The sequence below is a fragment of the Caballeronia sp. AZ7_KS35 genome (genome assembly GCF_023631045.1).
Taxonomy (GTDB): domain Bacteria; phylum Pseudomonadota; class Gammaproteobacteria; order Burkholderiales; family Burkholderiaceae; genus Caballeronia; species Caballeronia zhejiangensis.
The window spans coordinates 1-57,671 of sequence record NZ_JALQDV010000027.1 but is presented as its reverse complement, the minus strand read 5'-3'; the positions used below and the strand labels follow the sequence as shown (position 1 = coordinate 57,671).

The 57,671-nt window shown below is 63.2% G+C and carries 44 protein-coding genes and 2 pseudogenes (1 of these 46 running past the window's edge); 21 read left to right on the top strand and 25 right to left on the bottom strand.

Translation table 11 applies throughout. From position 1 onward, the window contains the following. Positions 1–210, bottom strand: partial view of a GMC family oxidoreductase gene (locus tag NCT05_RS16345; RefSeq protein ID WP_250502725.1) — the 5' portion only. 1,386 nt of this gene lie to the left of the window's left edge; only the first 210 of its 1,596 coding nucleotides appear in the window; it begins with the start codon at positions 208–210; its stop codon lies beyond the left edge, outside the window. Between the two features lie 36 nt (positions 211–246). Next, positions 247–702, bottom strand: coding sequence for a sugar dehydrogenase complex small subunit (locus tag NCT05_RS16340; protein ID WP_250440385.1), 456 nt, complete (start codon positions 700–702; stop codon positions 247–249). A gap of 98 nt (positions 703–800) precedes the next feature. Here NCT05_RS16340 and NCT05_RS16335 point away from each other — a divergent pair, with 98 nt between their 5' ends. Then, entirely contained in the window at positions 801–1,457 is a 657-nt protein-coding gene (locus tag NCT05_RS16335) for a DUF1345 domain-containing protein (protein ID WP_008354009.1), read from the top strand. A gap of 10 nt (positions 1,458–1,467) precedes the next feature. Here NCT05_RS16335 and NCT05_RS16330 read toward each other — a convergent pair whose 3' ends face one another. Then, positions 1,468–1,644 (bottom strand): hypothetical protein, encoded by a 177-nt coding sequence (locus tag NCT05_RS16330; protein ID WP_250502724.1) that lies wholly within the window; start codon positions 1,642–1,644, stop codon positions 1,468–1,470. 120 nt (positions 1,645–1,764) lie between these two features. Between NCT05_RS16330 and glgA the strand changes: the two genes are divergently transcribed. The 8 genes from glgA to treY all read left to right on the top strand — a co-directional run bounded on the left by glgA (position 1,765) and on the right by treY (position 22,294). After that, positions 1,765–3,414 (top strand): glycogen synthase GlgA, encoded by a 1,650-nt coding sequence (gene glgA / locus NCT05_RS16325; RefSeq protein WP_250502723.1) that lies wholly within the window; start codon positions 1,765–1,767, stop codon positions 3,412–3,414. A gap of 335 nt (positions 3,415–3,749) precedes the next feature. After that, the gene (locus tag NCT05_RS16320) at positions 3,750–7,151 is read left to right on the top strand and encodes a maltotransferase domain-containing protein (RefSeq protein ID WP_175982522.1); all 3,402 of its coding nucleotides are present in this window, start codon (positions 3,750–3,752) and stop codon (positions 7,149–7,151) included. 31 nt (positions 7,152–7,182) lie between these two features. Beyond that, positions 7,183–10,593 carry a maltose alpha-D-glucosyltransferase gene (treS, locus tag NCT05_RS16315; RefSeq protein ID WP_051079077.1) on the top strand — a complete coding sequence of 1,137 codons (3,411 nt, stop codon included), beginning with the start codon at positions 7,183–7,185 and terminating at the stop codon, positions 10,591–10,593. Then, on the top strand, positions 10,580–12,805 hold the full coding sequence (gene glgB / locus NCT05_RS16310; protein ID WP_175982523.1) for a 1,4-alpha-glucan branching protein GlgB: 2,226 nt from the start codon (positions 10,580–10,582) through the stop codon (positions 12,803–12,805). Before treS ends, glgB begins: the two co-directional genes overlap by 14 nt. A gap of 172 nt (positions 12,806–12,977) precedes the next feature. Then, positions 12,978–15,203 (top strand): glycogen debranching protein GlgX, encoded by a 2,226-nt coding sequence (glgX, locus tag NCT05_RS16305; protein WP_250502722.1) that lies wholly within the window; start codon positions 12,978–12,980, stop codon positions 15,201–15,203. A gap of 46 nt (positions 15,204–15,249) precedes the next feature. Continuing rightward, positions 15,250–17,148: a malto-oligosyltrehalose trehalohydrolase gene (gene treZ / locus NCT05_RS16300; RefSeq protein ID WP_250502721.1), complete on the top strand. Its 1,899-nt coding sequence runs from the start codon at positions 15,250–15,252 to the stop codon at positions 17,146–17,148. Beyond that, entirely contained in the window at positions 17,145–19,352 is a 2,208-nt protein-coding gene (gene malQ, locus NCT05_RS16295) for a 4-alpha-glucanotransferase (protein WP_250440378.1), read from the top strand. The genes treZ and malQ overlap by 4 nt, the downstream gene beginning before the upstream one ends. Further along, positions 19,349–22,294 carry a malto-oligosyltrehalose synthase gene (gene treY / locus NCT05_RS16290; RefSeq protein WP_250502720.1) on the top strand — a complete coding sequence of 982 codons (2,946 nt, stop codon included), beginning with the start codon at positions 19,349–19,351 and terminating at the stop codon, positions 22,292–22,294. The genes malQ and treY overlap by 4 nt, the downstream gene beginning before the upstream one ends. Positions 22,295–23,032: 738 nt before the next feature. Here treY and NCT05_RS16285 read toward each other — a convergent pair. Together NCT05_RS16285 and NCT05_RS16280 are read right to left on the bottom strand one after the other, a co-directional pair. Further along, a complete protein-coding gene (locus NCT05_RS16285) occupies positions 23,033–24,397 on the bottom strand; it encodes a hemolysin family protein (protein ID WP_008354020.1) in 1,365 nt (454 codons plus the stop codon). Positions 24,398–24,457: 60 nt separating this feature from the next. Beyond that, positions 24,458–25,579, bottom strand: a complete 1,122-nt coding sequence (locus NCT05_RS16280; protein WP_350029891.1) for a sensor histidine kinase — start codon at positions 25,577–25,579, stop codon at positions 24,458–24,460. 690 nt (positions 25,580–26,269) lie between these two features. Between NCT05_RS16280 and NCT05_RS16275 the strand changes: the two genes are divergently transcribed. The 10 genes from NCT05_RS16275 (at position 26,270) to NCT05_RS16230 (ending at position 37,839) form a co-directional block, all read left to right on the top strand. Beyond that, positions 26,270–27,553 carry a flippase gene (locus NCT05_RS16275; RefSeq protein ID WP_033536876.1) on the top strand — a complete coding sequence of 428 codons (1,284 nt, stop codon included), beginning with the start codon at positions 26,270–26,272 and terminating at the stop codon, positions 27,551–27,553. 295 nt (positions 27,554–27,848) lie between these two features. Continuing rightward, complete coding sequence (locus tag NCT05_RS16270; RefSeq protein ID WP_160297408.1) at positions 27,849–28,010, top strand: hypothetical protein; 162 nt, start codon at positions 27,849–27,851, stop codon at positions 28,008–28,010. A 414-nt stretch (positions 28,011–28,424) separates the two neighbouring features. After that, positions 28,425–29,579, top strand: a complete 1,155-nt coding sequence (locus NCT05_RS16265) for a glycosyltransferase (protein WP_008354025.1) — start codon at positions 28,425–28,427, stop codon at positions 29,577–29,579. A 10-nt stretch (positions 29,580–29,589) separates the two neighbouring features. Further along, the gene (locus NCT05_RS16260; protein WP_175983194.1) at positions 29,590–30,669 is read left to right on the top strand and encodes a glycosyltransferase family 4 protein; all 1,080 of its coding nucleotides are present in this window, start codon (positions 29,590–29,592) and stop codon (positions 30,667–30,669) included. A 66-nt stretch (positions 30,670–30,735) separates the two neighbouring features. After that, positions 30,736–31,839, top strand: coding sequence for a glycosyl hydrolase (locus NCT05_RS16255; RefSeq protein WP_250502719.1), 1,104 nt, complete (start codon positions 30,736–30,738; stop codon positions 31,837–31,839). 506 nt (positions 31,840–32,345) lie between these two features. Next, the gene (locus tag NCT05_RS16250) at positions 32,346–34,697 is read left to right on the top strand and encodes a polysaccharide biosynthesis tyrosine autokinase (RefSeq protein ID WP_008354028.1); all 2,352 of its coding nucleotides are present in this window, start codon (positions 32,346–32,348) and stop codon (positions 34,695–34,697) included. 138 nt (positions 34,698–34,835) lie between these two features. Then, on the top strand, positions 34,836–35,081 hold the full coding sequence (locus NCT05_RS16245) for a hypothetical protein (protein ID WP_250502718.1): 246 nt from the start codon (positions 34,836–34,838) through the stop codon (positions 35,079–35,081). Between the two features lie 84 nt (positions 35,082–35,165). After that, on the top strand, positions 35,166–36,581 hold the full coding sequence (locus NCT05_RS16240) for a hypothetical protein (RefSeq protein ID WP_008354030.1): 1,416 nt from the start codon (positions 35,166–35,168) through the stop codon (positions 36,579–36,581). A gap of 107 nt (positions 36,582–36,688) precedes the next feature. After that, on the top strand, positions 36,689–37,030 hold the full coding sequence (locus NCT05_RS16235) for an FKBP-type peptidyl-prolyl cis-trans isomerase (protein ID WP_008354031.1): 342 nt from the start codon (positions 36,689–36,691) through the stop codon (positions 37,028–37,030). Between the two features lie 11 nt (positions 37,031–37,041). After that, the gene (locus tag NCT05_RS16230) at positions 37,042–37,839 is read left to right on the top strand and encodes a helix-turn-helix transcriptional regulator (protein WP_250460453.1); all 798 of its coding nucleotides are present in this window, start codon (positions 37,042–37,044) and stop codon (positions 37,837–37,839) included. Here the strand turns inward: NCT05_RS16230 and NCT05_RS16225 are convergent. The 17 genes and pseudogenes from NCT05_RS16225 to leuC form a co-directional block, all read right to left on the bottom strand. After that, a pseudogene (locus NCT05_RS16225) lies at positions 37,821–37,922 on the bottom strand (PLP-dependent transferase); the annotation flags it as partial. The gene NCT05_RS16230 and the pseudogene NCT05_RS16225 sit on opposite strands and share 19 nt — an antisense overlap. Before the next feature lie 113 nt (positions 37,923–38,035). Then, positions 38,036–39,583 carry an amidophosphoribosyltransferase gene (purF, locus tag NCT05_RS16220; protein ID WP_008354035.1) on the bottom strand — a complete coding sequence of 516 codons (1,548 nt, stop codon included), beginning with the start codon at positions 39,581–39,583 and terminating at the stop codon, positions 38,036–38,038. Between the two features lie 143 nt (positions 39,584–39,726). Further along, complete coding sequence (locus tag NCT05_RS16215) at positions 39,727–40,260, bottom strand: CvpA family protein (RefSeq protein WP_008354036.1); 534 nt, start codon at positions 40,258–40,260, stop codon at positions 39,727–39,729. Positions 40,261–40,269: 9 nt separating this feature from the next. Further along, positions 40,270–41,133: an SPOR domain-containing protein gene (locus NCT05_RS16210; protein ID WP_175983190.1), complete on the bottom strand. Its 864-nt coding sequence runs from the start codon at positions 41,131–41,133 to the stop codon at positions 40,270–40,272. 41 nt (positions 41,134–41,174) lie between these two features. Then, complete coding sequence (folC, locus tag NCT05_RS16205) at positions 41,175–42,485, bottom strand: bifunctional tetrahydrofolate synthase/dihydrofolate synthase (protein ID WP_175983189.1); 1,311 nt, start codon at positions 42,483–42,485, stop codon at positions 41,175–41,177. 78 nt (positions 42,486–42,563) lie between these two features. Further along, the gene (accD, locus tag NCT05_RS16200) at positions 42,564–43,436 is read right to left on the bottom strand and encodes an acetyl-CoA carboxylase, carboxyltransferase subunit beta (protein WP_008354039.1); all 873 of its coding nucleotides are present in this window, start codon (positions 43,434–43,436) and stop codon (positions 42,564–42,566) included. Between the two features lie 70 nt (positions 43,437–43,506). Continuing rightward, a complete protein-coding gene (gene trpA, locus NCT05_RS16195) occupies positions 43,507–44,310 on the bottom strand; it encodes a tryptophan synthase subunit alpha (RefSeq protein WP_250502717.1) in 804 nt (267 codons plus the stop codon). A 76-nt stretch (positions 44,311–44,386) separates the two neighbouring features. Then, positions 44,387–45,262, bottom strand: coding sequence for a DNA-methyltransferase (locus NCT05_RS16190; RefSeq protein WP_175983187.1), 876 nt, complete (start codon positions 45,260–45,262; stop codon positions 44,387–44,389). Positions 45,263–45,273: 11 nt separating this feature from the next. Continuing rightward, on the bottom strand, positions 45,274–46,467 hold the full coding sequence (gene trpB, locus NCT05_RS16185) for a tryptophan synthase subunit beta (RefSeq protein ID WP_008354043.1): 1,194 nt from the start codon (positions 46,465–46,467) through the stop codon (positions 45,274–45,276). Between the two features lie 48 nt (positions 46,468–46,515). Then, positions 46,516–47,184, bottom strand: a complete 669-nt coding sequence (locus NCT05_RS16180) for a phosphoribosylanthranilate isomerase (protein WP_175983186.1) — start codon at positions 47,182–47,184, stop codon at positions 46,516–46,518. After that, a complete protein-coding gene (gene truA / locus NCT05_RS16175) occupies positions 47,181–47,984 on the bottom strand; it encodes a tRNA pseudouridine(38-40) synthase TruA (RefSeq protein ID WP_250435446.1) in 804 nt (267 codons plus the stop codon). The genes NCT05_RS16180 and truA overlap by 4 nt, the downstream gene beginning before the upstream one ends. A 1-nt stretch (position 47,985) precedes the next feature. Further along, positions 47,986–50,058, bottom strand: coding sequence for a FimV/HubP family polar landmark protein (locus NCT05_RS16170; RefSeq protein WP_250502716.1), 2,073 nt, complete (start codon positions 50,056–50,058; stop codon positions 47,986–47,988). A 149-nt stretch (positions 50,059–50,207) separates the two neighbouring features. Then, entirely contained in the window at positions 50,208–51,329 is a 1,122-nt protein-coding gene (gene asd / locus NCT05_RS16165; protein WP_175983184.1) for an aspartate-semialdehyde dehydrogenase, read from the bottom strand. Positions 51,330–51,411: 82 nt separating this feature from the next. Continuing rightward, a complete protein-coding gene (locus NCT05_RS16160; protein ID WP_152563205.1) occupies positions 51,412–51,612 on the bottom strand; it encodes a hypothetical protein in 201 nt (66 codons plus the stop codon). Between the two features lie 101 nt (positions 51,613–51,713). After that, positions 51,714–52,781, bottom strand: a complete 1,068-nt coding sequence (gene leuB / locus NCT05_RS16155; RefSeq protein ID WP_008354048.1) for a 3-isopropylmalate dehydrogenase — start codon at positions 52,779–52,781, stop codon at positions 51,714–51,716. A gap of 22 nt (positions 52,782–52,803) precedes the next feature. Continuing rightward, positions 52,804–53,454: a 3-isopropylmalate dehydratase small subunit gene (leuD, locus tag NCT05_RS16150; RefSeq protein ID WP_008354049.1), complete on the bottom strand. Its 651-nt coding sequence runs from the start codon at positions 53,452–53,454 to the stop codon at positions 52,804–52,806. Between the two features lie 24 nt (positions 53,455–53,478). After that, positions 53,479–54,888: a 3-isopropylmalate dehydratase large subunit gene (leuC, locus tag NCT05_RS16145; RefSeq protein ID WP_008354050.1), complete on the bottom strand. Its 1,410-nt coding sequence runs from the start codon at positions 54,886–54,888 to the stop codon at positions 53,479–53,481. A gap of 344 nt (positions 54,889–55,232) precedes the next feature. Here leuC and NCT05_RS16140 point away from each other — a divergent pair, with 344 nt between their 5' ends. Together NCT05_RS16140 and NCT05_RS16135 are read left to right on the top strand one after the other, a co-directional pair. After that, entirely contained in the window at positions 55,233–55,481 is a 249-nt protein-coding gene (locus NCT05_RS16140; RefSeq protein WP_008354051.1) for an AbrB/MazE/SpoVT family DNA-binding domain-containing protein, read from the top strand. Then, positions 55,475–55,795, top strand: a complete 321-nt coding sequence (locus tag NCT05_RS16135; protein ID WP_008354052.1) for a type II toxin-antitoxin system PemK/MazF family toxin — start codon at positions 55,475–55,477, stop codon at positions 55,793–55,795. The genes NCT05_RS16140 and NCT05_RS16135 overlap by 7 nt, the downstream gene beginning before the upstream one ends. Before the next feature lie 90 nt (positions 55,796–55,885). Here the strand turns inward: NCT05_RS16135 and gltA are convergent, their stop codons facing one another. From gltA to sdhB, 3 genes and pseudogenes are all read right to left on the bottom strand, one after another. After that, entirely contained in the window at positions 55,886–57,187 is a 1,302-nt protein-coding gene (gene gltA / locus NCT05_RS16130; protein WP_008354054.1) for a citrate synthase, read from the bottom strand. 136 nt (positions 57,188–57,323) lie between these two features. Beyond that, complete coding sequence (locus NCT05_RS16125) at positions 57,324–57,593, bottom strand: FAD assembly factor SdhE (protein WP_008354055.1); 270 nt, start codon at positions 57,591–57,593, stop codon at positions 57,324–57,326. 1 nt (position 57,594) lies between these two features. Beyond that, a pseudogene (gene sdhB / locus NCT05_RS16120) lies at positions 57,595–57,671 on the bottom strand (succinate dehydrogenase iron-sulfur subunit); the annotation flags it as partial.

The window sequence follows — 57,671 nt, the reverse complement described above, 5'->3', positions numbered from 1 at the left end:
CGGCGCGTGACGCGCGAGCGGATACGGCGCGCAGAGATCGCGCTTGTCGGCGGCGCGGCGAAAGTTCTCGACGATCTGCCAGCGCGCAAGACGCGGCCCGGCTTCGAGCAGAATCACCGACGCGCCCGCTTTCGCCAGCCGGTACGCGACGAGACTGCCCGCCACGCCCGAGCCGACGACCACGACGTCCGCCGAAGTGGAACCCGCCATGCGCGTGCCCTTGTCTTGAATGGCGATGCGCGGCGCTCAGGGCTTCTTCGCCCAGTCGGCCGGCTCGCCGCGGCAGTATGAGGGAACCGTGAGCATGTCGCCGACGGGATCGAACATCAGTGCGCGTTCGTACGCAACGACTTCGACATGCGGCGGCTCGCCGACGACGCCGAGATACCACGCGCGCATCACGCTGCCGACCGTCTTCGCAAGCTCGGGACGCGTGGCTTCGAGCGCGGCGGTGATGATGTCGGTGGGCGTGCCGCCGTGCGTCGCGATCCACTTGTCGAGCGCGGCGATCTTCGCGGCGAAGTCCGCATCGTGCCGGGCAAGCGCCGCGTGCACGCGTTCGGCGAGAAGCGGATCGAAGTGCGTGCGGCCGGTGAGTTTCATCGACACGGCGAGAAACGCGCCGATTCCGCTCGCGGGCGGTTCCTGAGCGCGCGCCGGCACGAGCAGCGCGCACGCGCCCGCCATGATTCCCCTTCGCATCGCAAACGACGTCATCTCTGGCACTCAGCTTGTTGAAAGGCGATCGGGCAATAATCGCAGCGTCGGGCGATGCCTGCCTCACATGCGGACAAAACGAAATGAAGCCGATCTTCCCGCCCGTACTGCGCAACCGGCCGCGCGCGCTGATCGGCCTGGCTGTTGGTTGCGTCGCCGCCGCTTTGGTTCCGGCGCACGTGCGGCCGACGGCGCGCGCGCTGATCGGCTGGGACTCGGCCGTGTGGCTCTATCTCGCGCTCATCTGGGTGAAGATGGCGTCCGCGCGCCAGAGCGACGTGCAGGAACTGGCCGAGCGCGAAGACGAAAACGCCGCGACCGTGCTGATGGTCGTGAGCGTCGCGGCGATTGCGAGCATCGTGGCGATCGTCGTCGAGCTGTCGACCGCGAAGCACATGGGCGCCGGCGCGGTGCTGCATTACGTGCTCACCGGCGCGACGATGCTCGGCGCATGGTTCCTGATCCCGACGATGTTCACGCTCCACTACGCGCGGCACTACTATCAGTCGCCGGACAACGATACCGCGCTGAGATTTCCCGACCGTCATCTGAAGCCGGGTTACTGGGACTTCCTCTACTTCTCCTTCACGATCGCGGTCGCGTCGCAGACCGCCGATATCGCGCTTGCATCGACGTCGGCGCGCCGCACGGCGCTCGCGCAATCGGTGCTGTCGTTCTTCTTCAATCTCGCGGTGCTCGGGCTTTCGATCAACATCGCCGCGAGCATGGTCGGCGGCTGAAACGACGCTGTCACGCGCGCGCCATAAGCTCGACGAACGGCTCATCGAACGCGCCGTGTAAAAACGCGGCGCGCGCCGCAGTCAGTTTTACACGCGGCACGTTCGTGCCTTTCTTGCTCTGCGGGACGGGGGCGCCGGCGGTCTCGTCGTGCCATAGGCGGAAATGAACGTGCCGCAGCGCACACACGCCCCCGCTCGGTGGCACAGCGATTGCTGCATTGCGCCAGCCCAATCAGAAGAAACCCGGATCAGCACTCGCTCGCGCGGCCTCGCGCTCGTGCGTTCCGCATGCACAGGAGAGCCCATTTTGCCTTTGAACGTTCTGCTGGTCGCCTCCGAAGCCGTCCCGCTCGCCAAGACCGGCGGACTCGGCGATATGGTCAGCGCCTATGCTGCCGCGCTGCGCGAAGCCGGCGTCGATGCCACCATCCTGCTTCCCGCCTATCCGAACGCTATTGCCCAAGCCGAAGGCCTGAGCAAGATCGGCACGCTCACCGGCCTGCCCGGCGGCGACGCGGCGCTGCTGCGCGGCCGCATGCCCGATACCGGCGTGCCGGTTCTGCTGCTGCGCTGCGACACGCTCTACGCGCGCGACGGGCTTTATCAGGACGAACAGGGCCGCGACTATCAGGACAACGCGCTTCGCTTCGCGACGCTTTCCGCCGCCGCGGTGCGGATCGCGCAAGGCGTGCGCGGCGTGAAGAAGCCGGACATCGTTCATGCACACGACTGGCACACGGGCCTGACGCCGCTGCTGATGAAGCACGCGGACGTGCACGCAAAGAGCGTATTCACGATCCACAATCTCGCATTCCAGGGCAACTACGCGCTCTCGCTTGGTGCGTCGCTCGGCGTGCCGGAAAAGTGGCTCGTGCATGCGTTGAGCGACCCGAAGAGCATCGAGTTCTATGGCGCATTGAGTCTGATGAAAGCGGGCATCGTCCACGCCGATCGCGTAACGACCGTCTCCGAAACTTACGCGCGCGAAATTCTCACGCAGCGCTTCGGTCATCTGATGGAAGGCGTGCTGCAAAGCTGCGCCGACAAGCTGTCGGGCGTCGTGAACGGCATCGACGAAGAAACGTGGAATCCCGCCGCCGATCCGCTCATCGAACGCACCTATTCCTTCGACGATATGCGCGGCAAGCACGCGTGCAAGCGCGCGCTGCAACGCATGTTCGGCTTGCCCGTCGATCCGTTCGCGCCGCTGATGGCGATCGGCAGCCGCATGACCGGTCAGAAACTCGCCGATGTCGTGCTCGATGCGCTGCCGCGTCTGCTCGCGCGACATCCGCGTCTGCAGCTCGCCGTGATCGGCAAGGGCGAGGCGCATATCGAAGCCGGTTTCAGGAAGCTCGCGCAGGAATGGCCGGATCGCGTGGGCGTGCATATCGGATACGACGAACGGCGCGCCCATGCCCTGCACGCGGGCGCGGACATCCTTCTGCACGGCAGCCGCTTCGAGCCGTGCGGCCTCACGCAGATGTATGCGATGCGCTACGGCACGCTGCCGGTCGCATCGCGCGTGGGCGGCCTCGCCGACACGATCGTCGATGCGGCGCAAAACGAACTGCACGGCATGCGCGACGTGCTCCGTCCATCGGCGTGGCTGCGCGACGGCACGCATGATCTGCCTGTCGCGCCGGTCCCCGCGCCGCGCTCCTCGCACGCGCCCACCGGCTTTCTCTTCGATGGCGAACGCGCGGACGATATCGTCTACGCCGCGAGCCGCGCGCTCGACGCCTACATGCGTCCGCAAGTGTGGCGCGCGTTGCAGCGCAACGCGATGTCCTGCGATTTCGGATGGAACGAAGCCGTGACGACGATGGTCGCACTGTACGTCGGCCTGAGCGGCGCGCGTCCGAGCCGCACCGCATTGCGTGCGCGCCGCGTGGCCGATGTCATGCCGACGCCCGCACGGGCACAGGACGCGCATTCGATGGCGCGCACCGCGTGAGCGTGCCGGCGGCAGTTGCTCCATAGTAACGACCAGGGTTCGAACCGGGCGCGGCACGCAACGTGCTGTCCCGCCCGTGCATGAGCCCGAAGGAAATCACTTGGGGACCGTGGCGCCCACCGTGATGCAAGAAGGCATTCGATGCACGGTGCATCGCGACAACGCGGCCAGGCAGGCGTCGAAATCCGGCGCCAAGGTGTAATCTGAGTTCCGCCTGAGAGTTCGCGTGATTCGTGACGCGCGGACCAGCTCTTCAGCCAGTTTGGCCCGTGAGCGTGATCGCGATTGATGCCCGCATCCCCGCCACCGCAGGACGACTCTGGAAAAGACGAACGATGGAAAACCATCAAGCTCCTCATGCGTACGCGCCGCGTATCTACTTCATCGATCCCCTGCTCGTCGGCCCGCTCGCGAACTGGCCCGCCCAGTTCGAGCACGCGGCAGGGCTCGGCTTCGATCACGTCCTGATCGGCTCGCCGTTCACGCCCGGCAGCAACGGGCATCGCGAGGCGGTCGCCGATCATCATCGGCTGCATTCCGTCTTCGAATCCGATGCGAGCGCATCCGACGGCCTGCGCCAGCTCGCCGACGCCGCGAAAAAGCACAAGCTCACGCTGCTCGTCGATATCGTGATCGACCGCGTGAGCGCCGAAGGCGGGCTCTATCAGGACAACAAGCACTGGTTTCAGCCGTTCGAAAGCGCGGATGCGCGCCTCGATCCGCGCAAGCCGCCGCGTCAGCGCGACGTCGCGTGGGCGAATTTCGCCGATGGCGAGGCCGCGCATCATCTGACCGAATGGTGGGCGCGCGAGCTGAACCTGCTCGCCGATGCGGGCGTGGGCGGGTTTCGCTTCGATGCGCCGGACGCGGTGCCCGCGCATGTGTGGCGCAGGCTCGGCGCGGCGGTGCGCGAAAAGCATCCGGAGACGCGCTGGCTCGCGTGGACCGTCGGCGTCACGCGGCATGATCTGCACGGTCTCGCCGACGCCGGTTTCGACGCCGTGTTCGCATCGACGCGCTGGTGGGACTTCAAGAGCGCGTGGCTCTTCGACGAGCACGCGGCGCTGTCGCGCATCGCACCGCCCATCGCGTTTCCGGAAGATCCGTTCGGCGCGCGGCTCATCAGCGATCTCGCTGATACGAGCGACACCGCGCTCGTCGAACGCGCCTACACGCGCGCGCTCGACACCGCCGCCGCGCTCGGCACCGGCATCATGGTGCCGATGGGCTTCGAATACGGCGTCGCCCTGCCGATGTCGCCGCAATACGGCATCGCGGCGGAATACGAGCGTGCGAAGAGCGAGAAGCGCATCGATCTCACCGCGCGCATCCGGCGTGCGAACGAGTTGCAGCGCAACGTCGGCACGCTCGCGAGCGTCGGCGAACTGCGCGCGCTGACGGGGGCGGGCACGCCCTACGCGGCGCTGATTCGCGCGGATGGCGGCGATCTGCGCCATAGCAGCGACGCCGTGCTCGCCGTCATCAATCCCGATCTCGTCGCGCCCGTGCACGTCGATACGTTGCATCTGCTCGAATCGGTGCCGGGCAACTACACGCGCTTCGCGCTGATCGACGACACGATGGGCAAGCCCGAGCGCCTCGCGCCCTTCACGCTCAAGGCGGGCGAAGTGCGCCTGTATCGCGCGGAAGCCGAGCCGTTCATCCTGCTCGCGCAGCCGCAAGTGAAGCGCGGCGCGAAGGCCGCCGACAAGAAGTCCGTCGCCGAGGCGATCGCCGCGCCGCGCGTGTCGATCGAGAGCGTGACGCCTTCGGTCGATCACGGACGCTTTCCGGCGAAGCGCATCGTCGGCGAGGCGGTGGAGATTCAGGCAGCGATCTTCGCGGAAGGCCACGACAAGATCGCCGCCGCCGTGCAATGGCGCGCCGCCGATGAAACCGAGTGGCACGAAGCGCCGATGACCGCCGTGCAGCCCGCCGGCCTCGATCTGTGGAGCACGCGCATTCCGCTCGAACGCGTGGGCCGCCATGAATTCGTCGTGATGGCGTGGCGCGACGATTACGCGTCGCTCGTCGATCACATGCAGAAGAAGCTGAAGGCCGGTCAGACGGTGGAGCTCGAAGTCGAGGAAGCGAAGCATCTGTTCGCGCTGATCCTCGCCGAAGTCAAAACCTCCGACGATGCCGACAGCGACAGCGCGCCGCTCGAAGCGATCGTCAAGGAATTCACGAAGGCCGACGACGCGCGCAAGCTCGAACTCGTGCTCGCGAGCGCGACCGCGAAAGCCGTTGCAGCGGCGCGGCATCGTCCGTTCCTGTCGCGCGATCCGGTCGTGTACCGCATCGATTCGGAACGCGCCGCCGCGCGCTTCGCGAGCTGGTACGAGATCTTCCCGCGTTCCATGAGCGACGACGTGAATCGTCACGGCACGTTCATCGACGTGATCGGCAAGCTGCCGCGCATCCGCGAGATGGGCTTCGACGTGCTGTACTTTCCGCCGATCCATCCGATCGGCGTCGCGAACCGCAAGGGCAAGAACAACTCGCTGACCGCGCAGCCGGGCGATGTCGGCAGCCCATATGCGATCGGCGGCAAGGAAGGCGGCCACGACGCGCTGCATCCCGAACTCGGCAATCTCGACGACTTCAAGCGCATGCTCGAAGCCGCGCACGAACACGGGCTCGAGATCGCGCTCGACTTCGCGGTGCAATGCTCGCCGGATCATCCGTGGCTCAAGGAGCATCCGACGTGGTTCGCATGGCGTCCCGACGGCACGCTGCGTTATGCGGAAAATCCGCCGAAGAAGTATCAGGACATCGTGAATCCGGACTTCTACGCGCAGGACGCGAAACCCGATCTGTGGCTCGCGTTGCGCGACGTGTTCCTGCACTGGATCGCGGCGGGCGTGCGAATCTTCCGCGTCGACAATCCGCATACGAAGCCCTTCCCGTTTTGGGAATGGGTGATCGGCGACGTGCGCGCGCGCCATCCCGATGTCATCTTCCTCGCCGAAGCGTTCACGCGGCCGCGCGTGATGAACCGTCTCGCGAAGCTCGGCTTCTCGCAGTCGTACACGTACTTCACCTGGCGCGAGAGCAAGCGCGATTTTCTCGAGTACATGCACGATCTCACGCAGACCGATGCGAAGGAATTCTTCCGCCCGAACTTCTTCGTGAACACGCCGGATATCAATCCGCGCTTCCTGCAAAGCTCCGGACGGCCGGGTTTCGTGATTCGCGCGGCGCTGGCGGCCACGCTATCCGGATTGTGGGGCGTGTATAGCGGCTTCGAGCTGTGCGAATCGGCGGCGCTGCCGAACAGCGAGGAGTATCTCGACTCCGAGAAGTACGAACTGAAGGCGTGGGACTGGAACCGGCCCGGCAACATCGTCACGGAAATCACCGCGCTCAATCGCATCCGCCGCGCGAATCCCGCGTTGCAGACGCATTTGGGCGTCAACTTCCTGCCCGCGCATAACGATCACATCCTGTTCTTCGAAAAGGCGAACGCGTCGCGCGACAACGTCGTGCTCGTCGCGATCAACCTCGATCCGTTCAACGAGCAAGGCGCGGATATCGAACTGCCGTGGCAGACGCTCGAACGCTGGGGCGTGCATGAGTGGGACGCGATCGCGGTCGAGGATCAGGTGACGGGCGAGCAATTCGAATGGCGCGGACGGCGCCAGCATGTGCGGCTCAATCCGCATTCGCTGCCATTCGCGATCTGGCGCATATCGCCGACATGGGGTTTGCCGAAGCCGCAGCCTGACGCAGCGTGATTCATCGACGTACGAAAGCACACCAAGAACATTGGAGCGAAACGTGGATACAAGGGTGAAGCGCAACAAGAAGGCGTCGATTCTCAACGACGATCCGCTTTGGTACAAGGACGCGATCATCTATCAGGTTCACATCAAGTCTTTCTTCGATGCGAACAACGACGGCATCGGCGATTTTCCCGGCCTGCTCGCGAAGCTCGACTACATCGCGGAGCTGGGCGTCGATGCGATCTGGCTGCTGCCGTTCTATCCGTCGCCGCGCCGCGACGACGGCTACGACATCGCCGACTATCGCAACGTGCATCCGGACTACGGCACGATCGCGGACGTCAAGCGCTTCATTCAGGAAGCGCACGCGCGCGGCATACGCGTGATCACCGAACTGGTCATCAATCACACGTCGGATCAGCATCCGTGGTTTCAGCGCGCGCGTCATGCGAAGCCGGGATCGAATCATCGCAACTACTACGTGTGGTCCGACACGGACAAGAAGTACGAAGAGACGCGCATCATCTTCATCGACTCGGAACCTTCGAACTGGACGCACGATCCGGTCGCGGGCCAGTATTACTGGCATCGCTTCTACGCGCATCAGCCCGACCTGAACTTCGATAACCCGGCGGTCATCAAGGAAGTGCTCTCCGTGATGCGCTTCTGGCTCGACATGGGCATCGACGGGCTGCGGCTGGACGCGGTGCCGTATCTCGTCGAGCGCGAAGGCACGAACAACGAGAATCTGCCCGAGACGCACCAGATCCTCAAAAAGATTCGCGCCACCATCGACGCGGAGTATCCGAACCGCATGCTGCTCGCGGAAGCGAATCAGTGGCCGGAAGACGTGAAGGAATACTTCGGCGACGAAGACGAATGCCACATGGCGTTCCACTTCCCGCTGATGCCGCGCATCTATATGTCGATCGCGAGCGAGGACCGCTTCCCGATCACGGACATCATGCGGCAGACGCCGGACCTCGCCGAAACCAATCAATGGGCGATCTTCCTGCGCAATCACGATGAACTCACGCTCGAAATGGTCACCGACTCCGAGCGCGACTACTTGTGGAACACATACGCGAGCGATCGCCGCGCGCGCCTGAACCTCGGCATTCGCCGCCGTCTCGCGCCGCTGATGGAACGCGACCGGCGCCGCATCGAGCTCATCAATTCGCTGCTGCTGTCGATGCCCGGCACGCCCGTGATCTATTACGGCGACGAGCTCGGCATGGGCGACAACATCCACTTGGGCGATCGCGACGGCGTGCGCACGCCGATGCAATGGTCGTCCGACCGCAACGGCGGTTTCTCGCGCGCCGATCCCGAGCAACTCGTGCTGCCGCCCGTGATGGGCTCGCTCTACGGCTATGACGCGGTGAACGTCGAATCGCAAAGCCGCGATCCGCATTCGCTGCTGAACTGGACGCGCAAGATGCTCGCGGTGCGCCGCTCGAAGCATGCGTTCGGCCGCGGCACGATCCGCTTCTTGCGGCCCGCGAATCGCAAGATCCTCGCGTATCTGCGCGAACTCGAAGGCGAGCCGCCGATCCTGTGCGTCGCGAATCTTTCGCGTGCGCCGCAAGCGGTGGAGCTGGATCTGTCGGAATTCGACGGCTCCGTGCCGCTCGAAATGACCGCCGATTCGCCGTTCCCGGCTATCGGCAAGCTCACGTATCTGCTCACGTTCCCGCCCTACGGCTTCCTGTGGTTCCAGCTTTGCCCGGGCAACATGCGGCCCGCGTGGGCGCAGGCGCCGTCCGAGCAATTGCCCGAGTTCGTCACGATGGTGATTCGCGCCGGCCAGACCGGCCCGACGCCGGAAAACGTGCGGCTGCTCGAATCGGAAGTGCTGCCGAACTATCTGAGCAAGCGCCGCTGGTTCGCATCGAAGGATCAGAAGCTGCATGCGGTGCGCCTCGCCGCGCTGACCACGATCGAAGGCGCGGGCTTCGCGTTCACCGAGATCGAAGCCGATGTCGGCGATCATTGCGAGCGCTACGTGTTGCCGCTGTCGATCGCGTGGGGCACGGAGACGACGTCGCCGCTCTACATGCAGCTCGCGCTCGCGCGCGTGCGGCGCAACCGCAACATCGGGCATTTGACCGATGCGTTCTCGGTGCCGCAATTCACCTATGGCGTGATCCGCAAGCTCAAGGAGCGCGCGGTCGTGCCGACGGTGCAAAAGAGCGAGATCCGCTTCATTCCGACCGAGCTCTTCGACACGCTCAATCTCTATCCCGCCGATCCGCCCGAGATCCGCTGGCTCGCCGCCGAACAGAGCAACAGCTCGCTCGTGATCGGCGACAAGATCGTGCTCAAGCTCGTGCGTCGCGTCGTGGGCGGCATTCACCCCGAAGCGGAAATGAGCCGCTATCTGACGCAACTCGGCTACGCGAACACCGGCCCGCTCTACGGCGAAGTCGTGCGCGTCGATCCGCAGGGCGTGCCGCATACGCTCATCATCCTGCAGGGTTACATCGACAATCAGGGCGATGCGTGGAACTACGCGCTCGACTATCTGCGCCGCACCGTCGATGAGCTCGCGGTCGCGGTCGAATCCGAAGAGCACGCGCAGGAACGCGACGCGCAGGCGGAAGGTTTAGCGGGCTACGGCAACATCGCGGGCATCATCGGCAAGCGGCTGGGCGAACTGCACGTCGCGCTCGCATCGCCGACGGAAGACGAAGCGTTCTCGCCGCAGCGCGCATCGGCCGAGGACGTCGAGGGCTGGATCGACGGCACGCTGAAGCTGCTCGAATCGGCGCTCGACATCCTCGCGCAGAAGATCGGCGAATTCAACGAGCACGACCGTTTCCTCGCGCAAAGCCTGCTCGACCGGCGCGAACTGCTCGTCGATACGGTCAAGAAGCTCGTCGCGCCCGATGCCGATGCGTTGTGCATCCGCATCCACGGCGATTTCCACCTGGGCCAGGTGCTGATGGCGCAAGGCGATGCGTATCTCATCGACTTCGAAGGCGAGCCCGCGCGACCGCTCGACGAACGCCGCAAAAAGACGAGTCCGCTGCGCGACGTCGCGGGCCTGTTGCGTTCGCTGTCGTATGCGAGCGCGGCAGCGCAATCGACGACGGAAAACGCGCCCGCGCAGACGGCGGATCGCAAGCGGGCGCTGTTCGAACGCCTGCGCGCGTTCGCCGAGGAGAGCTTTTTGCGGGAGTACACCGGGGCGATCGCCACGTCGCCCGAAACGATCGCGGCCGAAGACGTGTTTCAGCCGTTGCTCGATCTTTTCCTGATCGAGAAGGCCGCTTACGAAATCCGCTACGAAGCAGCGAACCGGCCGACCTGGATCGGCCTTCCGTTGCGGGGTCTCGCGTCGCTCGCGAGCCGCCTGCTGGGAGATACGGGCGAGCCGCCCGCTCCGGGCACGCGACCCGTATTCGGAGCCAACAAGGACAATCCGGATGGAACTCACCATGAACACTCGTAGCGATCCGGCGGATACCAGGAACCCGGCGCACGGCCTCAATCCGCTCGATATCGACGCACTCGTCGAGGCCCGGCATCCCGATGCCTTCTCGATGCTCGGCCTGCACGAAACCGATCTGGGGCACGTCGTGCGCGTGTTCCTGCCGGGCGCATCGTCAGTAAGCGTCGCGGATGCGGGCAACGGCGAGCATCTCGGCTCGCTCGCGCGCATCCACGATGCGGGGCTTTACGCGGGCTTCGTCACGAGGCCGGCGGCGTATCGCCTGAAGATCGACTGGCACGGCACGCCGCAGGAAACGCACGACACGTATTCGTTCGGCCCTGTGCTCAGCGACGAATGGCTCCACCGTCTCTCGCAAGCCGATCCGTATGCGGTGCTCGAATGCCTCGGCTCGCGGCCCATCACGCATGGCGGCGTCGCGGGCGTGCGCTTCGCGGTGTGGGCGCCGAATGCTCGGCGCGTCTCGGTGGTCGGCGACTTCAACACATGGGATGGGCGGCGCCATCCGATGCGCCTGCGTCACAACGCAGGCGTGTGGGAGCTGTTCATTCCGGGCATCGGCGCGGGCACGCGTTACAAGTACGAGATCGTCACGCGCGACGGTCATACGCTGCCGCTCAAGGCCGATCCGTGCGCGATGCAGAGCGAGAAGCCGCCGTCGACGGCATCGGTCGTCGCGGATGCCGATGCGATCGATCATTACGCATGGACCGACGCCGAGTGGATGAACACGCGCGGCGGCAAGCAGACGCCGCAATCGCCGATCACCATTTACGAGGCGCATGCCGAGTCGTGGCTGCGCGTGCCGGAGGAAGACAATCGCGGCATGAACTGGCACGAGCTGGCCGAGCGTCTGATTCCGTATGCGAAGGGCATGGGCTTCACGCACCTCGAATTCATGCCGATCGCGGAGCATCCGTTCGGCGGTTCGTGGGGTTATCAGCCGCTCGGGCAGTTCGCGCCGTCCGCGCGCTTCGGCACGCCGGAGCAGTTCGCGGAGTTCGTGAATCGCGCGCACGAGGCGGGGCTCGGCGTCATCATCGACTGGGTGCCGGCGCATTTTCCGAACGACGCGCACGGTCTCGTGCAGTTCGACGGCACGCCTTTGTACGAGCACGCCGACCCGCGCGAGGGTTATCACCAGGACTGGAACACGATGATCTACAACCTCGGCCGCAACGAGGTGAGCGCGTTCCTGATCGCATCGGGGCTGGCGTGGCTGAAGCGCTATCACGTCGATGGCTTGCGTGTCGATGCGGTTGCGTCGATGCTGTATCGCGACTATTCGCGCAAGGCCGGCGAGTGGGTGCCGAACATTTACGGCGGGCGAGAGAATCTCGAATCGATTGCGTTCCTGAAGCGGCTGAATCATGAAGTGCGGCAGATTCCGGGCGCGATCACGGTTGCGGAGGAATCGACTGCATGGCCGGGCGTGACGGCGAATGTCGAGAGCGGCGGACTCGGCTTCGACTTCAAGTGGAACATGGGCTGGATGCACGACACGCTGCACTACATGCAGGAAGATCCGGTGTATCGGCAGTATCACCATCATCTGTACACGTTCGGGATGGTCTATGCGTATTCCGAGCGCTTCGTCTTGCCTTTGTCGCACGATGAAGTCGTGCATGGCAAGGGGTCTTTGATCAACAAGATGCCGGGCGACCGGTGGCAGAAGTTCGCCAATCTGCGCGCTTACTTCGGCTTCATGTGGACGCATCCGGGCAAGAAGCTGTTGTTCATGGGCGGAGAGTTCGGCCAGTTCGCGGAGTTCAATCACGATGAATCGCCGCATTGGCATCTGCTCGATGATTCGATGCATGGCGGGTTGCAGAAGCTCGTGCGCGATCTGAATCATCTCTATACGAGCGAGCCGGCGTTGCACAAGCTGGATAGCGATTCGCGCGGCTTCGAATGGCTCGTCGGGGATGACAACGCGAATAGCGTTTATGCGTATCGGCGTACGGATGCGGAAGGGCGCGATGTCGTCGTGGTGTGCAATATGACGCCGGTGCCTCGTCTGGCTTATCGGATCGGGTTGCCGCGGCGCGGGCGGTGGAGCGAAGTGTTCAACTCCGATGCTTCCATTTATGGCGGGTCGAATATGGGGAATGGCGGGGTGATTCATACGGACGACTATCCGAGTCATGGGAGGGAGCAGTCGGCGGCGTTGACATTACCGCCGTTGGCAACCATCGTGTTGCGGGCCGATTGATGGTCTTTTTTTTCGCCGGATCCCGTAATCGCGTCGGTCTATCAGCGTTGCCCCGCACAGGGGCAGTGCTGATAGACCACTAAGAAACCGGGATTCCATAGAAGCGCAAGCAATACGAAGAGCAAGAGCAGGAAACAGCAAAGGCAGAAAAACCCCAAAAGGATGCGCCAACATGGCAAATGCACTCCCCGACAAGTTGCTCCCGGGCGCGCCCTACCCGCTCGGAGCCAACTGGGACGGTCTGGGCGTCAACTTCGCGGTGTTCTCATCGAACGCTCATCGCATCGAGGTATGTCTCTTCGACAGCACCGGCCGCAAGGAACTGATGCGCTTCGACCTGCCCGAGTGCACCGACGAAATCTGGCACGGCTATCTCCCCGGCGCGCACCCCGGCACCGTCTACGGCTTTCGCGCGCATGGCCCGTATCAGCCGCAGCAAGGTCATCGCTTCAATCCCCACAAGCTGCTGCTCGATCCCTACGCGAAAAAGCTCGTCGGCCCCTGGCGATGGTCCGACGCCCTCTTCGGCTATCGCGTGCATTCGAATCGCCTCGACATGTCGATGGATCGCCGCGACTCCGCACCCGCGATGCCCAAATGCATCGTCACCGACGACGCCTTCGACTGGTCGCGCGACGTGCGCCCCGACACGCCCTGGGGCGAAACCATCGTCTACGAAACGCACGTGCGCGGTGCATCGATGATGCGCCACGACATCCGCCAGCACGAACGCGGCACCTTCGCCGCGCTATCGTCGCCTTGGTTCATCGAGCACTTGCAGAAGCTCGGCATCACCGCCGTCGAATTTCTTCCGGTGCACGCGTTTCTCAACGACCGCTTTCTCGTCGAACGCAGTCTCAGGAATTACTGGGGCTACAACACCGCCGCGTTCTTCGCGCCCGAGCCTTCCTATCTGTCGACGCATCGGCTCAACGAAATGCGTATCGCCGTACGTCAACTGCACGCGGCGGGCATCGAAGTGATTCTCGACGTCGTCTATAACCACACTTGCGAAGGCAACGAACTCGGCCCGACCGTCTCGTGGCGCGGACTCGACAACGCAAGCTACTACCGCCTCATTCCCGGCGACGAACGTCACTACATCAACGAAACCGGCTGCGGCAATACGGTGAATCTGTCGCATCCGCGCGTCTTGCAGATGGTGATGGACTCGCTGCGCTACTGGTGCACGGCGTTCAACATCGACGGCTTCCGCTTCGATCTCGGCGTCACGCTCGGCCGCGAAGGCCACGGCTTCGATCCCGGCTCGGGCTTCTTCGATGCCGTGCGCCAGGATCCCGTTCTCTCCACGCGCAAGCTCATCTCCGAGCCGTGGGATATCGGGCCGGACGGCTATCAGGTCGGCAATCATCCGCCGGGCTTCGCGGAATGGAACGACAAGTATCGCGATGGCGTCCGGCGTTTCTGGCGCGGCGATGCCGGCATGCGCCCCGATCTCGCCGCGCGTCTCACCGGCTCGGCGGAACTTTTCAACCGGCGCTTCAGGAAACCATGGGCGTCGGTGAACTTCGTCGCGTCGCACGACGGCTTCACGCTTGCGGACGTCACCGCGTATTCGCACAAGCACAACGAAGCGAATCAGGAAGGCAACAACGACGGCCACAACGAGAATTGCAGCGCGAACTGGGGCATCGAAGGTCCGACCGACGATCCCGCGATTCTCGAAGTGCGCGCGCGTCTCGCCCGCTCGATGATCGCGACGACGCTGCTCTCGCTCGGCACGCCGATGCTTCTCGGCGGCGACGAATTCGGCCGCACGCAGCAGGGCAACAACAATGCCTATTGCCAGGACAACGAGATTTCGTGGATCGACTGGGACGCGGCGCAAAGCCCCGCCGGCGTCGAGATGACGGAGTTCGTCGCGAAAGTTATTGCACTGCGCAAAAACTACCCGGTGTTGCGCGAAACGCGCTTCCTTTACGGCGACCGCGAAGTGCTGCCGGGACTCTACGATGTCAGTTGGTTCGATGAACGCGGCAACGCGCTCGCGATCGAAGCATGGCAGGATCCGGAAGGCCGCGCGCTCACGCTGCGGCGCGCGGGCCCGGGCGTCGACGGTGAAATCGACGTGCTGCTGCTCATGTTCAATGCATCGTCGCAAACGCTCGTGTTCACACCGCCCGCGCCGCACTTGGAATGGAACGTGCTCTTGGATAGCGCGGAGCCCGATTCGGTGACGCGGCCTCTCGTCGGCAGCGAGTTGGAAGTGGCCGCGCACAGCGTCGTGGTGATGCTGGCCGAGCCGACCGGCGATGCCGACTGGCAAGCGGTCTGGATGGCGGGCGCGCATCAGGGGCCGCGTCTTCTGACGGCATTGCCGCCCGATCCGGGCACGATGCCCTCGCATCGCGATTCCGAGATCGATTCGCCTCACTGACGCACAACCCATACGCAGTCCACCGCAGCATTAGAGGCAGGAAATCATGTCCGAACGTCCGATCGATCCGCACAAGCATCAATATGCGTATTGCCTTCCTTTCGGCGCTCATCTAACGGGCGCCGCACGCGACAATCCGCGCACGCGCTTTCGTTTCTGGGCGCCATCGCGCGATGCCGTGCAAGTGGAAATCCTGCGCGCGGGCGGCACGCCCGAACGCGTCGACATGCAGCCGACCGGCGACGGTTGGTTCGAAGCCGAAGCCGATGGCGGCGCGGGCACGCTGTATCGCTATCGGCTCGACGAGGACCTCGCCGTGCCCGATCCCGCCTCGCGCTATCAGCCGCAGGACGTGCATGGACCGAGCGAAGTCATCGACCCGCGCGCGTATCGATGGACGCACACGAACTGGCACGGCCGGCCGTGGGAAGAAACCGTGCTTTACGAACTGCACGTCGGCGCGATGGGCGGTTTCGCGGGCGTCACCGCGCGCCTGCCCGAACTCGCGCAACTCGGCGTGACGGCCATCGAGCTGATGCCGCTCAACGATTTCTCCGGCACGCGCAACTGGGGCTACGACGGCGTGTTGCCCTACGCGCCTGACTCGGCGTATGGCCGTCCCGAAGATCTGAAGAGGCTCGTCGACACCGCGCACGGTCTCGGCCTGATGGTCTTTCTCGATGTCGTCTATAACCACTTCGGACCAGACGGCAATTATCTGCACGCGTATGCGAAAACCTTCTTCCGCGAAGGCGTGAACACGCCGTGGGGCCCGGCGATCGACTTCGAGCGCCCGCAAGTGCGCGACTTTTTCTTCGACAATGCCCTGTACTGGCTCAACGAATATCGTTTCGATGGCCTGCGCCTCGACGCGGTGCACGCGATCAACGATGACGAATGGCTGCGCGAACTGGCGCATCGCATCCGCAGTTCCGTCGAGGCGGGGCGTCATGTACATCTCGTGCTCGAGAACGAGCACAACACGGCGAATCTGCTGGAAACGCATTTCGACGCGCAATGGAACGACGACGCGCACAACACGCTGCACGTTCTGCTGACCGGCGAGGACGAGAGCTACTACGGCGCGTATTCCGACAAGCCGATCGAAAAGCTCGCGCGCATTCTCAGCGAAGGCTTCGCGTATCAGGGCGATCCGTCGCCGATTCATGACGGCAAGCCGCGCGGCGAACCGAGCGCGCATCTGTCGCCCACGCGCTTCGTCGCGTTCCTGCAGAACCACGATCAGATCGGCAATCGCGCGATGGGCGATCGCCTGCGCGCATTGACCGACGACGAATCGCTCTTCGCCGCAACCGGCCTTCTGCTGCTTTCGCCGCAGATTCCGCTGCTTTTCATGGAAGAGCAATACGGATCGAGGCAGCCGTTCCTCTTCTTCACCGACTATCACGATCAACTCGCCGATGCGGTGCGCGAAGGCCGTCGCAAGGAATTCGCGAAGTTCTCCGCATTCACCGACGAAAAGCGCCGCGCGCAGATTCCCGATCCGAACGACGAGAAAACGTTCGACATGTCCTCGCCGAAGATCAGCGACAAGCAGGACGAAGAAGACCGGCTCGAATGGCTGCACTTCTATCGATCGGCGTTGACGGTGCGCGCGAAGCTCATCACGCCGCGTCTGAAGGGCGCCAAAGCGCTCGGCGCGGACGTGCTCGGCGACAAGGCGCTCGTCGCGCGCTGGAAGCTCGGCGACGGCGAAACGCTCTCCATCGCGCTCAATCTCGGCGACGCGGCTGTCGCGCTCGACAAGCAGCCGCCGGGCAAGATCATCTTCGAGACGCCGGCGCGCGCGCAGGATCGCGTGCGTAACGGCGAACTCGGCGCTCGCACGTTCCTCGCGTGGATCACCGGCGAAGTGAACGAATATGCGATTGCGCACGACGCGCGCCGCTTCGAACCGGCATCCGCGGAAGGAAAAGTCTCGTGAACGCCGCCGCGACGAAAACGACCCAGACGGGCGCCACGCGTTCCGTGAGCAGCATCGAGGCGCTCGCGGAGCGCGCGGGCTTCGAGATCGAATGGCAGGACGCGCACAAGAACACGCAGCGCGTGCCTGAAACGACGCTGCGCATTCTGCTCGAAAAGCTCGGCCTGCCGTGTGGCAACGCCGCGCAGATCAAGCAGAGCATGAACGCCGTCGATGCCGAAATGAGCGGCCGCAAGCTGCCGCCGCTCATCACCGCCGAAGTGGATCGCGGCATCGCGCTGCCGGTGTCGGCGGCGAAACAGGGCGCGCGCTATCGCATCGAACTCGAAAGCGGCGAAGTGATCGACGGGCGCTTCACGTCGCCGAAGGGCGAGACCGCGCTGCTCTCGCCGATCGCGGAGCCGGGCTATCACACGCTCGTCATCAACGACCATCGCACGACGCTCGCGGTCGCGCCCGCGCGCTGCTACACCATCGACGATGCGTGGCGCACGCTGCACGAAGATGCGGCGAAGGCGCCGCCGCTGTGGGGCGTCGCGGCGCAAGTGTATGGCTTGCGGCGTGACGGCGACGGCGGCATCGGCGATTTCACCGCGCTCGCATCGCTCGCGACGCAAACTGCGAAGCGCGGCGGACATGCCGTCGCGATCAGCCCGATGCACGCGATGTTCAGCGCAGAGCCGAACAAGTTCAGCCCGTATTCGCCGTCGTCGCGGCTCTTTCTCAACATCGCGCACGTCGATCCTGCCGCGGTGCTCGGTGCGCCTGCCGCGCGCGCCGCGATCGACAAAGCGGGCGTCGCGAAGGAACTCGCCGAACTCGAAGGACTGACGCTGATCGACTGGCCGCGCGCATCGAACGCGCGCCTCGCGATTCTGCGCGCCCTCTTCGACGCGTTTTCCGAAGATCGCGATTCGCCCTTCGCGAAAGACTTCGCCGCATTCGTCGAGGAAGGCGGACGTCCGCTCGAAGACCATGCGCGCTTCGAAGCGCTGCAGGCCGCGCAGATCGCGCAAAACGGCGAAGGTCACTGGCGCAACTGGCCCGAAGCGTTGCGCGATCCGCGCAGCGACGCGGTGACGGAATTCGCCGATGCGCATCGCCGCGAGGTCGATTTTTATCTCTTCACGCAATGGCTTGCCGCGAAGGGACTCCTGCACGCACAACACGCCGCGCGCGATGCGGGCATGGCGGTCGGGCTCGTCGCGGATCTCGCCGTCGGTTGCGACAGCGCGGGCAGCCACGCATGGTCGTATCGCGATGAAATGCTCACGGGCGTGTCGGTCGGCGCGCCGCCGGATCTATTCAACCAGGCCGGGCAATCGTGGGGACTCACGACGTTCTCGCCGCGCGCGATGCGTACGCAAGGCTTCGCCGCGTTCATCGACATGCTGCGTTGCGCGTTCAAATGTGCGGGCGGCATCCGCATCGATCACATACTCGGCTTGCGCCGGCTGTGGCTCGTGCCCGAAGGCGAAAGCGCGAAGGACGGCGCGTATCTGCGCTATCCGCTCGAGGACATGCTGCGGCTGATCGCGCTCGAATCGTGGCGGCATCGCGCGATCGTCGTCGGCGAGGATCTCGGCACCGTGCCGCCCGGCTTTACCGAGCGCTTGCAGGAGCACGGCTTGCTTGGCATTCGTGTGCTGTGGTTCGAGCGCGAAGTGGACGGGCCGGGCTTCAAACCGCCGCGCGAATGGGACAGCGGCGTCACCGCGACGACGACGACGCACGATCTGCCGACCGTCACCGGATGGTGGCGCGGCGAGGACATCGTGTGGCGCTCGAAGATCGGCCAGACGATGGCGCGCGCCGATGGTCGCGATGCCGTCGAAGCCGCGCTCGAGGAACGCGGCGAAGATCGCGCGCATCTGTGGCGCGCGTTTCAGGACGCGGGCATCGCACCGGATGACGTGGAGGCGCCCGATATCGACAATGCGCCCGTCGACGAGGCGCTCGCCTTCGTCGCCGCGACGCCCGCGCCGCTCGTCACCTATCCGCTCGAAGATTTGCTCGCGCTCGTGGAGCAGCCGAATCTGCCCGGCTCCATCGACGAGCATCCGAACTGGAGAAGGCGCATCACGCGGCCCGTCGACGAACTGTTTCTCGACGATGCCTTCGCCGATCGCCTGCTCGCCGTCGATGCCGCGCGCAAGCGTTCCGCGCAACCGAACGAACCCAAATCGAAACCCGAATCACCATGACCGTACCGCGTTCCACGCTCAGGCTTCAGCTTCACAAGGGCTTCACTTTCGACGATGCCGCCGCGCTCGTGGACTACTTCGCGCTGCTCGGCGTGAGTCACGCGTACGTCTCGCCGATCACGACCGCGACCGCCGGCTCCACGCACGGCTACGACGTCGTGGACTACACGGCGGTCAATCCCGAACTGGGCGGCGAGGACGGCCTGCGGCGCTTCGTCGAGAAGCTGCGCGCGCACGAGATGGGACTGATCGTCGATATCGTGCCGAATCACATGGGCGTGGGCGGCTCGGAGAACGCGTGGTGGCAGGACATCCTCGAATGGGGACGGCATGCCGCGCATGCGCGCTTCTTCGACGTCGACTGGCATTCGCCCGATCCCGCCTTGCGCGGCAAGGTGCTCGCGCCGTTTCTCGGCGCGTCTTACGGCGACGAGTTGCAGGGCGGCAAGATCAAGCTCGCGTATCGCGCGGATGAAGGGCGCTTCGTCATCGAGTATTACTCGAACGTGTTTCCAGTCTGTCCGGTCGATTACCCCGCCGTGTTCCAGGAAGCGCCCGAGCTCGCGCAACGCTTCGTCGGCCTGACGACGCAGCCCGCCGATCAGCCGCGCGCCGCCGATGCGCGCACCGCGCTCATCACCATCGCGCAGACGGAAGGCGGCCAGGCCGCGATCGAGGCGATTCTCGCGGCGCATTCGCCGGATACGTCGGCGGGTCGCGACCGGCTGCATCGGCTGCTGGAGCGCCAGCATTATCGGCTGGCATGGTGGCGCACCGCCGCGGACGAAGTGAACTGGCGGCGTTTCTTCGATGTGAGCACGCTCGGCGGCGTGCGCGTCGAGCGGCCTGAAGTGTTCGAGGCATCGCATGCGCTCGTGTTCCGGCTCTTCACCGAAGGTCTGATCGATGGTGTGCGCGTCGATCACGTCGATGGTCTCGCCGAACCGCGCGAGTATTGCCAGCGCCTGCGCGCGCGGCTCGAAGAGTTGGCGGCGGAACGGCCCGAGGCGTTGCGGCATGGCAATGGGCGCACGTATTTCGTCGTCGAAAAGATTCTTGCGCGCGGCGAGCCGTTGCGCCGCGACTGGCAGGTCGATGGCACGACCGGTTACGACTTCATGAACGACGTCGGCGCGCTGCTGCACGATCCGGCGGGCGCGGAGCCGCTTGCCGCGCTTTGGGCCGAGATCACGGGCAAGAGCGCATGCTTCGCCGACGAAGCGCTCGCCGCGCGCCGCAAGATCCTCGCGGAGAATCTTGCGGCGGAACTGGATCGCGTGACGCGCGCGCTGCATCGCATTGCACGCGATGCGCAGACCACGCGCGATTTCACATTCACGTCGATACGGCGCGCGGTCGCGGAACTCGTCGTGCAGTTTCCGGTGTATCGCATCTATCCCGTGGGCGGCGTGCGCAGCCCCGATGACGAGCACTTTTTCGCGCAGGCGCTCGAAGCCGCGCGCGCGGTGCTCGCGCGTGCGGACCATGTGGTGCTGGATCAGGTCGCGCAATGGCTCGGCGGCAAGCTGCCCGATGAACTGCCGCAGCCCGAGCGTGGCGAACGCAACGACCGTCCCGAACGCGGCCGGGATCGCGCGGCGGAGCGCAATCGCGAACGTGAGCGCGATCGCAATCAGGCGCAGGCGGGGCCGAATCCCCCGTCGTCGAGCGGCTCGCAGCGTCGCGCGGCGCAGACGCTGTTCTCGCAGCTGACATCGCCCGTGGCGGCGAAGGCGGTCGAGGATACGGCGTGTTATCGCTACGGACGGCTGATTTCGCGCAACGAAGTGGGCGCCGATCCGGGCGAGTTCGCGTTGTCCGTCGATGCGTTTCACGCGGGCAATCGCGAACGCCTCGATGCGTTTCCGCACGCGATGCTTTGCACGGCGACGCACGATCACAAGCGTGGCGAGGACGTGCGCGCGCGCATCGCTGCATTGAGCGAAATTCCCGACGAATGGGCCGCGACGCTCAGGCAATGGTCGACGTTGAACACACCATTGCGACGCGGCCCGAGCGGCGGACATGGCGAAACCACCGGTATCGACGACTGGGCGCCGGGGCCGGCGGCGGAAGCGATGCTGTATCAGACGCTCGTCGGATGCTGGCCGACCACACTCGCGCCCGATGACGAAGCGGGCGTTCGCGAACTCGCCGAACGTGTCGCCGGATGGCAACTGAAGGCGCTGCGCGAGTCGAAGACGCGCACGAGCTGGTTTGCACCCGACGAAGCGTATGAGAACGCGTGCAGGGACTTTCTGTTCGATATCGTCGCGCCGCAGCGCCGCGATGGCTTTCTGCGTGAGTTATCGGCGTTCATCACGCGGCTCGGACCGCTCGGCGCGATCAACAGCTTTCAGCAAACGCTTTTGCGGCTCACGTCGCCGGGCGTGCCGGACCTTTATCAGGGCACGGAGTTGTGGGATTTCAGTCTTGTCGATCCGGACAATCGTCGGCCTGTCGATTATGAGTTGCGTCGCAAGTGGCTTCTCGAGATCGAAGAGCAAGGGCCGCCTTCGGAGCAATTGGCGAACTGGCGCGATGGGCGCGTCAAGCTTGCAATCGTGCGGCGAGCTTTGGCATTGCGCAAGCATTGCGAGTCGTTGTTTGCGCAGGGCGAGTATTTGCCGCTCGAGGTCGAGGGCGAGCATGCGGGGCGCGTGATTGCGTATGCGCGGCATGCGGGGAGCGCGTTTGCTGTCGTTGTTGCGACGCGGCTTGCAGCGCCGCTGCTGGACGTCGGGCGCGACGTGCCGCTTGTCGAGGCCGAGCGTTGGGGCGATACCGCCATCGTGTTGCCAGAAGCGCTGCATTCAAGGGCTTTGTTTGACTGGCTCAGTCCTAGTGCGCCTAAAGCCGATGGGGCGAGGTTGTTTTTGCGCGATGCGCTTGGGGTTATGCCGGTGGCTTTGCTTGTTGAGGAAGGGGTGCCTAAGGCTTAGGTTTCTGCTTTTCGCTTTCGCTTGTTGCTTTCGCTTTTTCTTTTGCTTTCGCTCTTGCTTTCGCTTGTCGCCGGATCCCGGTTTCGCGTCGGTCTATTAGCACTGCCCCTGTGCGGGGCGGCACTCACTTTCTTTGCTGCTGCAAAGAAAGTAAGCAAAGAAAGCAGCTCGTTAAGCCCGCGGTCACACGCAATTTGGGTAGTCCTCTCGTCCACGGTGGCACTCGCCTAAAGAGTGCCCTCATCACAATAACGGGGCTTGGATCGCGCGCGGTCCGCCGCCCAATAACTTCGAGCGCGCTGGTTCAGCACGAAATAGCTTCGGCACAGCGCTACGCGCTGCCGCCGGGTCTGCAAGGGAAACCGGCGTGATCCACGCGCGGTGAGATGGAGACGTTAGTAGAGAAGCACATGCATCCCCGATTGACCCATCGGCCGCGAAGCGGGCTGGAGCTATTTGGTGCTGAACCAGCTTGTTGTGTGGTGCGATGTGACAGACCGTGCGCGAGCCAAGCCCGATGGGGCCTATGAGGGCACTCTCTAGGCAGCCCACGATGGACGAGAGGACTACCCAAATTGCGTGTGACCGCGGGCGTATCGGGAGCTGCTTTCTTTGCTTACTTTCTTTGCAGCAGCAAAGAAAGTGAGTGCCGCCCCGCACAGGGGCAGTGCTAATAGACCGACACGACAACGGGATCCGGCGAAATCACTAGCGAAAGCGAAGAAAAACCCAAAAAGGTCATTCCGCTTCCTCAAGCGCCTCCTCCCGCGGATACACCCGAACCAGCACAATCCTCGGCCCCTTCATCTTCTTCACGACGATATCGAACCGATCGAACTCCACCCGCTGCCCTTCACTGGGCAAATCGCCCAAAGCATTGATAACGAGCCCGCCAACCGACTCCGCGCGTCCTTCATCGATATCGATCCCCAACGCGCGCTCGAGCGAAACAACCGGCAAGCTGCCCTTGCCCATCAACGTGCCGTCATCCATGCGCGACCAATCGGCATCGCCCTGACGAAACTCGTCGTGAATCTGCCCCACGAGCGCGCCAAGCAGGTTATCGAGCGTGATGAAACCGATAGGCTTCGCGCCCTTGCGCCCAACGATCGCCAGATGCGGCGCGCCCTTGCGAAAGCGCCGAAACAGCTCGAGCGCCGACAGATTCGGCGCAACGTACTGCACCGGCCGCACATGACGCGAAAGCTTGTCGATCTTCCCGACCGCATCCTTCGAAAAGTTGAAGTGGATGCCACGCGCGCCGCCATCGCCTGAAAGCAGAAGGTCCTTCAGATGGATCATGCCGATCACGCGCTCGCCCGACGCATCGGCGAAAAGCGGATAGCGCGAGAAACGATGCCGCGCGATCACGGCGAGGTTGTCGCGCATCGGCAGATCATTGCGCAAGCCGACCAGCTCGTGCGCCGGACGCATCAGATCCGACACCGTCATGCGACTAAAATCGAGCGAATGCGCGATCGTATTCCACTCGTCCTCGTTATACGAGGAGCCGCCGCCATGACGGCGCCCGCGCAGGATCAGCTTGAGCTCGTCCGTGGAGTAATGCGCGTCGTGACCATGTTCGGCCGAAATGCCGAAAAGACGCAGCACGAAGTTCGCGCTCGTATTCAGCACCCAGATGAACGGATACATCAGCCAGTAAAAGCCATATAGCGGCGTGGCAAGCCACAGGCCCACCTGTTCCGCGCGACGGATGGCCCACGACTTCGGCGCCAGTTCGCCAACGACGATATGCAGGAACGAAATGACGGAAAACGCGAAGAAGAGCGAGATCGAGTCGATCAGCTTCTCCGACTCGACGCCGAGCAGTGCAAAGAGCGGATGAAGCAGCGCCGCGAACGCGGGCTCACCGATCCAGCCGAGTCCGAGCGATGCCAGCGTGATGCCGAGCTGACATGCGGAAAGATAAGCGTCGAGCTGCCCGTGCACCTTTGCGAGCAGTCGGCCAGGCAAGCCATTGGTGCGTGCCAAGGCCTTGACGCGCGTGGCCCGCAGCTTGACGAGCCCGAACTCCGCCGCGACGAAGAAACCATTCAACGCGACGAGCAACAATGCGCCGATCAGCGCGACAACCTGAGCCAAAGCAACTCTCTTCGAAAGTGGAAAGCGTCAGTATATGGGTGACAGCTGATCGAAAGTCAATTACATGCCCGCGACCGGCACGCGCACCGATAACGTCACTTCGGCGTTGTCGGCGATATCGCTGTGCTCGAACGCGCCGCCATGCGCCTCCGACACGCGCTTGCACAATGCGAGGCCCCATGCGATGCGTCCGCCTTCGCGCGGCTCGAGCGCCTGACGCCGCGCGAACGCTTCGAGCACGTGCGGCGAGGCCGTATCGCTGAGCGCCTGTGCCGATGCCGTGAATTGCACGTCCGTGCGCCACATGCTGCCCTCGACGTTGCTCGACACACGCACCGTCGCGCCCGCGGGACTCGCTTCGGCGGCGAACGCGAGCATGAGCCAGAGCGTCTGCAACAGACGTTCGCCATCGCCTTCGACTTGTTCTTCCGCGAGCGGCGAATCGATGTCGATCGTCACGTCACGCGCGCGCGCGACGCCGGCACGCGCGAGCGCCGCGCTCTTTTCCAGAAGTGGTCGCAACGCGACCGGCGCGAGCGCGACCTGTAGCGCCTTGGTCTCGGCGCGCGTCGTATCGACCGATTGCTCGATGAGCTTCACCTGTTGCTCGACGCCCGAGCGAATGCCCGCGAGCGCGCGCTGCGCGGCGGCATCGTTGGCGTCGACCTTGCGCTCCAGCACATAACCCCAGCTATGAATTGCGTTGAGCGGGCCGCGCAAATCGTGCGATACGACCGACAGCACATGATCGCGCATGAAAAGCGCAGCCTCGGCTCGCAGATGCGCGATGCGATCCTTTGCGCTGGGCTCGCCGTCCGGCGCGTTCGCCGGCGATACGATCAGCGTCACGCAATCCGGGCCCGGCAGCGCGATGATCGAGAAGGCGCGCCGCGCGTCGTCTTCGCCGAAGCTCACATGCGCGCGACGCGTGCCGTTGCCTGCGAGCGCGGCATCGGCAGCCTCGGCGAGCACCGCAGTGAGCGGCCGCGGCAACGGCGTGTCGGCGAGTGCGCGGCCGTTCAGCGCGGCGGGATCGAGATCGAAGAGATGAGCGAGAACGGAGTCGGCGGAGAGGCATCGCTGGGCGGCGTCGAGCACCAGCACGCCGTCGTTTCCTGCGACGGCCGCATCGAAGGACTTGTCGCCTTCGGGTTCGACCGTACTGGAAAAAGACGTTGTCACGGTTGTGGATCCTTGGTGTATCGGTGTTGCGGTTGATGTCGCGGAAGCTGGATGCGTAGTAGCAGTGCGCGTATTGGCCTGACGAACGAGGACGCGCGAGAAACCTTGCAAGTCATTATATGTGAGCGCCTACCACGCCTGCGGCAGCGGTGCGCAACGCGCTCCGCTGCGCCGCTCGCAGCAATTCGCGTGCACGACCGATTCGGCATCATGCGCATGCGTTTTCATTCGACGCTCGCACAAGATGCTATCGGCGAACTATTGCGACACGTCATGTGTCGGAAGGGAAGGCCTCGTGGTTCACGCGCCTTTCGCTTACCAGCACTTCGCGAAAATTTCAATCGAACGATCGCATCCGATCATCGTGTTACGTGTGCAAACCCACTGACAAATACGGGTTTTCCTTGTTAAATAGCTTCTGTCGCACAGACAGCGCACTCTCCGGAAGTGTACGACGGTCCGGAACCGGCGCATTTCGTTCAACTTCAGCGCGCTTGATGCCAGGCCAAGGCACAAGTGCGCAGACCTCTTTGGCCCGCGCCGCATTGACGGCAATACGTACGAGCGAAACTAATCGCTTCATGCGTTGTCACGCAATGGCCCGCCCGTAACGGGCGAGCATGCAGGGTTCGTAGCCCTGCGTCATAGTCATAAAATCAAGCTGCGCTAAAGCCGGGGAAAAACCGTTCAATGGCTTCATTTCGAAAGAACTTCACGATATTGATGACGCTGCAGGTATCCACATACCTCGCACCGTTGCTGACGCTGCCATGGCTCGCACGCGTCCTCGGCCCCAGCGAATACGGACGCCTTTCGTTCGGCCTCGCCTTCACCGCATACTTCATCTCAATCACCAATTACAGCTTTTCGCTGACCGCGACGCCGAAGATCTCGATCAATCGTCAGAGCCGCGAAATGCGCTCGAAGCTGTTCTGGGAAACCATCGTCACGCAGGCCGCGCTTGCATTAGCTGGCTTCTTCGTTGTCATCGCGCTGACGTCGGTCGTACCTTATCTGCAAGAGAACCGCGAGTTGCTTCTCATCGGCTATGGTCAGGCAGTCGGTGCAATGTTAATTCCGACGTGGTACTTTCAGGGCATCGAAGATCTCGGCATGTTGAGCCTGTTCGTATTCATCGGACGTGCCCTCAGCATTCCTGCGATGTATCTCTTCGTGCGCGAGCATGACGATGTCCATAAGGCGATGGCCGTCAATGCTCTGGTGCCGCTGCTGTCGGGCATCGCGATTTGCACGTACCTTTATCTGCGGCGCGAGCTCGACTTCGTGCGCGTGTCGCTCCGTACCATCGTCGTTCGTCTGAAGGACGGATGGAGCGTATTCATGGCGACGTCGATCGTCGACATCTATGCATCGAGCAACATCGTGCTCCTGACATTTATTTCGGGTAATGTTGCAGCAGGTTATTTCGCCGCGGCCGACAAGCTGATCCGTGCCGCGTTGAACATGCTTCAGCCGCTCAAGACCGCGGCCTATCCGCGCGTGAGCTTTCTCATGCATCACGCAAAGGATGATGCGTTTGCATTCCTGCGCAAGATGTTCGTCGTGCAAGGCCTGATCGTGTCGCTGATCTCGGTGTGCATCTTCTTCGGCGCGCCGCTTGCAGTAAAACTCTTGTATGGGCCGAAGTTCTTGCCTACCGTAGAGGTGTTGCGCTGGATGGCATTCGTGCCGTTGATGGTCGGCCTGACGGATCTGTTCGGTGTTCAGACGATGCTGCCGCTCGGCATGAAGGCACAGTTCAGCCGCGTGCTGATGGCCTCCGCGGTACTGAATTTCAGCTTGCTTGCCGTGCTGGCGAAGCTCTTCGGCGAGCAAGGCGCGGCGGCTACGGTGCTGATCGTCGAGACGCTGGTTGCTGCGGCCATGGCCTTCACGCTGCATCTGCAAGGCGTGCCGTTGCTCAAGCGTCAGCGCCCGATCGCGGGAGGAAGTGCCGGGTCTGAAACGACGTGAACCCTATGGGGAAATACGTCGTAGCTAATAAGCTTTCCCAGGCTGCATATTCGCTTTTCCATAAATGTGAAACTGGCGTGTTAAAAACAGTAACAAGTGATTCTAATGGTAACGCATTTATCGAATCACGCGCTTTAACAAAGCTTTGTTTTGCACCCGAAGAGCGCAGCGGATGCTTTCGACTTGCGCTCTACTCCAAAGTTGCATTTAAGTATGTGAGTCAACGAACCGACCTATGCAGGTCGAGTCGTTATCTTAATGGTATGAGCAGCATTTAATTAAGAGAGCCTGCAGAATGGAAACAGAAGAAATGTCGGTCGAGCATGTACAAAGGCTGGCCGATCAGGCCGAGAGCCTGCGCATGCAGTCGGTCGCGGTACCGCTCAAGGATCTGCAGATCCTTCTGCAGATTTGCGAGACGGCGATAGCTCAGCAGAATGCTGCGGCCGCCAAATAAGCTTTATTTTCCGTATTCGTCAGCACGATTTCGCTGACTTCACGATGTTTCCAAAAAAGACCGACATCGGGGCGCCCATCCGACCAAAGCTGATTGGTCCGGGAGCTTGCGGCAGGTAAATCCAGGCTTGTCATCAGGCTTGACGGGGCTCTTGGCATCCCCGTGCGCAAGGAACGAGTAATGCTATGCCGGATCTCGTGTGTGCTTTTCGGACGCGTATTCAAATCGTGCGATTAGTACTCGCCACGCATATCCCGGCTTTTTGACGCGTTCCTCGAAGTGGCCATAAACCGCCGCTTCGGATGCGTTCGCCCTGCGTGAACGTGTCACGTCATTTTCCATAACGACTAGACCATTCCTTCTCATTGCGTATCGCCGCGGGCGCTCGGCGCAACGCCATTCGAAGAGTTGAATATGAAAGAGATCGTCCATATCACCGAAGCCTTCGGCGGCGGTGTACTGTCCATGCTGACGCAGCTTTCCAATCGCGCGGCGGCCGCTGGCGTCGGCGTAACGATCCTTCATTCGATCCGGCAAGAAACACCCAATAATTTCGCCAAGCTCTTCCATCCGGCAGTAAAGCTAACCTACGTCAGCATGTTCCGCGAAGTGAGCGTGAAGAATGACCTGACGAGTCTCTGGAGCCTCGTCCGCAAGTTGAAGGAGTGCGATCCATCGGTGATCCATCTGCATTCGTCGAAGGCGGGCGTTCTCGGACGCGCGGCCGCGCGCATCGCCGCGCCGCGCGCACGCGTGTTCTATTCGCCGCACGGTCTCGCGTTCCTGCGCCGCGACGTGTCGCCCGCGAAGCAGTTTGCTTATCTGAGCTTCGAGCGCATCGCCGCGAAGCTCGGCGGCACCATCGTCGCGTGTTCGAAAAGCGAGCTCTCCGAGATCGAAACGAAGATGCATGCGCGACGTGCCCGCATGATCGAAAACGGCGTGAACGTTCCGGAGATTCCGCCGCGCGTCGACACGAACGCGGGCGGCATCGTCATCGGCATGAGCGGCCGTGCGATGTTTCAAAAGAACCATGAAGCGTTCGTGAAGCTCGCGAGCGAGTTGTCCAACCCTTCGGTGCGCTTCCTGTGGATCGGCGGCAACGAAACCGAATTGCCCGCCGGCACGCCGAAGGATGCCGTCGCGTGCAGCGGCTGGGTCACGCGCGATCGGGCGCTCGAACTCACGGCTGGGCTCGATATCTATGTGCAGACGTCCCGGTGGGAAGGCATGCCTATCGCACTCATCGAGGCGCAGGTCGCGGGCATTCCCGCCGTCGTCACCGACGTGGTCGGCAATCGCGATGTCGTGCAGCACGGCGTGACCGGCTTCGTTGCATCGAACATGGAGGATATGGCGAAGTACATCGCGATGTTGCGCGATGACCCGTCGTTGCGCGCACGCATGGGGGCCGCAGCGAGAGCATCCGCAAGCAAGCGCTTCTCGATGGACGCGATCTTCCGTCAATGGCTTTCGATGTACGAGTTCGGCTCCGACAAGCCCACGCGCGAGCCGCTCGGCGCGAATGAGGTTGCATCGTATGAAACCAGCTCCGATTCACAGTTCTGACGCCCTGCACATGGATACGACAATCGCCACGAACAAGCTCGTCTATAACGGCCGCTTCACGAGCCAGAAGACCACCGGCGTGCAACGCGTCGCGCGCGAACTCGTCGCCGCGCTAGGAAAGTTGCCGCAAGGCTCGCATGTGACGCTCGCGGTGCCGCCGCAGGACGGACTCGATCCCGTGCAAGGCGTTCAGACCGTCAAGCTCGGCTTCGGCAAGGGCGTCTTCTGGGAGCAGATCGTCCTGCCGCTCTTCGCGGGGCGCTCGCGTATCGTGAATCTTTCGAACTCGGGTTCCATCTTCCGCCCGAACCAGATCATCTACATGCACGATGCCGCGGTGTTCGATACGCCCGCGCATTTTTCGTGGAAGTTTCGCACCTGGTATCACGTGATGTTCTGGATTCTCGCGCGCACGTCGAGCTGCGTGCTGACGAATTCGAAGTTCTCGCGCGACCGGCTCGCGCATCATGTCGGCGTGCCGGCGGAGCGTATCGGCGTGGTGCCGCTCGCGGCCGATCACCTCGATCAGATCACGCCCGATCTTTCGGTGATCGACGAGCTCAAGCTCACGAAGCGGCGTTACGTGCTCGCCGTGAGCAGCATGAATCCGACGAAGAACTTCAAGCGCCTCGTCGAGGCGTTCATGCGTCTGAGCGATCCGTCGATCGATCTCGTGATCGTCGGCATGAAGAACGCCGCGATCTTCGGCAAGGCGCACGATCTGTCGAGCGCGCCGAACATCAAGCAGGCGGGCTATGTCAGCGACGAAAAACTGCGGGCGCTCTACCAGAATGCGGCGTGCTTCCTCTATCCTTCAATCTACGAAGGCTTTGGCATTCCGCCGCTCGAAGCCATGCGCAACGGTTGCCCGACACTCGTCGGACGCGCGGCCGCATTGCCGGAAACGTGCGGCGATGCATCGATCTATTGCGACCCGTACTCGGTCGAAGACATTTCGAACAAGTTGCGCGAGCTGCTGGATTCGCCTGAACTGAGCGAAGACCTGAGACGTCGCGGCCTCGCGCATGCCGAGCGCTTCCGGTGGACGGAAAGCGCCCGCTTGCTGATGCAGTTCATCGACAAGCCATGATGGCAACGACGTCACATCATTCCCACGCGCCCGCCGAAGCACGGCGCGCGCTTACATGAGGGCCGAATGTCGATGCGAACTCTGGTGGCTGCCGTCTCGCTCTTCGGTGCGCTGTGCTGCGCATCCGTTCTGATCTATGCGCGCAGCGGCACGTCCGACGCCTATTCCAGCAAGCACTCGGCAACGCACAAGGCGGACGCCGTGAGCAGCGCGACGCCCAGGATCGCGTGCGGAAACGGATCGACGGGTGTGTTCTACGGCATCGCGGGACATCTGGAACATCACGGCGCCTACGGCACGAGCGATTACGACTTGCAGATTTCACAGCTCCGCGATCTCGGCGTCACGATGTATGCGCAGGATGTATCGAGTGAACGAAGCGCGCATATGGTGGCGGATTTCGCGCGCGCGGCGGCGAAGCAATGCATCGGCGTACTCGCGCTCGTCACGCCCTTCGAGCCGGAAAAGCGCGCGAACGAGCAGGAAACTTTCGAGCGAGGCTATGCGCTCGGCAAGACGGCGGGAAGCGTGCTGAAGGGACTCGTAACGTACTACCAGGTCGGCAACGAATACGACAACTGGTCGATACTCGGCTCGGATCGCAGCGGCGAGCATCCGCAGGACTACGACAACGCGATGTTCATGAAAGCGCGCGGCTCGATCCTCGGTCTGATCAAAGGCATACGTGAGACGAATCCCGACGCGAAGATCCTGCTGACGTCGTTCAGCTGGCTGCATTACGGCTTCACGGACATGCTGTATGCGGGCACGCAGCCCGACGGCTCGCGCGGCCATCCGATTCCGCAGTGGGATATCACTGCATGGCATTGGTATTCGAACATGGGTTCGATCACGGCGGCGGGCGACAAGAAGGTCAACGTGCTCGAACGCCTGCGCGACAGTTATGGCAAGCCGATCTGGATCACCGAGTACGGCGTGCGGCCCACGCACGCGGACCCGGGGGGCTATCTCATCGGCAAGGACGCATTGAAGGGATTCGTGTCGCTCGCGAAGACCTACAACATCCAGAACGTGACGTTGTACGAGCTATACGACGATCAGCGCTTTGGCGGCGATGGCAACTACGGCGTGATCCACGATGACGGTAAAACGCGCAAATCGCGCTTCAATACGGTGCGCGACTTCATCAAGGCCAATCCGATGCCATGAAACCGCAATCTATTCGTGTTACGAATGAAGTATGGGCGGAACTTGCGATTATCGCGTGAAAATGGGCTTGCGCAACGGGGGACCCCACCCTTATGACGCCCGCAACGTTCGCTACATAACAGACGCATGCAGTTTGTGTCCGGAAGATAGATTCAGCACCGTTTTTTCCGGACTCAACGTATCGTTTTACAGCAAGCGATTCGTAGGGCTTCGCGAGTTTCATCCGCCGAATCCCGAGACGCGGTTCCGAGGCACGGAGTGTGCTTCCAAGGAATATCGCACTCCGACGAGCCAACGCGCTTCGTCACGCGAACTCGAAGCATCGCGCGCTTCGCCCGCTTTTAAGAGCCTTTCGCGTCTTTAGTCTGTCTGGAAGTTCCGACGGCCCTGCGCCGGATCAAATAACACGTAAGACGTACCGCGGACATGTCGCGCGGGCTTTCTGTTTTTTCTCGGCCCGGGAAACAACGCTCAACTTATCGACTTATCGAACTGAGGACGCGCCATTGAACACCCTCTATGTCAACTCCGGATCCTCGCGCCCTGGCAAGGACGACGGCGAATTCACCGCGGGCGACATGCTCAGGCTCCTGCGCGATCACCTTGGCATGCTGTTCCTGTTCATCGGGATCACGGCCGCGCTCGCGACCGCCTATGCGTTTCTTGCCACGCCCATCTATTCGTCGGATGTCGTGGTGCGGGTCGATCCACCTGATCCGAACGCGCTCGGCATCGCGCCGCAAAACCAGGCGCAGATGCAGCAGGCTCAACCCACGGCCACGCAGCTCGCGCCCGCGGAAATCTCCGTGATGCAGAGCCGCTCCGTGCTCGAACCGGTCGTGAAACAGTTCCACTTCGACATCAAGGTCAAGCCGGACACGTTCCCGGTGCTCGGTCAGATCGCTTCGTTGTTCGCGAAGAAGGGACATCTCTCCCCGGCATGGTTCGGCATGGATTCGTACGGATGGGGCGGCGAGTCGCTGCAGATCGGCCGCCTCGATGTGCCGCCTTCGCTCGAAGACCAGAAGCTCGACTTCGTTCTGCTCGACAACAACCAGTACGAACTCCGCGACCCCGACGGCGCGGTGCTCGTGCGTGGCACGATCGGTCGTCCGGCATCGGCGAACGGCGTGTCCATTCTCGTCAATAGCGCGCTCGGTCATCCGGGCGTGCACTTCGACGTGACGCGCCTCAACACGCTCGACGCGATCGCGATGATGAAGAAGACGATGAAGGTCGCCGAGTCCGCGAAAGACACGGGCGTCGTGCAGATCACGTTCAACGCCGACGATCCCGCGCTGACCGCCGATGTCGCGAACGCGCTCGGCCAGGCGTATCTGACGGCAGCCGTGCACGCGCGTCAGGCCAACGACACGAAGACGCTCGAATTCATTCGCGGAGAATTGCCGCGCCTCGAAAGCGATCTGCGTCGCGCGGAAAGCAACTTGAGCGCGTTCCGTTCGAAGTCGCAATCGGTGACGCCGCTCAACGAAGCGCAGGCCTATCTGCAAGGCAGCATCACGTCGATGCAGCAACTCGCGACGCTCAAGCTGCAACGCACGCAACTCTTGCAGCGTTTCCAGCCCACCAGCCCGCAAGTCGTCAATCTCGATCAGCAGATCGCGGAGCTCGAAGCATCGAACAAGCAGATTCAGCAGCGCTTCGACAGCATGCCCTCGTCCGAGCGCCAGAACGCGACGCTCACGCGCGATGCGCGCGTGGCCGAAACCATCTACATGGGGATGGTGAACAAGGCGCAAGAGCTGTCCGTGCGCCGCGCAAGCACGAGCGGCGGCGCGCATATCGTCGATAACGCGCTGCGTCCGTATCGTCCGGTGAAACCGAACAAGGCGCTCGTGATCGCCGCGGGCACGGGTCTCGGCTTTTTCATCGGCACGTTCTTCATCTTCCTGCGCCGCCACGCGATGATCGGTGTGACCGATCCGATGTTCGTCGAGCGCCGTCTTTCGGTGCCGGTACTGGGCGAAGTGCTGTATAGCCGTCAGCAGGCGATGCTCGATCACGAGATTGCCGTATCGCCCGTGGAGCACGCGCCGCTCACCTACTCCGGCGCTCAGGACGGCGGCGCGCCGAAGGCGTTGCCGCATATTCATCTGCCAGAGCACGACGCGTTCGCGATGCCGCACGTCGCCGACACGGACCGCGACGCCCGCGTGCTGGCGACGCGCTTCCCGCACGATCCGGCCGTCGAGGCGCTGCGTGCGGTGCGTACCGAGCTGTATCGCGATCTCGCCAATGCGCCGAATAATATCGTGATGCTGACGGGCCCGATTCCGTCCGCGGGCAAGAGCTTCGTCGCGGCGAATCTTTCGGTGCTGCTCGCGGAAATCGGCCTGCGCGTGCTGCTGATCGACGGCGACATGCGGCGCGGCCACATCGCATCGTTCTTCAAGCAGTCGAATCCGGGCGGTCTCTCGGAAGTGCTGAAGGGCGAACTCGCGCTCGGCGATGCGATCCGTTATGTCGGCGTGCCGGGACTGTCGTTCATGTCGTGCGGCGGCTATCCGGAGAATCCTTCCGAACTTTTGATGATGCCGGGCTTCCGCAACATGCTCGCGCGCATGAGCGATCAGTTCGACCTCGTGATCGTCGATACGCCGCCGTTCCTCGTCGTCACCGACGCGGCGATCGTGGCGAGCGATGCGGGTTCGACCGTGCTCGTGCTGCGCTCCGGCATCCAGAGCGAGGAAGAGATCGAGGAAACCGTGAAGAAGGTGCAGCGTTCGGGCGGCAGGCTCGTCGGCTCGGTCTTCAACGCGATTCCGCGACGCCCGAGCAATCGCCGCAGTTATGGTTACGCGGCGGCATATACGAGCACGTTCAAGTCGATGACCTAACCGCGGCGCATAATCGAGCGCAGCGGATGAAGCATCGCGCCGCGTGCCTGTCACGCGGCGCTTCACGTTGTAACGGTGGAATCTGCACGGACTTTCGATGTAAGCACGTCGTCAACCGGGTCGATGAGAGAGACGCATATGAGCGGACATTTTTCATTCGGGCATCGGCTCGTGCACTGCCCGCGTTGCCGCAGGCAAGTGGGCGCGACGTTGAGCGTGTGTCCGCATTGCGATTTTCATCGCGTGCGAAAGGCGCGACCCGAGCGGCAGTTGCCGCCGCCCGTGCAAGAACCGGTCGTCATCCGGCGCGCGCCGCTCGTGTCGCTGCGTTCCGCGCTCGTGATCCTGCTCGCGCTCCTGGCGACGCTCCGGCCCAGAGTGTGAGCGTGCCGACGATCGATCCGGCAGGCGTTTTGCTCCCGATAACGAACGACAGCCCGTCATGAAGCGGGCGCATCCTACCCTTCGATGATGAAAGATAAAGCGTCGCTGACCGACCTCTACTACCGAATCTGGGCCTTCGCGATGCCGGTGACGTCGTTTCTCGTCATGCCATCGATTCAGGGCACGACGATCGGCTATCTGATGTGCTTCCTGTCCGTGCCGCTCGTGCTGCTGTTCGGCGGGCGCGCGCGCAAGAACTGGATGCACTTCGTGATCGCGGCGATCGCGGTCTGGCTGCTGATGGTCTGCACCTCCCAGCTCGCGGACGTCATGGCGCCCTTCGATCCCGACTTCAGCAAGATCTCGCTCGTCGACGACACCGATCCCCTCACGTTCATCATGCGCAAGAGCATGTTTACGCAGTCGCTTTACGTGGCGGCGGTCGTGCTCTATGCGGCGTATGTGTACCACTATTACAAGCCGACCTGGGATCAGTGGATTCTCGCGGCCGTCACGCTGCTCGCGATTTACGGCATTTACGAAGTGGCGTACTTCATCGCGACGGGACAGCCGGGCGACTTCATCTCGAACCGCGCATTCGGCGATCAGTTCGGCAAGGGCATCGTGCGTTCGGACGGCACGGTGAACGGCAGTTCCTTCCAGCAGATCGACATCAAAGGCTTTCCGATCCAGCGCTTGAAAGCGCTGACAGGCGAGCCGTCGATGTACGCCATGTCCATCTTCCCGTTCTGGGTCTACTTCAACGCGACGTCGCGCGTGCGCTGGCCGGTGTGGGTGATCGGACTGTCGCTTCTGATGACCACTTCGTCGACGGTGCTGATCGGCTATGCGGTGTATTCGCTGATCCGCGTGCGCAAGCTCGGCATCAACCCGGTGAAGGCGCTGATCGGACTTTTCGTGCTGTGCGTGATCGGGTATCTGCTGCAGGATTACATCGCCGAGCTCTTCAAGCAGATGGTGACCGACAAGCTCGAAGCGAAGACCGAGTCGGGCTCCGACCGCAGTCTGCTGTTCCTTCACTCGATGCAACTGTGGCTCGATCTCGCGCCGCTCAATAAGCTCTTCGGCATCGGCTTCGGCTATGTGCGCTCGACCGATCTCTTCTCGACGCTGCTCGTCAATACCGGCATCATCGGCACGGTCTTCATCAGCGCGTTGATGCTGTACCCCGCGTTCAAGCTCGACTGGGATCCGCGCGGCATGGCGCTGCGCCAGTGCTGCGCCGCGACCTGGACGATGATGATGGTGTCCGTGCCCGAGTTCGCCTATCTCGCGCCGTGGACGCTCGTCGCGATGGCCTATGTCCGCGTGCGCGCGCTGAAGATCGCAAGGCAGCAGATCGGCGATCAGGCCGCCGCCGCCGCGATGCATGATTCGCAAGACGGCGCGTCGATCGGCACCGCGATCGGCCGGCACGTAAGGCCGGAAATCGGCACACGCATCGGTTCGCGCTTCGGGCCGCACAGCCGTCATCTGTAATCGACGCGGCGCTTCCGGGCGCCGCCCGCTTCCCTGCGACGTTCTACAATGTCGGTTTCGACCACCGGTTCATCCATCGCCGATGACCGGGCAACCAGGGAGCAACCATGTCGACTGTCACGACCGATTCCGGTCTCAAATACGAAGACGTCACCGTTGGCGAAGGCACTGAAGCCGTCGCCGGCAAGACCGTCAGCGTGCACTACACGGGCTGGCTCACGGACGGCCAGAAGTTCGATTCGAGCAAGGACCGCAACGACCCCTTCGCCTTCGTGCTGGGCGGCGGCATGGTCATCAAGGGCTGGGACGAAGGCGTGCAGGGCATGAAAGTGGGCGGCGTGCGCCGTCTCACGATTCCGCCGCAACTCGGCTACGGCGCGCGCGGCGCGGGCGGCGTGATTCCGCCCAACGCCACGCTCGTGTTCGAAGTGGAACTGCTCGACGTCTGAGCGTTTTCCGCATGAGCGCGCCGCTTCATCGTCCTGCCGTGTCGTTGCGCCGCTATGAGGCGGCGCAGGCGTCGGACGTGCACGACTTTCATCAGATCGTGCTCGGCCTCGACGGGTCGATGGAGATGGCCGTCGACGGCAACGGCGCACGCATCGATTGCAGGGGTGCGTGGATCATCCCGGCGGGCGCGCGCCACGATTACTGGGCCGAGGGCGACAATCGCCAGCTCGTGCTCGATCTGCCCGCCACGTCCGTCGCGGTGCCCGAGCGCTACTTCGAACGGGCGCGCGCGATCGTCATCGATCCGCGCATCACGCAAGCCGTCGCCGATGTCGCCCGTCGCGCGCATCTCGCGGATGCGCATCTCGCGGACCGCTTCGCATGGCAAGCGGCTGCGCATCTGTGCGGCGCGCTGATGCACGACACCGACGATTCCATCGACGCGATGCGCGGCCTCGATTTCGCGCGCATCGACCGATGGTTGCGTTCGCAACTATCGGCGCCGCTGCGTATCGCCGATCTCGCCGCGCATTGCGGCTTCGGCATGCGGCGCTTTCATCAGCTCTTCAACGAAGCGTTCGGCGAGACGCCGCATCGCTATCTGCATCGGCTGCGGCTCGACACCGCGTTGACGTTGCTCGCCGACTCGCGCGCGTCGCTCACCGATATCGCGCTCGATGTCGGTTTCGCCGATCAAAGCGCGTTCACGCATGCGTTCTCGAAACGCTTCGGCATCTCGCCGGGGCAATGGCGCAACGGCGGTTCATCCGATTCACGCGACAGACCGGCGCGTATGACGGATGCGTGATAGCGCGCGATTTCGAGCGCATTCGCCGATTGCTTCTCGACGCGCAACCCGAGCGTCTCCATGCCATTCGACAGCACCCACGCAAGCGCTTGGCCGCTTCCGCCGCGCTCGAAAAGCAGAAGCTCGAAGGCTCGAGACGCAAAAAAGCCCGCTTGGTCCTTGCAGACGAAGCGGGCTCGTTCGAAGCGCCGAAAACTTACTCGACCGATAGTTGCAAATGCAACTGTGAGCGCGCCATGCCGCCCTCTTGCGCGTCGCTCGCAGCATCGCGATCCGACTGCGATTGCGGCGCAAGACGTGCGGACTCGATGCGATCGAGATAATCGGTCGTCACGTCGCCAGTGATGTAGTTGCCGTCGAAGCACGACGCTTCGAATTCCTTCAACGCCGGATTGATGTCGCGGATCGCGTTCTTCAGGTCTTCCACGTCCTGATAGACGAGATAATCCGCGCCGATCATGCGTGCGACTTCCTCATCGCTGCGGCCGTGCGCAACGAGTTCGCCGCGCGTCGGCATGTCGATGCCGTACACGTTCGGGAACTTCACCGGCGGCGCGGCGGACGCGAAGATCACTTTGTTCGCGCCGGCATCGCGGGCCATCTGCACGATTTCATGCGAGGTCGTGCCGCGCACGATGGAATCGTCGACGATCAGCACGTTCTTGCCTTTGAACTCGATGCCCATCGCGTTGAGCTTCTGACGCACCGATTTCTTGCGCACCGCCTGACCCGGCATGATGAAGGTGCGGCCCACGTAGCGGTTCTTGAAGAAGCCTTCGCGATACTCCACGCCGAGCTTCGCGGCGACCTGCATCGCGGCGGGGCGCGACGAGTCGGGAATCGGCATGACGACGTCGATCGGCACATCCGGCAGCACGCGCTTGATTTTCTCGGCGAGGTAATCGCCCATGCGCAGACGCGCGTTGTAGACCGGCACGCCGTCGAGGCACGAATCCGGACGCGCGAGATACACGAGCTCGAAAATGCACGGATTGAGCTCGGGCTTCTCGGCGCATTGGTGGCTGTGCAGATTGCCTTCCGCGTCGATGAAAATCGCTTCGCCCGGTTCGACATCGCGCACGAATTCGAAGCCGATGCCTTCGATCGCCACCGATTCCGACGCGACCATCCACTCGACGCCCGTCGACGTTTCGAGCTTGCCGAGCACAAGCGGACGAATGCCGAACGGATCGCGGAACGCGACGAGACCGTAGCCCGCGATCAGCGAGACGATCGCGTACGAGCCCTTCACACGGCGATGCACGCCCGCGACGGCTTTCCACAGCGCGGTCGCATCGAGTTGCAGGCCCGAGCTCGCGAGCTGCAGTTCGTGCGCGAAGACGTTGAGCAGCACTTCGGTGTCGGATGCGGTGTTGATGTGCCGGCGGTCGATGCGGAACATCTCGTCCTTCAGCTGCATCCAGTTCGTCAGATTGCCGTTATGCGCGAGGATGATGCCGAACGGCGCATTCACGTAGAACGGTTGCGCTTCTTCCTCGCTCGATGCGGACCCGGCGGTCGGATACCGCACCTGGCCGATGCCGACGTTGCCCGGCAGACTGCGCATGTTGCGCGTGCGGAACACGTCGCGCACCATGCCGTTGGCTTTGTGCATGTGGAAGTTATTGCCGTTCGCCGTGGCGATGCCCGCCGCGTCCTGTCCGCGATGCTGGAGCAGGAGCAAGCTGTCATAGATCAGCTGATTGACGGGACTTTGGGAAACTACACCTACGATGCCGCACATGGCATGGTCCTTCAAAGAGTCGAAACGGGTAGACAAGGCGTTGCCCGGATCTCTTCGACGCTTCTCTCAAAAACTGGCCGTGACGTGGCCGGGGCGAAGCGTCTTCGAGCCGTCGCGCGTTCCTCGTGTAGCCGGCCGTTCGTCTATTGTGCGGCGTTGGGCGCCAGGCCGCCCGGTTCGGGAGCGACGTGCACATACGCGGCGAGCGTATCGGGGAGCAGCGGTTTCAATTCGCGCACGCCTTGCTCGGCCATCGGCCGCAGCAGCGCATTGCGCCAAAAATCTTTCTGAGGCAGTTCGGTCAGGCCAGCCAGGGCGACCAGAATAACTACCAATATAGCCCCTCTGACGAGGCCGAACAGCAAGCCCAACGAGCGGTCCACGCCGCGCAGGCCGGTGACTTCCGTGATGCGCGTCAATAGCGCCGACAGCACGCTCGATACGAGCAGCACCGCCCCGACCACCAGCACGAACGCCACGAGCCACTGCGTAAGCGCGCCGCCGGGCCACGTCGACGGGATATACGGCACGACGAGCCCGACGAACCGTCCCGCGATCAGAATGGCGGCGACCCAGCCGACCAGACCGAACGCTTCGGCCAACAGGCCGCGCCACATGCCGCGCAGCGCGGACAGGCCGATCACGGCCATCACGGCGTAGTCAAAAGCGGTGAACATCGAGCCGGCTTAGTTCGATGCCCGGGTGCCGCCGCCCAGGCCGGCCTGCCGCACCTTCACGAGCGCGGCCTGCGCCGACGCGCGATCCGGGAACGGCCCCGCGCGCAACAGCGACTTGGTCGCGCCGTCCGACTGCTTGCGATGTTCGAGATATGCGGGCACACCCGCGGACTTCAACTTGTTGACCCAATTCTGCGCGGCGGTTTCGTCGTCGAACTGGCCGATCTGCAGCACGAAGCGGCTGCCCGCCGGCGACGACGGCGTGTTCGCCGCGCCTGCCGCGGCGTTCGCCGCGGTATTTGCGTTGGCTTGTTCGGAAGGCTCGGCCGCTTGCGGCTTCGCGTTCTGGCTCGCCACGGCTGCGGGCTTCGACGGCTTCGCTTCCGGCTTGGCTTCGGCTTTCGCGTCAGGCTTCGCTTCCGGCTTCGGCTCGGGCTTTGCCGTTGCGGCAGGTGCCGCGGCTTGCGGCTGCGTCACGCCGGCGGAAACACTGCCCGACGCACCCGACGGCGCGTCGTGCGCGACACCGGCTTGCGTGTCGGCGTCGTTGGCGTCGCGCGACTGCTTCGCGGCGGGCGCCGGGCGGTTGGGAATATCAATGGAAATGTCGTCGGTGACGGGCTTCGGACGCGAATCGAGCACCATCGGCAGGACGATGACGGCGGCGAGCACCAGCGCGATCGCCCCGACGAGCCTGCGGCGCGCGCGCTGCTTCTCGGGCAGGGTGGGATCGAGCATCATCGCGTCGGCGTCGGTGCGCTCGGATCTGCGCGTGCGGCGTTCCGTGCGGACGGTGTGACGCGAGCCGCGCGATGAATCGGAATATGCGTCGCGACCGGAGTCGTCTTTCTTGCCGAACGAAAAGAGTCCCATGTATCGCTTGGTGCTGACGGCCGACCGTCTCAATGATGCTGCTAGTTATGCTGCATTCGACGGTAGGCCATGACGCCGGCTACCGTGTAGAAACTGCCGAAAACCAAAATTCTATCATTTTCAGACGCCCGGCTTAACGCATCTTGAAAAGCCGCCGCGGGTGTTTCAAAGCGAGAAACGCTGCTGTCGGCGCTGTCGTTGACACCGGCGTCGCGCAATGCGTGTTCCAGTTGCTCCGCCGACGCGGCGCGCGGCGTGGGCAGCGCGGTCACGTTCCAGTGATCGATCTCGCCCTTGAGTTGCTTCACGACGCCTTCGATGTCCTTGTCGCCCATCGCGCCGAACACCGCGTAAGTGTACGGAAAGTAGCCCATGTTGCCGAGATTTTGCGACAACACGGCGGCTGCGTGAGGATTGTGCGCAACGTCGAGAATGATTTGCGGCTTGCCCGGCAGCACCTGGAAGCGTCCCGGCAATTCGACGTTCGCAAGGCCAAGGCGAATGTCCTGCGCCGAAACCGGCAGACGGTCGCGCAGCGCTTCGAGCGCGGCCAGCGCCGCCGACGTGTTGATGAGCTGATTCGCGCCGCGCAGCGCCGGATAGGCCAGCGCCGAGCGCCGCTGCTCGCGCCCGATATAACTCCATTGCTGGCGCTCGTTGCCCGGCTGGGCTTCGTAGCGGAAATCGCGTCCGACGAGCCACAGGTCCGCGCCGATCGCCTCGGCATGTTCGATGAGAGTCTGCGGCGGCGACGGATCTCCGCACACTGCCGGCTTGCCCGTCCGGAATATGCCCGCTTTTTCGAAGCCAATTTTTTCGCGCGTGTCGCCGAGATAGTCCGTATGGTCGATGTCGATGCTCGTGATCACAGCACAATCCGTATCGACGATATTCACCGCGTCGAGACGCCCGCCCAGCCCGACTTCGAGAATCACCGCGTCGAGCTTGCGCGACGCGAAGAGATGCAGGATCGCAAGCGTTGTGAACTCGAAGTACGTCAGCGAAACCGGCTCGGGCAGGCTGGCGCGCGCCTTTTCCACGGCCGCGAAATGTTCGAGCAGATCGGCGTCGCTCGCCTCTGCGCCGTCGATGCGCGCGCGCTCGTTGAACGTCAGCAGATGCGGCGACGTATGGCAACCGACGCGATACCCCGCGCGCAGCAAGATCGTTTCGATGATCGCGCAGGTCGAGCCCTTGCCGTTCGTGCCGCCGACGGTGATGACCGGGCAGTCGAAACGCAGGCCAAGCGCATCCTTCACCTTGCCGATGCGCGCGAGGCCCATGTCGATGCCGACCGGATGCGCCGCTTCCAGATGGGCGAGCCAGGCGTCGAGAGTCGGGAATGTGTTCATTTTCGAGATCGCAAAAACAAAAGCGCCGCGCGGAACCTCGCGGGGTTCACGCGCGGCGCGGGGCGACGTACATTCGGGTCAGGCGACGGAATCGGCGGGTTGCCGCGTCATCAGCGCCATCAATTGGGCGATTTCTTCGCGCATCTTGCGGCGATCCACGATCATGTCGACCGCGCCCTTCGTCAGCAGGAACTCGGCGCGCTGGAAACCTTCCGGGAGCTTTTCGCGCACGGTCTGCTCGATCACGCGCGGGCCGGCAAAGCCGATCAGCGCCTTCGGCTCGGCAATCACGACATCGCCCAGGAACGCGAACGATGCAGACACACCGCCCATCGTCGGGTCGGTCAGCACGGAAATGAACGGCAGCTTCGCGTCCGCGAGTTTGGTCAGAAGCGCAGTGGTTTTGGCCATCTGCATGAGCGAAAGCAGGCTTTCCTGCATGCGCGCGCCGCCCGAGGCCGTGAAGCAGATGAACGGCACGTTCTGCTCCAGCGCGTTGCGCGCGCCGCGCACGAAGCGCTCGCCGACCACCGAGCCCATCGATCCGCCCATGAACGAGAATTCGAAGCACGCGACGACACACGGAATCGTGTGGATCGCGCCGCCCATGACGACCATGGCGTCGGTCTCGTCCGTATCTTCCATCGCTTCCTTGATGCGATCCGGATACTTGCGGCTGTCCTTGAACTTCAGCGCGTCGACCGGGACGACTTCCTGGCCGATTTCATAGCGGCCTTCCGGATCGAGCAGGCGGTCGAGCCGCTCGCGCGCGCCGATTCGCATGTGATGGCTGCACTTCGGGCATACGTGCAGATTCGCCTCGACGTCGTTGCGATACAGCACCGCTTCGCACGACGGACACTTCACCCAAAGGCCCTCGGGAATGCCCTTGCGGCTTTTGGGATCGGTTTGCTTGATCTTCGGCGGCAGCAGTTTGTCGAGCCAGCTCATCGTTTTTCCTTGACTGATCGGTTGCCGCGCGGCGCACGCCCGAATCGGGCGGCCCGCGGCGGCGCGTATTTTACTGTGCGGCGTCGAGCGCCTGACGAATTTCGGCGATGAAGCTCGTCAGCGACGCGGCCGCGGTGTCCGGCTTCGCGTCTTCGAGCAGCTGCACGAGGCGGCTGCCGATGACGACGGCGTCCGCGACATCGGCGACGGCGCGCGCGGTCTGGGCGTCGCGAATGCCGAAACCGACACCGACCGGCAGGGGCACACGCGACTTGATGGCCGGGATTTTACTCGCGATGCTGGAAACGTCCAGATTTGCCGCGCCGGTCACGCCTTTCAGCGATACGTAGTAGACATAGCCGCTCGCGATCTTGCCGACCGCCGCGACGCGCTCGTCCGTCGATGTCGGCGCGAGCAGGAAGATCGGATCGATGCCGGCGGCGCGCATCGACGTGCCGAAGCTCTCCGCTTCCTCGGGCGGGTAATCGACCACCAGTACGCCGTCGACGCCCGCTTCCTTCGCAGCTTTCGCGAACGCGTCGGCGCCCATGCGCTCGATCGGATTCGCGTAACCCATCAGCACGACGGGCGTTTTGTCGTCGGTTTCGCGGAAACGCGCGACGTCGGCGAGCACGCGCTTGAGCGTCACGCCGCGCGCGAGCGCCCGCTCCGACGAACGCTGGATGACGGGGCCGTCGGCCATCGGATCGGAGAACGGCACGCCCAGTTCGATGACGTCCGCGCCGCCCTTCGCCAGCGCGTGCATGAACTCGACGGTTTGTTCCGGATTCGGGTCGCCCGCGGTGATGAACGGAATCAGCCCTTTCTTGCCCTGTGCGGCGAGCGCCGCAAAAGTATTCTTGATGCGGGACATGAGATTTCTCTTAGTCGTATTCGTTGGCGTCGGACGCATTTGAATGCATTTGACGCGATCAGCAGCGAAAAAGACGCTATTCGGCTTGGGCGGCGGTGCCGGTCGCGACGAGTGTCTTGCGTCGAACGCGGGCGGGCTCTGCCGGCTCGAGCCGTGCAGCGCGCGCTTCGGCAATGCGGCTTTCGGCGATCGCGCAGTAATCCGGGTTGATCTCGTAGCCCGTGAATTGCCGGCCATGACGTGCGCACGCGACCGCCGTTGTGCCGCTGCCCATGAACGGATCGAGCACGCGCCCACCCGGCGGACAGCTCGCGAGCACCATGCGCTCGACGATCTCCAGCGGCTTTTGCGTCGGATGATCCACCCGCTCCGCGTGCTGCCGATGCAGACGCGACACGGACCAGACATCCTTCGGGTTGTACCCCAGTTCGAGCCACTTGCTGCCTTCGAAAATCTTCCGCGAACGCGCCTTTTTCGTTTCTGCGTCGTAAGGGATGCGCACCGGATCGAGATCGAAGTAGTAGTCCTTCGATACCGCGAAATAGCCGATGTTGTCGTGCACTGACGTGAATTTTCGCGTCGTTCCGCCCATGCTCGGCACGCGACGGTCCCAGACGATCTCGTTGATCATCAAAAGGCGGCGCTTGAGGAACACGAACAGTTCGGGCGAATACTGCCAGGTGCAAAAGATATACAGCGAACCGCTCGGCTTGAGCTTCGGAATCGCGAGATCGAGCCAGCGATAAGTCCACTCGAGAAAAGCGTCGCCGGACAACATGTCCGAGTCGTTCCCGTAGTCCTTGCCCAGACCATAAGGCGGATCCGCGACGATCAGATCGATCGACGCGTCGGGAATATTCTCGGCATCGGCCAAGAAGTCGCGGTTGCGGATGTCGCTGCCGGCGCCCTGCAGGGCGCCGACGGACAACGGCTCGTCGATGACGTTGCGCATCTATCTGAGGCTCAGAACTGAATGCCCGATCGCTCGGCGACCGTATGCATGTCCTTGTCGCCCCGGCCGGACAGATTGACGAGCAACACCTTGTCGCGCGGCAACGTCTTCGCGAGCTTCGCGCCATAAGCGAGCGCGTGGCTCGATTCCAGCGCGGGGATGATGCCCTCGATCCGGCAGCAGTCGTGGAAGGCCTTGAGCGCTTCGTCATCGGTGATGCCGACGTATTCCGCGCGTCCCGCGTCCTTCAGCCACGCGTGTTCCGGACCGACGCCCGGATAGTCGAGCCCCGCCGACACCGAATGCGTTTCGATGATCTGCCCGTTTTCGTCCTGCAGCAGATACGTGCGATTGCCGTGCAGCACCCCCGGGCTGCCGCCCATCAGCGACGCCGCGTGGCGCCCGGTGTCGATGCCGTCGCCCGCCGCTTCGACGCCAATCAATCTGACGTCTTTATCGTCGATGTACGGATAAAAGATGCCCATCGCGTTCGACCCGCCGCCGACGCACGCGATCACGGCATCAGGCTGGCGACCGGCCATTTCGGGCATCTGCACGCGACATTCGTCGCCGATCACGCGCTGGAAGTCGCGCACCATCATCGGGTAAGGATGCGGCCCCGCCACCGTGCCGATGATGTAGAACGTGTTTTCGACGTTCGTCACCCAGTCACGCATGGCTTCGTTGAGCGCGTCCTTGAGCGTCTTCGACCCGGATTCGACCGGCACGACCGTTGCGCCGAGCAGCTTCATCCGATAGACGTTCGCCGCCTGACGACGCACGTCTTCCGCGCCCATGTAGACCACGCACTCCATGCCGAATCGCGCGGCAATGGTCGCCGTCGCCACGCCGTGCTGGCCCGCGCCGGTTTCGGCAATCACGCGCGGCTTGCCCATCTTGCGGGCGAGCAGCGCCTGGCCGATCACGTTATTCACCTTGTGCGCGCCCGTGTGATTCAGGTCTTCGCGCTTCAGATAGAGCTGCGCGCCGCCAAGCATCTCGCTCCAGCGCTTCGCGTGATAAATCGGCGACGGCCGACCCACGTAATGCTTGAGCTCGTACTCGTACTCGGCGATGAATTCGGGATCCTGACGTGCCGCGTCATACGCGACGCGCAATTCGTCAAGTGCATGGATGAGGGTTTCGGAGACGAACACGCCTCCATATTGGCCGAAATGGCCTCTTTCGTCTGGCAAGTTGTACATTGCGTCACTCTCTCGGTTACGTAGCCGGCAGCGCGGCCCACGTTCGATTCACCCGGCGTCCGCCTCGCGCACCGCGCGCACGAACGCCGCCATTCGGGCGGGATCCTTCACGCCCTTGGCGCCCGGCAGTTCGATGCCGCTCGAGACATCGACCGCGTACGGGCGCACACGCCGAATGGCGTCACTGACGTTTTGCGTGTTCAACCCACCACTCAAAACGGCCCGATGCCCGAGATCTGTTGGGATAAGTGACCAATCGAATACCTTTCCACCGCCGCCGAAGCCCTCGACGAGCGCGTCGAGTAAAAGGCCGCCTGCGGCTTTGAACTTGAGAGACGATTCTATCAAATGGCTTGTGGACGCATCAGACCCAATTCGCAATGCGCGCCAATAGGATAAACCCGCAATCGATGCCAGCGCCTCGCATTGTTCCGGCGTTTCGTCGCCGTGAAACTGCAGCAGCGAGAGCGGCACGTTCGACGTGACTTCGCGAATCCATTCGGGCGTCGCATTGACGAAAAGCCCGACCGCCGACACGAGCGGCGGCACGTGCCGCGCCAGTTCGACGGCCTGTGCGACGCTCACCGAACGCGGGCTCGGCGGATAGAACACGAAACCCACGGCGTCCGCGCCCAGCGCGACGGCGTGCTGCACGTCCTCGACGCGCGAAAGTCCGCATAGCTTGATGCGGGTGCGATGCAAATCTCGGTCTGTCATTTCGGCTCTGCCCAAATGGCGCTCCAGGGCATGCTGGCGATATGCGGCGGCGGCACCGCGAAGTGTTCAGGATAGCCGACCTCGGCCAGATACAGTCCGTCGGGCATGAAAGTCGGCGCGGCAGCGCGGCGGTCGCGGGCGGCGAGCACGTCCGCCATCCACGACGATGGATGACGGCCCCGTCCGATCGCGACGAGGCATCCCATCAGATTGCGCACCATGTGATGCAAAAACGCGTTGGCGCGAAAGCGAAAGTGGACGAAGTCGCCCTGCTCGCGTACATCGATCTGATAAAGATGCTTGACTGGCGTTTTCGACTGGCAATCGGCGGCGCGGAACGACGAAAAATCGTGCTCGCCGATCAGGCACGCGACCGAATCGCGCATCGCTGCCACGTCGAGCGGCGTGTGCACCCAGCCCGCGCGTTTCGCGAGCATGGGCGAACGCACCGGATTGACGTAAAGAACGTAGAAATAAGTGCGTTCGAAAGCCGCGAAGCGCGCGTGGAAATCGTCGGGCATCGGCTTCGCCCATTGCACCGCGACGGTGTCGGGCAGGAACGCATTCGTGCCGCGCACCCACGAAAACTCGGCGCGATCCAGAGCGGTATCGAAATGCACGACCTGACCGAGACCGTGCACGCCCGTATCGGTGCGCCCGGCGACGACGGTCGGAAGCGGCGTCTGCGCGAATTGCGCGAGCGCGCGCTCCAGTTCGTTCTGGACCGTCTTCCCGTGCGGCTGCGACTGCCAACCGCAAAACGCCGCGCCGTCGTACTGAATCCCTAAAGCGATACGCATCTCAGGAATGCGGTGCAAGCGTCGACAAGAGCGTGGCGGCCTGCTGGCGCGTCGCCGGATCGTTCGATTCGATCACTTCCTGGAGCAACGTGCGCGCGCCCGAAAGGTCGCCCAGTTCGATGTATTCGGCTGCCAATTCGAGCTTATTGCGCGCGATGGTCGCCAGTTGGCCCGGCGTCAGGGCAGGCAAAGCCTCCGTCGCGTTCGACGTCGGCCCGAGATCGAAATCGAGACTGAGCGGGCCGAATTTTGTCGCGCCCAGGCCAGCGACCGATGCCGCGCCCGCCGTACCCGCTTCGATTTGAGACGCAACGGACTGGGCTTGCGACTGGCCTTGCCGCGCTGCTTCGAAATGCGCCACCGGCTGCGGCATGAACGGCGCCTGCTGGATTGGCTGCGTGCCGCCAGGCGGCTGTTCCAGCGCTGCGGGAGGCGTCTCGAGCGGCGGATTTTTCAGCGACGATGCAGCCGTCTCCGGTCCGGTCGCGCCGGGCGGCTTGATCGTCAGTTCCAGACGCGGCGGCAGTTCCATTTCGAGCGAACCGAGCGCCTGGATTGCGTCCTGGGGGAACTTCGGCATTGGGAAGCGATGCGCGAGCACCGGCTCTTCGTCCGGCGCGATGCCGGATTTTTCCGCCTCGCGCGCTGCCAGTTCTTCGATGTCGCGCTGCTCGGCGGCGCGTTGCTCTGCGGCTTGCTCTTCGGCGGCGCGCGCCTGAAGTTCGCGCAGTTCCGCCTCGCGCGCGATGATCTCGCGTGCCGCGTTCTCACGCGCCAGCTCTTCGCGTTCGGTGACCTGACGCAATTCGGCCTCGCGATCCGCGCCGGCATGACCGGCCTGCTCGCGTGCGAGTGCTTCCCGCGCGGCGGCTTCGCGCGCCCGGATTTCACGCTCCTCGGCCTCGCGCGCGGCGGCCTGGCGTGCCGCGGCTTCGCGCTCTTCGACTTCCCATTTCTCGGCTTCCCGGCGCGCCGCTTCGCGCGCTTCGATCTCGCGCGCATGCTGCTCACGCTGTTCGTGGGTGTCCGGTTCGCTGGCTGGCGGTACGAAATCGGGATGACGTGCAGCCGGCGCAACCGGAACGAACGGCTCTTCCGGTTGCGAGCGGTTCGCCTCGACGAGTGCTTCATCCGCCGCGGTCGACGGCTTTGCCTCGGTCGTCGGCGGCAACGCATCTTCGGACGGAGCGACGGGCGTCTGGGCTACTTCAGCGTTGCCGATGCTCGCGGCGGCCGCAGCCAGTCCGGACTGATCGCGCGCCGGCGACTTGCCTTGGGCACCGGCCGCCGCCTCGCGCGCCTTGCGCAGCGCTTCGTTGCGGGCGTCGGCGTCGGCCTGGGCTTCTTCAAGACTTGCGAACGTACGGGGCGCGCGATCGACGTCGTTGTCGTTCGTCGCGACTGCTCGCTTCTTGCGCCGCATTCTGAGCAGCAGGACGCCGATCACGACGATCACGATCGCGATGATGAAGGGCGACAGACCGATGGTCGCCGCTGCCACGCCGCTGCGGCTGGCCGGTTCCGGTGCGGCCGTGGCGGGCGCGCTTGCGGGCGCGGCGATTGCCGATGCGGCCTCCGGCGTCGCACGCTCCGGCGCCGCCGTCGCACTGGCTTGCGGCTCCGCAGCCGATGCGGGCGCCGCGCTCTCCGGCGCCGGTGTGGCGGTATCCGCCGACGAAGACGCAGGCGCGGACGTTTCGGCGGGCGCGGTCTGCTGCGCCTCGGGCGCCGACGCTGCGGCCGGCGGCGCGCCGCTCAGATCGGCGGGCACGTTCAGCACCGCGCCGAGTTTCAGCTTGTTGATGTCGTGGCTGCTGAAGGCGCTCGGATTGGCGTCGAACAGGGCACGCGCGGCTTTCGCGCGGACGTCGCGATCTTTGGATCCTGTGAGTTCGCCGGCGACATCGCTCAACGATTGTCCCGGCTTGACCGCGTAGGTTTGCCCGGTGGCGGCGGAGGCCTGCGCGAGCGCATCGCCGGGATTCGCCCAGAACATCGCGCATGCGGCGAGACTTGCCGCGGCGAGCGCCGCACGCGATGACGAAACGAAAGACCGGCGAGTTCGATGGATCATTGAGGCTCCGGGTGCGGCAAAAATTGAAACATAAAGCGAAGACCGCTCGATAAACACGGCGTTGCAACAAAGCTCCACAAAAACAAAAAAGCGCCGCGTGAAACGCGACGCTTTCGAGCAAGACACGCGCTTCAGGCGCGTAGTTTACTTTACTTGTCGAGCAGAATGCGCAGCATGCGGCGCAGCGGCTCGGCGGCGCCCCACAAGAGTTGATCGCCGACCGTGAACGCCGACAGATATTCGCCGCCCATCGCGAGCTTGCGCAGACGGCCAACCGGCACCGTCAGCGTGCCCGTGACGACCGCGGGCGACAGATCGCGAATCGATGCTTCGCGCTCGTTCGGCACGACCTTCACCCAGTCATTCGCCGACGCGAGAATGCCGTGCACTTCGTCGAGCGGCACGTCCTTCGTCAGCTTGATGGTGAGCGCCTGCGAGTGGCAGCGCATCGCGCCGATACGCACGCAGAGGCCGTCGACGGGAATCGAGCCCGGCATACCCATTGCCGGCTTGCCGAGGATCTTGTTGGTTTCCGCGCCGCCCTTCCACTCTTCCTTCGACATGCCGTTGCCGAGATCCTTGTCGATCCACGGAATCAGCGAGCCCGCGAGCGGCACGCCGAAGTTGTCGACGGGCATGCGCTCGCCGTTCATCGCGGCGAGCACGCGGCGGTCGATGTCGAGAATCGCCGACGACGGATCCGCCAGGTCTTCCTTCGCCGAACCGTAGAGCACGCCCATTTGCTGAAGCAGCTCGCGCATGTTCTGCGCGCCCGCGCCCGACGCGGCCTGATAGGTCATCGCCGTCGTCCATTCGACGAGGTTCTCGCGGAACAGGCCGCCGAGCGCCATCAGCATGAGGCTGACCGTGCAGTTGCCGCCGATGAAGTCGCGGCCGCCCTTCACGAGCGAATCCTTGATGACGTCCAGGTTGACCGGATCGAGAATGATGACCGCGTCGTCCTTCATGCGCAGCGCCGACGCCGCGTCGATCCAGTAGCCCTTCCAGCCCGCCGCGCGCAGCTTCGGATACACCTCGTTGGTGTAGTCGCCGCCCTGGCACGTGATGATGGCGTCGCACTTTTTCAGGTCGTCGATGCTCGTTGCGTCTTTGAGCTTCGTCTCGTTTTTGGCGAACGACGGCGCGTTGCCGCCCGCATTGCTGGTGCTGAAAAACACCGGTTCGATCAAGTCGAAATCGCCTTCCTGCTGCATGCGCTGCATCAGGACGCTGCCGACCATACCGCGCCAACCAACGAGACCTACGTTCATGACTAACCTTTAACTGTGGACGCTTCCCCGCATCTTTACCCGGCGTGGCCGCGCGGGGAAGACGCTCGGACACGAGGGACGATCAGCGAATCGTGATCGCTTTGATGGAGATTTTCGTAATGCGCGTTTTAGCCGTGGCTCGAGTGGCCACGATGCGCGTGCTGATGGCGAGTTCCGTCGCGAGCGACTTTGAGCCGCGTCCGATGGAATCCAGAGAGAATTGAGAGTTCTTCGCCATAGCAAAGCAATATACACGATAACCGGACGTTTTCGACGGCGTCATGCTGCAGATGCGTGAAAATCGGGCGGATCGTGCGCGAACATCGGTAAAAAGAGACGATCGGCCGCTTTAATGCTTCAGCGCGCCGATCGTCTTTCTCGCGATTACAGCGCCTTCAGCACCGCGTCGCCCATTTCCTTCGTGCCGACAACCTTGCCGTCCGCCGTCGCGATATCGCCGGTGCGGTAGCCCTGCTCGAGCACTTTCTTCACCGCGCTTTCGATGCGATCCGCCTGCTCCGTCTTGCCGAGCGAGTAGCGCAGCATCATGGCCGCCGAAAGAATGGTCGCGAGCGGATTCGCCACGCCCTTGCCCGCGATGTCCGGCGCCGAACCGTGCGACGGCTCGTACAGGCCCTTGTTGTTCTTGTCGAGCGACGCGGACGGCAGCATGCCGATGGAGCCGGTGAGCATCGCCGCTTCGTCCGACAGAATGTCGCCGAACATGTTGCCGGTCACGACGACGTCGAACGCTTTCGGCGCCTTCACGAGCTGCATCGCGGCGTTGTCGACGTACATGTGCGACAGCTCGACATCCGGATATTCCTTCGCGACGTCGATCATCGTGTCGCGCCACAATTGCGACGTTTCGAGCACGTTCGCCTTGTCGACGCTCGTCAGCTTCTTCTGGCGCTTTTGCGCGGCGGCAAACGCGACGTGCGCGATGCGGCGCACTTCGGGCTCGGAATAGCGCATCGTGTCGAAGCCTTCCTTCGCGCCCGCGAACGGGCCGTCCGGGGCTTCTCGCAAGCCGCGCGGCGCGCCGAAATAGATGTCGCCGTTCAATTCGCGGACGATCAGGATGTCGAGACCCGATACGATCTCCGGCTTCAACGACGACGCGCCCGTCAATTGCGGATAGCAGATCGCCGGACGGAAGTTCGCGAACAGTTGCAGATGCTTGCGCAGGCCGAGAATCGCCTGCTCGGGACGCAGCGCGCGTTCGAGCTTGTCGTACTTCCAGTCGCCGACGGCGCCGAACAGGATCGCATCGGCTTCCTTCGCGAGCGCCAGAGTGGAATCGGGCAGCGGGTGCCCCTTCGCCTCGTAGCCCGCGCCGCCGACCGGCGCCTCTTCCAGCTCGAACTTCTCGCCGAGCGCGTTCAGGACTTTGACCGCTTCGGCGGTGATTTCGGGACCGATGCCGTCGCCGGGGAGAACTGCAATTTTCATCTTTCGCTTCCTTTATGCGCGGTTATCCAACGAGCCGGTTATTCAGCCACGGCTGCTTCGCGAGGCGTTCGGCCTCATATTGCTTGATCTTGTCCGCATGACGCAGCGTGAGACCGATGTCGTCGAAGCCGTTCAGCAAGCAATACTTGCGAAAGCCCGGCACTTCGAACGCATACTCGGTGCCGTCGCCGGTACGCACGACTTGCGCTTCGAGATCGATCGTCAACTGGAAACCAACGAACGCGTAGGTCTCGTTAAACAGCTTGTCGACCTGCTGCTCCGTCAGCACGACCGGCAGGAGACCGTTCTTGAAACAGTTGTTGTAGAAGATGTCCGCGAAGCTCGGCGCGATGATCGCGCGAAAGCCGTATTGATCGAGCGCCCACGGCGCGTGTTCGCGTGAGCTGCCGCAGCCGAAATTCTTGCGCGTGAGCAGAATCGACGCGCCTTGATAACGCGGCTGATTCAGCACGAAATCCGGGTTGAGCGGACGCTTGCTGTTGTCCTGTCCGGGCTCACCGACGTCGAGATAACGCCATTCATCGAACGCGTTGGGACCGAAGCCGGTGCGCTTGATCGACTTCAGGAACTGCTTCGGGATGATCGCGTCCGTGTCGACGTTCTCGCGATCGAGCGGCGCGACGAGGCCGCTGTGCACAATGAATTTTTCCATGATCTTTCTCAGTGTCCCGATCGATTAAGCGAGCTTGCGTACGTCGACGAAATGGCCTTCGATCGCGGCGGCGGCGGCCATCGCGGGGCTCACGAGATGCGTGCGTCCGCCCGCGCCCTGACGGCCTTCGAAGTTGCGGTTCGACGTCGATGCGCAGCGCTCCCCCGCTTCCAGGCGGTCGGCGTTCATCGCGAGGCACATCGAGCAGCCCGGCTCGCGCCATTCGAAGCCGGCGTTCGTGAAGATCTTGTCGAGGCCTTCGCGTTCGGCTTGCGCCTTCACGAGACCCGATCCCGGCACGACCATCGCCAGGCGAATGTTCGACGCGACGCGCTTGCCCAGCGACTTCACGACGTACGCGGCGGCGCGCAAGTCTTCGATGCGCGCATTCGTGCACGAGCCGATGAAAATCTTGTCCGGCTTGATCGATTCGATCGGCGTGTTCGGCTGCAATGCCATATAACTCAGCGCGCGTTCCATCGCGTCGCGCTTGACGGGATCTTTTTCCTTGTCGGGATCGGGCACGCGGCCGTCGATCGACGTCACCATTTCCGGCGACGTGCCCCACGTCACTTGCGGCACGATCTCGGCGGCATTCAGCTCGACGACGCGATCGAAGTGCGCGCCGTCATCGGACTTGAACTGACGCCAGTATTCGACCGCCTGATTCCACTCGACGCCCTGCGGCGAGTACGGACGGTCCTTCAGATAGTTGATGGTCGTGTCGTCGACCGCGACCATGCCGGCGCGCGCGCCCGCTTCGATCGCCATGTTGCAGACGGTCATGCGGCCTTCCATCGTGAGCGCGCGGATGGTCGAGCCGCCGAATTCCATCGCGTAGCCCGTGCCGCCCGCCGTGCCGATCTTGCCGATGATCGCGAGCACGATGTCCTTCGCCGTGCATCCGCGCGGCAATTGGCCTTCGACCTTCACGAGCATGTTCTTGCTCTTCTTCTGCAACAGCGTTTGCGTCGCGAGCACGTGCTCAACCTCCGACGTGCCGATGCCGTGCGCCAGCGCGCCGAACGCGCCGTGCGTGGACGTGTGCGAATCGCCGCAGACGATGGTCATGCCCGGCAGCGTCGCGCCCTGCTCCGGCCCGATGATGTGCACGATGCCCTGACGCAGGTCGTTCATCTTGAACTGCGTGATGCCGAAGGCGTCGCAGTTCTGGTCGAGCGTATCGACTTGCAGCTTCGAAACCGGATCGGCGATGCCGTGCGAGCGGTCGGTCGTCGGCACGTTGTGATCGGACACCGCCAGATTCGCGCTGATGCGCCACACCGGGCGCTCGGCCAGCTTCAGGCCCTCGAAGGCCTGCGGGCTCGTCACTTCGTGCAGCAGGTGACGGTCGATGTAGAGGATCGAGGTGCCGTCCTCTTCCGTGTGGACAACGTGCGTATTCCACAGTTTGTCGTAGAGAGTCTGTGCCATGGTGAGCGCTTTCGTGTGTGACTGCGGGGATTTATCGGTGTACGGCTCGTGAATCGATTATGCCACCATCCGATGAGAATTGGATACTAGGATACGGGAAAAACCCATTAAAAACATATAGTTATTGTAGTGGTTCCAGTACCCGGATGACGACTACCCGGCTGAACCTCGAGCGCATCGCGACGCTGTCCTTAGATCCTATGCCATTTGGCCGAATGTTCGCCGCACGATGCGCGCAATAGGCTGTCGTCAGCGCTCACGATCCGCGCAGTAATAACATTGTATTGACGGCCCTTTCGACAGGTAATAACATCGTGCTTCCATACTCTTCAGTAGTCGACGACATGCGAACCACCATCAGAAAAATGGGCAACTCCCAGGGCATCCTGATTCCCAAGCCGCTGCTCGCGCAATTGGGCTTGGAGAACGAGGTCGACATGGAGGTCGAGAACGACGCGATCGTCCTGCGTCGGCCTCGCGACAAAGCGCGTCAAGGTTGGGCCGAAGCCAGCAAGCTGATTGCGCAAAGCGGCGAGGACGGACTCGTCATGGGCGAATTCGGCAACGACGACGACGGGGAGCTCGAATGGTAGTGCGTGGAGAAGTCTGGTCGGTCGCGCTCGATCCCACCTTGGGCAGCGAAATTCAGAAAACGCGTCCGTGCGTAGTGGTGTCGCCGCCGGAGATGCACGACCATCTGCGCACGGTCATCGTCGCGCCGATGTCGTCGAAGGGAAAGCCTGCGCCTTTCCGCATTCCCATTGCTTTCAAGCGGAAGCAGGGATTGATTCTTCTGGATCAGATTCGCACGGTGGACAAGCTGCGGCTCATCAAGCGGGAAGGCAGCATCGCGGACAACACGCTGACCGACGCGCTTCATACCTTGCAGGAGGTGTTCGCGGATTGAATCCGGCGCCGTCTCTGCGCGCGCCGAGCAAAAAGCAAAAGCCCCGGCGATTTCTCGCCGGGGCTTCGATACAACTAAAACTCGATCAGCTTAGCGCTTTGCCAGCGGCTTCGCTTCACGCGGCGTCTGGCCGATGAACAGCTGACGCGGACGGCCGATCTTCTGCTCAGGATCGGCGATCATCTCGTTCCACTGCGCGATCCAGCCGACCGTACGAGCCATCGCGAAGATGCAGGTGAACATCGACGTCGGAATGCCCAGCGCGCGCTGCACGATGCCCGAGTAGAAGTCGACGTTCGGATACAGCTTGCGCGACACGAAGTATTCGTCTTCCAGCGCGATCTTTTCAAGTTCCATCGCGAGCTTGAAGAGCGGGTCGTCGTGCAGGCCGAGTTCGTTCAGCACTTCGTGGCACGTCTCGCGCATCAGCTTCGCGCGCGGGTCGTAGTTCTTGTACACGCGGTGTCCGAAGCCCATCAGCTTCACGCCCGAGTTCTTGTCCTTCACCTGCTTGATGAACTCAGGAATGTTGTCGACCGAGCCGATCTCTTCGAGCATGTTCAGCGCGGCTTCGTTCGCGCCGCCGTGCGCCGGACCCCACAGACATGCGATGCCGGCTGCGATACACGCGAACGGATTCGCACCCGACGAACCCGCGAGACGCACCGTCGACGTCGACGCGTTCTGCTCGTGGTCCGCGTGCAGGATCAGAATACGGTCGAGAGCGCGCACGAGCACGTCGTTGACCTTGTACTCTTCGCACGGGTTCGAGAACATCATGTGCATGAAGTTCGCGCTGTACGACAGTTCGTTCTTCGGATACACGAACGGCTGACCGATGCTGAACTTGTACGCCATCGCGACGAGCGTCGGCAGCTTCGCGATCATGCGGATCGCGGAGACTTCACGGTGACGCGGATCGTTGATGTTCAGCGAGTCGTGATAGAACGCCGACAGCGCGCCGACCGCAGCCGTCAGCACGGCCATCGGGTGCGCGTCGCGACGGAAGCCGCGGAAGAAGAAGTGCATCTGCTCGTGCACCATCGTGTGACGCGTGACGGTGTCCACGAATTCCTTGTTCTGCGCCTCGTTCGGCAGTTCGCCCTTCAGCAGCAGATAGCACGTTTCGAGGAAGTCCGCGTTCACGGCCAGTTGCTCGATCGGGTAGCCGCGATACAGCAGTTCGCCCTTGTCGCCGTCGATATACGTGATCGCCGAATTGCACGCCGCCGTCGACATGAAGCCCGGGTCATACGTGAACTTGCCGGTCTGACCGTACAACTTGCGGATGTCGATCACGTCCGGGCCCATCGTGCCCTTGTAGATCGGCATTTCGACGCTCGGCGAGTTGTCGCTGAACGATAGCGTGGCTTTAACATCTGACGGGGTCATAGCACATCCTCAATCGAAGTATGGATACAGGTTTTCGATAATTTGCACGACGGAAGCTGCGCGGCAAAACTGTTTTATCGGCCTGTGTGCAGTGCAACAGGCCTATTTTGCAAAACTCCGCGAATTCCTGCTGGAATCACACGGTGCGCAGCATTTCCAGCAAGCGGGTTACGTCCGGCGTCGCCAGGTCGCCTTCAGGCTCCGTGCGCGCCAGCAGCAAGTCCATCAGTTCGTTGTCGCTCAGCTCCAGCAGGCGGGTCAATGCGGCCACGTCGGCGTCGCTGAGGTCATGCTCATATCGGCTGAAGAAACGATCGAAGATCAGATCGTTTTCCAGCAGGCCGCGCCTTGCGCGCCAACGAAGGCGCGCGCGGCGAAGAGGGTCGGACTGGTGAGATTCGTCCATTTCAAACCGCCCGTCGCACCATCAATTCCTTGATCTTGCCGATCGCCTTGGTCGGGTTGAGCCCCTTCGGGCACACGT

Bases quoted from the DNA above. Each gene is read 5' to 3' on its own strand.
- trpB (WP_008354043.1), bottom strand. From the start codon at position 46,467: ATGTACAACTTGCCAGACGAAAGAGGCCATTTCGGCCAATATGGAGGC.
- glgX (WP_250502722.1), top strand. From the start codon at position 12,978: ATGGCAAATGCACTCCCCGACAAGTTGCTCCCGGGCGCGCCCTACCCG.
- asd (WP_175983184.1), bottom strand. From the start codon at position 51,329: ATGAACGTAGGTCTCGTTGGTTGGCGCGGTATGGTCGGCAGCGTCCTG.
- NCT05_RS16180 (WP_175983186.1), bottom strand. From the start codon at position 47,184: ATGACAGACCGAGATTTGCATCGCACCCGCATCAAGCTATGCGGACTT.
- NCT05_RS16340 (WP_250440385.1), bottom strand. From the start codon at position 702: ATGCGAAGGGGAATCATGGCGGGCGCGTGCGCGCTGCTCGTGCCGGCG.
- NCT05_RS16160 (WP_152563205.1), bottom strand. From the start codon at position 51,612: ATGACGCCGTCGAAAACGTCCGGTTATCGTGTATATTGCTTTGCTATG.
- folC (WP_175983189.1), bottom strand. From the start codon at position 42,485: ATGAACACATTCCCGACTCTCGACGCCTGGCTCGCCCATCTGGAAGCG.
- trpA (WP_250502717.1), bottom strand. From the start codon at position 44,310: ATGTCCCGCATCAAGAATACTTTTGCGGCGCTCGCCGCACAGGGCAAG.
- NCT05_RS16230 (WP_250460453.1), top strand. From the start codon at position 37,042: ATGAGCGCGCCGCTTCATCGTCCTGCCGTGTCGTTGCGCCGCTATGAG.
- truA (WP_250435446.1), bottom strand. From the start codon at position 47,984: ATGCGTATCGCTTTAGGGATTCAGTACGACGGCGCGGCGTTTTGCGGT.
- NCT05_RS16125 (WP_008354055.1), bottom strand. From the start codon at position 57,593: ATGGACGAATCTCACCAGTCCGACCCTCTTCGCCGCGCGCGCCTTCGT.
- leuD (WP_008354049.1), bottom strand. From the start codon at position 53,454: ATGGAAAAATTCATTGTGCACAGCGGCCTCGTCGCGCCGCTCGATCGC.
- NCT05_RS16210 (WP_175983190.1), bottom strand. From the start codon at position 41,133: ATGGGACTCTTTTCGTTCGGCAAGAAAGACGACTCCGGTCGCGACGCA.
- NCT05_RS16335 (WP_008354009.1), top strand. From the start codon at position 801: ATGAAGCCGATCTTCCCGCCCGTACTGCGCAACCGGCCGCGCGCGCTG.
- NCT05_RS16170 (WP_250502716.1), bottom strand. From the start codon at position 50,058: ATGATCCATCGAACTCGCCGGTCTTTCGTTTCGTCATCGCGTGCGGCG.
- leuB (WP_008354048.1), bottom strand. From the start codon at position 52,781: ATGAAAATTGCAGTTCTCCCCGGCGACGGCATCGGTCCCGAAATCACC.
- leuC (WP_008354050.1), bottom strand. From the start codon at position 54,888: ATGGCACAGACTCTCTACGACAAACTGTGGAATACGCACGTTGTCCAC.
- NCT05_RS16275 (WP_033536876.1), top strand. From the start codon at position 26,270: ATGGCTTCATTTCGAAAGAACTTCACGATATTGATGACGCTGCAGGTA.
- NCT05_RS16260 (WP_175983194.1), top strand. From the start codon at position 29,590: ATGGATACGACAATCGCCACGAACAAGCTCGTCTATAACGGCCGCTTC.
- NCT05_RS16255 (WP_250502719.1), top strand. From the start codon at position 30,736: ATGTCGATGCGAACTCTGGTGGCTGCCGTCTCGCTCTTCGGTGCGCTG.
- NCT05_RS16265 (WP_008354025.1), top strand. From the start codon at position 28,425: ATGAAAGAGATCGTCCATATCACCGAAGCCTTCGGCGGCGGTGTACTG.
- NCT05_RS16140 (WP_008354051.1), top strand. From the start codon at position 55,233: ATGCGAACCACCATCAGAAAAATGGGCAACTCCCAGGGCATCCTGATT.
- treZ (WP_250502721.1), top strand. From the start codon at position 15,250: ATGTCCGAACGTCCGATCGATCCGCACAAGCATCAATATGCGTATTGC.
- treY (WP_250502720.1), top strand. From the start codon at position 19,349: ATGACCGTACCGCGTTCCACGCTCAGGCTTCAGCTTCACAAGGGCTTC.
- NCT05_RS16240 (WP_008354030.1), top strand. From the start codon at position 35,166: ATGATGAAAGATAAAGCGTCGCTGACCGACCTCTACTACCGAATCTGG.
- gltA (WP_008354054.1), bottom strand. From the start codon at position 57,187: ATGACCCCGTCAGATGTTAAAGCCACGCTATCGTTCAGCGACAACTCG.
- NCT05_RS16245 (WP_250502718.1), top strand. From the start codon at position 34,836: ATGAGCGGACATTTTTCATTCGGGCATCGGCTCGTGCACTGCCCGCGT.
- NCT05_RS16215 (WP_008354036.1), bottom strand. From the start codon at position 40,260: ATGTTCACCGCTTTTGACTACGCCGTGATGGCCGTGATCGGCCTGTCC.
- NCT05_RS16190 (WP_175983187.1), bottom strand. From the start codon at position 45,262: ATGCGCAACGTCATCGACGAGCCGTTGTCCGTCGGCGCCCTGCAGGGC.
- glgB (WP_175982523.1), top strand. From the start codon at position 10,580: ATGAACACTCGTAGCGATCCGGCGGATACCAGGAACCCGGCGCACGGC.
- NCT05_RS16320 (WP_175982522.1), top strand. From the start codon at position 3,750: ATGGAAAACCATCAAGCTCCTCATGCGTACGCGCCGCGTATCTACTTC.
- accD (WP_008354039.1), bottom strand. From the start codon at position 43,436: ATGAGCTGGCTCGACAAACTGCTGCCGCCGAAGATCAAGCAAACCGAT.
- NCT05_RS16235 (WP_008354031.1), top strand. From the start codon at position 36,689: ATGTCGACTGTCACGACCGATTCCGGTCTCAAATACGAAGACGTCACC.
- NCT05_RS16270 (WP_160297408.1), top strand. From the start codon at position 27,849: ATGGAAACAGAAGAAATGTCGGTCGAGCATGTACAAAGGCTGGCCGAT.
- NCT05_RS16135 (WP_008354052.1), top strand. From the start codon at position 55,475: ATGGTAGTGCGTGGAGAAGTCTGGTCGGTCGCGCTCGATCCCACCTTG.
- purF (WP_008354035.1), bottom strand. From the start codon at position 39,583: ATGTGCGGCATCGTAGGTGTAGTTTCCCAAAGTCCCGTCAATCAGCTG.